48 protein-coding genes and 8 pseudogenes (1 of these 56 running past the window's edge) are annotated in these 57,671 nt (G+C 35.1%); 32 read left to right on the forward strand and 24 right to left on the reverse strand.

Annotated features, from left to right (window positions below; translation table 11 throughout):
• A partial coding sequence (locus tag INQ25_RS04385) for a transposase (RefSeq protein ID WP_246484093.1) occupies positions 1 to 541 on the forward strand: 541 nt, incomplete at its 5' end.
• A gap of 116 nt (positions 542 to 657) precedes the next feature.
• Here INQ25_RS04385 and INQ25_RS04390 read toward each other — a convergent pair.
• Entirely contained in the window at positions 658 to 3,321 is a 2,664-nt protein-coding gene (locus INQ25_RS04390; protein WP_213863151.1) for a PD-(D/E)XK nuclease family protein, read from the reverse strand.
• Between the two features lie 100 nt (positions 3,322 to 3,421).
• Between INQ25_RS04390 and INQ25_RS04395 the strand changes: the two genes are divergently transcribed.
• The 5 genes from INQ25_RS04395 to INQ25_RS04415 all read left to right on the forward strand — a co-directional run bounded on the left by INQ25_RS04395 (position 3,422) and on the right by INQ25_RS04415 (position 12,090).
• A complete protein-coding gene (locus tag INQ25_RS04395) occupies positions 3,422 to 6,421 on the forward strand; it encodes a phosphoribosylformylglycinamidine synthase subunit PurL (protein ID WP_213863152.1) in 3,000 nt (999 codons plus the stop codon).
• A gap of 182 nt (positions 6,422 to 6,603) precedes the next feature.
• Positions 6,604 to 7,116, forward strand: coding sequence for a hypothetical protein (locus INQ25_RS04400; RefSeq protein WP_006279733.1), 513 nt, complete (start codon positions 6,604 to 6,606; stop codon positions 7,114 to 7,116).
• A gap of 634 nt (positions 7,117 to 7,750) precedes the next feature.
• Positions 7,751 to 10,555, forward strand: coding sequence for an excinuclease ABC subunit UvrA (gene uvrA, locus INQ25_RS04405; RefSeq protein WP_213863153.1), 2,805 nt, complete (start codon positions 7,751 to 7,753; stop codon positions 10,553 to 10,555).
• A gap of 54 nt (positions 10,556 to 10,609) precedes the next feature.
• Positions 10,610 to 11,257 (forward strand): hypothetical protein, encoded by a 648-nt coding sequence (locus INQ25_RS04410; RefSeq protein WP_213863154.1) that lies wholly within the window; start codon positions 10,610 to 10,612, stop codon positions 11,255 to 11,257.
• A 98-nt stretch (positions 11,258 to 11,355) separates the two neighbouring features.
• Positions 11,356 to 12,090, forward strand: coding sequence for a ComF family protein (locus INQ25_RS04415; protein ID WP_213863155.1), 735 nt, complete (start codon positions 11,356 to 11,358; stop codon positions 12,088 to 12,090).
• Here the strand turns inward: INQ25_RS04415 and INQ25_RS04420 are convergent.
• The 5 genes from INQ25_RS04420 to INQ25_RS04440 form a co-directional block, all read right to left on the reverse strand.
• Entirely contained in the window at positions 12,072 to 13,499 is a 1,428-nt protein-coding gene (locus INQ25_RS04420) for a Mur ligase family protein (RefSeq protein ID WP_213863156.1), read from the reverse strand. The two genes, INQ25_RS04415 and INQ25_RS04420, sit on opposite strands and share 19 nt — an antisense overlap.
• The gene (gene metC / locus INQ25_RS04425; protein WP_213863157.1) at positions 13,474 to 14,715 is read right to left on the reverse strand and encodes a cystathionine beta-lyase; all 1,242 of its coding nucleotides are present in this window, start codon (positions 14,713 to 14,715) and stop codon (positions 13,474 to 13,476) included. Before metC ends, INQ25_RS04420 begins: the two co-directional genes overlap by 26 nt.
• 7 nt (positions 14,716 to 14,722) lie before the next feature.
• Positions 14,723 to 15,007 carry a BolA family protein gene (locus INQ25_RS04430; protein ID WP_077188332.1) on the reverse strand — a complete coding sequence of 95 codons (285 nt, stop codon included), beginning with the start codon at positions 15,005 to 15,007 and terminating at the stop codon, positions 14,723 to 14,725.
• A gap of 70 nt (positions 15,008 to 15,077) precedes the next feature.
• Complete coding sequence (dnaK, locus tag INQ25_RS04435) at positions 15,078 to 17,000, reverse strand: molecular chaperone DnaK (RefSeq protein WP_213863158.1); 1,923 nt, start codon at positions 16,998 to 17,000, stop codon at positions 15,078 to 15,080.
• Positions 17,001 to 17,087: 87 nt separating this feature from the next.
• On the reverse strand, positions 17,088 to 18,851 hold the full coding sequence (locus tag INQ25_RS04440) for an Rne/Rng family ribonuclease (protein ID WP_213863159.1): 1,764 nt from the start codon (positions 18,849 to 18,851) through the stop codon (positions 17,088 to 17,090).
• Positions 18,852 to 19,000: 149 nt separating this feature from the next.
• Here INQ25_RS04440 and rpmG point away from each other — a divergent pair, with 149 nt between their 5' ends.
• The 3 genes and pseudogenes from rpmG to INQ25_RS04455 all read left to right on the forward strand — a co-directional run bounded on the left by rpmG (position 19,001) and on the right by INQ25_RS04455 (position 20,909).
• The gene (gene rpmG, locus INQ25_RS04445; RefSeq protein WP_010082633.1) at positions 19,001 to 19,201 is read left to right on the forward strand and encodes a 50S ribosomal protein L33; all 201 of its coding nucleotides are present in this window, start codon (positions 19,001 to 19,003) and stop codon (positions 19,199 to 19,201) included.
• Positions 19,202 to 19,226: 25 nt separating this feature from the next.
• Positions 19,227 to 19,502, forward strand: a complete 276-nt coding sequence (locus tag INQ25_RS04450; RefSeq protein ID WP_213863160.1) for a helix-turn-helix domain-containing protein — start codon at positions 19,227 to 19,229, stop codon at positions 19,500 to 19,502.
• A 174-nt stretch (positions 19,503 to 19,676) separates the two neighbouring features.
• Positions 19,677 to 20,909 (forward strand): annotated as a pseudogene (locus INQ25_RS04455) (IS4 family transposase).
• 262 nt (positions 20,910 to 21,171) lie between these two features.
• On the opposite strand, the gene INQ25_RS04460 reads toward INQ25_RS04455, so the two are convergent.
• Positions 21,172 to 22,053: a zinc ABC transporter substrate-binding protein gene (locus tag INQ25_RS04460; protein ID WP_010962934.1), complete on the reverse strand. Its 882-nt coding sequence runs from the start codon at positions 22,051 to 22,053 to the stop codon at positions 21,172 to 21,174.
• Here INQ25_RS04460 and INQ25_RS04465 point away from each other — a divergent pair.
• Entirely contained in the window at positions 22,045 to 22,785 is a 741-nt protein-coding gene (locus INQ25_RS04465; protein ID WP_213863161.1) for a metal ABC transporter ATP-binding protein, read from the forward strand. The two genes, INQ25_RS04460 and INQ25_RS04465, sit on opposite strands and share 9 nt — an antisense overlap.
• A complete protein-coding gene (gene ubiB, locus INQ25_RS04470) occupies positions 22,782 to 24,212 on the forward strand; it encodes a 2-polyprenylphenol 6-hydroxylase (RefSeq protein ID WP_213863162.1) in 1,431 nt (476 codons plus the stop codon). The genes INQ25_RS04465 and ubiB overlap by 4 nt, the downstream gene beginning before the upstream one ends.
• A 416-nt stretch (positions 24,213 to 24,628) precedes the next feature.
• Here ubiB and INQ25_RS04475 read toward each other — a convergent pair whose 3' ends face one another.
• The 4 genes and pseudogenes from INQ25_RS04475 to INQ25_RS04490 form a co-directional block, all read right to left on the reverse strand.
• A complete protein-coding gene (locus tag INQ25_RS04475) occupies positions 24,629 to 24,964 on the reverse strand; it encodes a transposase (protein ID WP_213863163.1) in 336 nt (111 codons plus the stop codon).
• 167 nt (positions 24,965 to 25,131) lie between these two features.
• A complete protein-coding gene (locus tag INQ25_RS04480) occupies positions 25,132 to 25,479 on the reverse strand; it encodes an IS630 transposase-related protein (RefSeq protein ID WP_022626382.1) in 348 nt (115 codons plus the stop codon).
• 177 nt (positions 25,480 to 25,656) lie between these two features.
• Positions 25,657 to 27,270, reverse strand: a complete 1,614-nt coding sequence (locus tag INQ25_RS04485) for a hypothetical protein (RefSeq protein WP_010962938.1) — start codon at positions 27,268 to 27,270, stop codon at positions 25,657 to 25,659.
• A 157-nt stretch (positions 27,271 to 27,427) separates the two neighbouring features.
• Positions 27,428 to 27,835, reverse strand: a pseudogene (locus INQ25_RS04490) (IS4 family transposase); the annotation flags it as partial.
• Between the two features lie 216 nt (positions 27,836 to 28,051).
• Between INQ25_RS04490 and INQ25_RS04495 the strand changes: the two are divergent.
• A pseudogene (locus tag INQ25_RS04495) lies at positions 28,052 to 28,983 on the forward strand (IS110 family RNA-guided transposase).
• A 193-nt stretch (positions 28,984 to 29,176) separates the two neighbouring features.
• On the opposite strand, the pseudogene INQ25_RS04500 reads toward INQ25_RS04495, so the two are convergent.
• Positions 29,177 to 30,159 (reverse strand): annotated as a pseudogene (locus INQ25_RS04500) (IS4 family transposase); the annotation flags it as partial.
• A gap of 107 nt (positions 30,160 to 30,266) precedes the next feature.
• Between INQ25_RS04500 and INQ25_RS04505 the strand changes: the two are divergent.
• The 3 genes and pseudogenes from INQ25_RS04505 (at position 30,267) to INQ25_RS04520 (ending at position 31,561) form a co-directional block, all read left to right on the forward strand.
• Complete coding sequence (locus tag INQ25_RS04505; RefSeq protein WP_155975182.1) at positions 30,267 to 30,419, forward strand: hypothetical protein; 153 nt, start codon at positions 30,267 to 30,269, stop codon at positions 30,417 to 30,419.
• Positions 30,404 to 31,352 (forward strand): annotated as a pseudogene (locus INQ25_RS06995) (IS5 family transposase). The gene INQ25_RS04505 and the pseudogene INQ25_RS06995 overlap by 16 nt, the downstream one beginning before the upstream one ends.
• A gap of 29 nt (positions 31,353 to 31,381) precedes the next feature.
• Positions 31,382 to 31,561: a hypothetical protein gene (locus tag INQ25_RS04520; RefSeq protein WP_213863165.1), complete on the forward strand. Its 180-nt coding sequence runs from the start codon at positions 31,382 to 31,384 to the stop codon at positions 31,559 to 31,561.
• Between the two features lie 138 nt (positions 31,562 to 31,699).
• On the opposite strand, the gene INQ25_RS04525 is transcribed toward INQ25_RS04520, so the two are convergent.
• From INQ25_RS04525 to rlmB, 4 genes are all read right to left on the reverse strand, one after another.
• On the reverse strand, positions 31,700 to 32,677 hold the full coding sequence (locus INQ25_RS04525; RefSeq protein WP_174515691.1) for a quinone oxidoreductase family protein: 978 nt from the start codon (positions 32,675 to 32,677) through the stop codon (positions 31,700 to 31,702).
• 170 nt (positions 32,678 to 32,847) lie between these two features.
• Entirely contained in the window at positions 32,848 to 33,384 is a 537-nt protein-coding gene (locus tag INQ25_RS04530) for a cytochrome c oxidase assembly protein (protein ID WP_213863166.1), read from the reverse strand.
• Complete coding sequence (locus INQ25_RS04535) at positions 33,385 to 34,098, reverse strand: Bax inhibitor-1/YccA family protein (RefSeq protein WP_182309587.1); 714 nt, start codon at positions 34,096 to 34,098, stop codon at positions 33,385 to 33,387. It lies immediately after the preceding gene.
• 79 nt (positions 34,099 to 34,177) lie between these two features.
• Positions 34,178 to 34,942, reverse strand: a complete 765-nt coding sequence (gene rlmB / locus INQ25_RS04540) for a 23S rRNA (guanosine(2251)-2'-O)-methyltransferase RlmB (RefSeq protein WP_213863167.1) — start codon at positions 34,940 to 34,942, stop codon at positions 34,178 to 34,180.
• Positions 34,943 to 35,034: 92 nt separating this feature from the next.
• Between rlmB and INQ25_RS04545 the strand changes: the two genes are divergently transcribed.
• Entirely contained in the window at positions 35,035 to 35,535 is a 501-nt protein-coding gene (locus INQ25_RS04545) for a Smr/MutS family protein (protein WP_213863168.1), read from the forward strand.
• A 348-nt stretch (positions 35,536 to 35,883) separates the two neighbouring features.
• Here the strand turns inward: INQ25_RS04545 and INQ25_RS06660 are convergent, their stop codons facing one another.
• Complete coding sequence (locus tag INQ25_RS06660) at positions 35,884 to 36,015, reverse strand: hypothetical protein (protein WP_255356250.1); 132 nt, start codon at positions 36,013 to 36,015, stop codon at positions 35,884 to 35,886.
• 402 nt (positions 36,016 to 36,417) lie between these two features.
• The gene (locus INQ25_RS04550) at positions 36,418 to 37,452 is read right to left on the reverse strand and encodes an aspartate-semialdehyde dehydrogenase (protein WP_010962945.1); all 1,035 of its coding nucleotides are present in this window, start codon (positions 37,450 to 37,452) and stop codon (positions 36,418 to 36,420) included.
• Positions 37,453 to 37,592: 140 nt separating this feature from the next.
• Here INQ25_RS04550 and INQ25_RS04555 point away from each other — a divergent pair, with 140 nt between their 5' ends.
• Positions 37,593 to 38,045, forward strand: coding sequence for a hypothetical protein (locus tag INQ25_RS04555; protein WP_015589289.1), 453 nt, complete (start codon positions 37,593 to 37,595; stop codon positions 38,043 to 38,045).
• Between the two features lie 105 nt (positions 38,046 to 38,150).
• Here the strand turns inward: INQ25_RS04555 and tnpC are convergent.
• A pseudogene (gene tnpC, locus INQ25_RS04560) lies at positions 38,151 to 39,513 on the reverse strand (IS66 family transposase).
• A gap of 327 nt (positions 39,514 to 39,840) precedes the next feature.
• Between tnpC and INQ25_RS04570 the strand changes: the two are divergent.
• Positions 39,841 to 40,801: pseudogene (locus tag INQ25_RS04570) on the forward strand (IS110 family transposase).
• A 548-nt stretch (positions 40,802 to 41,349) separates the two neighbouring features.
• Here the strand turns inward: INQ25_RS04570 and INQ25_RS04575 are convergent.
• Positions 41,350 to 42,624 (reverse strand): APC family permease, encoded by a 1,275-nt coding sequence (locus INQ25_RS04575; protein ID WP_010082345.1) that lies wholly within the window; start codon positions 42,622 to 42,624, stop codon positions 41,350 to 41,352.
• A 136-nt stretch (positions 42,625 to 42,760) separates the two neighbouring features.
• Here INQ25_RS04575 and INQ25_RS04580 point away from each other — a divergent pair, with 136 nt between their 5' ends.
• On the forward strand, positions 42,761 to 44,227 hold the full coding sequence (locus tag INQ25_RS04580; RefSeq protein ID WP_213863169.1) for a hypothetical protein: 1,467 nt from the start codon (positions 42,761 to 42,763) through the stop codon (positions 44,225 to 44,227).
• A 114-nt stretch (positions 44,228 to 44,341) separates the two neighbouring features.
• Here the strand turns inward: INQ25_RS04580 and INQ25_RS07000 are convergent.
• A pseudogene (locus tag INQ25_RS07000) lies at positions 44,342 to 44,518 on the reverse strand (WPE palindromic element domain-containing protein); the annotation flags it as partial.
• A 135-nt stretch (positions 44,519 to 44,653) separates the two neighbouring features.
• On the opposite strand from INQ25_RS07000, the gene INQ25_RS04590 reads away from it, so the two are divergent.
• The 5 genes from INQ25_RS04590 to INQ25_RS06490 all read left to right on the forward strand — a co-directional run bounded on the left by INQ25_RS04590 (position 44,654) and on the right by INQ25_RS06490 (position 46,906).
• Positions 44,654 to 45,820, forward strand: a complete 1,167-nt coding sequence (locus INQ25_RS04590) for an aspartate kinase (RefSeq protein ID WP_010962950.1) — start codon at positions 44,654 to 44,656, stop codon at positions 45,818 to 45,820.
• A gap of 91 nt (positions 45,821 to 45,911) precedes the next feature.
• Positions 45,912 to 46,115: a transposase gene (locus INQ25_RS04595; RefSeq protein WP_213863170.1), complete on the forward strand. Its 204-nt coding sequence runs from the start codon at positions 45,912 to 45,914 to the stop codon at positions 46,113 to 46,115.
• 33 nt (positions 46,116 to 46,148) lie between these two features.
• Positions 46,149 to 46,277 carry a hypothetical protein gene (locus INQ25_RS06670; RefSeq protein WP_255317429.1) on the forward strand — a complete coding sequence of 43 codons (129 nt, stop codon included), beginning with the start codon at positions 46,149 to 46,151 and terminating at the stop codon, positions 46,275 to 46,277.
• Between the two features lie 17 nt (positions 46,278 to 46,294).
• Positions 46,295 to 46,531 carry a hypothetical protein gene (locus INQ25_RS06840; protein WP_238513961.1) on the forward strand — a complete coding sequence of 79 codons (237 nt, stop codon included), beginning with the start codon at positions 46,295 to 46,297 and terminating at the stop codon, positions 46,529 to 46,531.
• A gap of 162 nt (positions 46,532 to 46,693) precedes the next feature.
• Positions 46,694 to 46,906 carry a hypothetical protein gene (locus INQ25_RS06490; protein ID WP_065094389.1) on the forward strand — a complete coding sequence of 71 codons (213 nt, stop codon included), beginning with the start codon at positions 46,694 to 46,696 and terminating at the stop codon, positions 46,904 to 46,906.
• A 154-nt stretch (positions 46,907 to 47,060) separates the two neighbouring features.
• Here the strand turns inward: INQ25_RS06490 and INQ25_RS04610 are convergent, their stop codons facing one another.
• Positions 47,061 to 48,977, reverse strand: coding sequence for an ATP-dependent helicase (locus INQ25_RS04610; RefSeq protein ID WP_213863171.1), 1,917 nt, complete (start codon positions 48,975 to 48,977; stop codon positions 47,061 to 47,063).
• Between the two features lie 384 nt (positions 48,978 to 49,361).
• Here INQ25_RS04610 and INQ25_RS04615 point away from each other — a divergent pair, with 384 nt between their 5' ends.
• The 8 genes from INQ25_RS04615 to ccmE are packed head-to-tail and all read left to right on the forward strand — an operon-like array spanning position 49,362 to position 56,316.
• On the forward strand, positions 49,362 to 49,949 hold the full coding sequence (locus INQ25_RS04615; protein WP_213863172.1) for an NADH-quinone oxidoreductase subunit J: 588 nt from the start codon (positions 49,362 to 49,364) through the stop codon (positions 49,947 to 49,949).
• Positions 49,940 to 50,248, forward strand: coding sequence for an NADH-quinone oxidoreductase subunit NuoK (gene nuoK, locus INQ25_RS04620; protein ID WP_019236815.1), 309 nt, complete (start codon positions 49,940 to 49,942; stop codon positions 50,246 to 50,248). Before INQ25_RS04615 ends, nuoK begins: the two co-directional genes overlap by 10 nt.
• 4 nt (positions 50,249 to 50,252) lie before the next feature.
• Positions 50,253 to 52,109, forward strand: a complete 1,857-nt coding sequence (gene nuoL / locus INQ25_RS04625; protein WP_213863173.1) for an NADH-quinone oxidoreductase subunit L — start codon at positions 50,253 to 50,255, stop codon at positions 52,107 to 52,109.
• A 3-nt stretch (positions 52,110 to 52,112) separates the two neighbouring features.
• A complete protein-coding gene (locus INQ25_RS04630) occupies positions 52,113 to 53,555 on the forward strand; it encodes a complex I subunit 4 family protein (protein WP_213863174.1) in 1,443 nt (480 codons plus the stop codon).
• Positions 53,552 to 54,916, forward strand: coding sequence for an NADH-quinone oxidoreductase subunit N (locus INQ25_RS04635; protein ID WP_213863175.1), 1,365 nt, complete (start codon positions 53,552 to 53,554; stop codon positions 54,914 to 54,916). The genes INQ25_RS04630 and INQ25_RS04635 overlap by 4 nt, the downstream gene beginning before the upstream one ends.
• 17 nt (positions 54,917 to 54,933) lie before the next feature.
• Entirely contained in the window at positions 54,934 to 55,806 is an 873-nt protein-coding gene (locus INQ25_RS04640) for a biotin--[acetyl-CoA-carboxylase] ligase (protein WP_151807798.1), read from the forward strand.
• On the forward strand, positions 55,803 to 55,940 hold the full coding sequence (locus INQ25_RS07005) for a CcmD-like small membrane protein (RefSeq protein ID WP_167482792.1): 138 nt from the start codon (positions 55,803 to 55,805) through the stop codon (positions 55,938 to 55,940). The genes INQ25_RS04640 and INQ25_RS07005 overlap by 4 nt, the downstream gene beginning before the upstream one ends.
• Positions 55,924 to 56,316 (forward strand): cytochrome c maturation protein CcmE, encoded by a 393-nt coding sequence (gene ccmE / locus INQ25_RS04645; RefSeq protein WP_151807799.1) that lies wholly within the window; start codon positions 55,924 to 55,926, stop codon positions 56,314 to 56,316. The genes INQ25_RS07005 and ccmE overlap by 17 nt, the downstream gene beginning before the upstream one ends.
• Positions 56,317 to 56,390: 74 nt before the next feature.
• Here ccmE and INQ25_RS04650 read toward each other — a convergent pair whose 3' ends face one another.
• Positions 56,391 to 56,813 (reverse strand): hypothetical protein, encoded by a 423-nt coding sequence (locus tag INQ25_RS04650; protein WP_174515680.1) that lies wholly within the window; start codon positions 56,811 to 56,813, stop codon positions 56,391 to 56,393.
• A gap of 69 nt (positions 56,814 to 56,882) precedes the next feature.
• Positions 56,883 to 57,671, reverse strand: the 3' portion of a protein-coding gene (locus INQ25_RS04655) for a magnesium transporter MgtE N-terminal domain-containing protein (RefSeq protein ID WP_213863176.1). Its footprint extends 729 nt past the window's final position; 789 of the gene's 1,518 nt are visible here — the last part of the coding sequence; its start codon lies beyond the right edge, outside the window — the gene reads right to left on this strand; its stop codon occupies positions 56,883 to 56,885.

A 57,671-nucleotide genomic window follows, 5' to 3' on the forward strand; every position in this document is an offset into this window, starting at 1 on the left:
TAGCACTGACAGAAAATATCGTGGCTATGAGCAAACGAGAAAATTGCACGTAATGTTGAATATAAACAACAAAAAAGCCATAGCTGTAAAATACAGTAACGGTGTCTACTCTGATCACTATGGAGCTTGTGATTTGCTAAAAGAAGTTGATTTTCAGCATGCCATAAAAGCACTATATGCAGATAGAGCATGTGATAGGCACAAGTTTTATAAGTTGTGTAACGAATATGATATAAAGACAAAAATTCCACCAATAAACAATGCGGCAGAACATCCAGAAATAGATTATATGTCTGACAGGAATGCTGCTATTAGGTTAATAAAATTATACGGTGAAGATGGCATGAAAGAATGGAAAAAAGAAGTAAATTATGGGAAAAGATCTTATATTGAAGGGTTTTTCTCAAGATTAAAGCAAATATTCGGATTTAGTTTTAGGAATAAATCTGAGATAAATCGAGAAAAAGAACTGCTAATCAAATGCTATTTGCTTAATAAATTCACTGATATTGGTATGGCTAAATTTGAGATAGTTACATGAATTTACCATAAATCACCATCTCATAAAGTGTGATGCAACAAAGCCATCCCAGTGTCACGCACTGGCATGACACCCTTTTGGATAGAAACCAGTGTCAGGTACTCGGATGACACCATTTACAACCACTCTCCTACCCTTTCTAGCTGTTTATAGCTGTTAAATCTCAGGAATTTATCAAAATATGGAGAGGCAATAAAGGGTGTGGAATTACTTAAATAGTTAGATAAAAAACCAGGCAGATCATTTTTTAATTCTTGCATTTTGTATCTATAATTTTGTATAGAAATAACTTTTATTTTATCATAATCAAGTTTCCAATAAGCAAGTTCTGAGACTTCTCTTTTTGTTATATGTTCTACCGCTAAGGCTTGTAAAATTAATTGCGGAAAAAATCCCGACATTACTTCTTCATTGGAAGGTGGTGTACCAAGCTTATAGTCTATAATTGCTACTTGCCCACTTGGTAGATACTCAACTCTATCACATCTTGCTGTCAGTGAAATTTCTTGTGGCCTATTTGTCATCCCAGCAGTTTCATACTGATCACAAGAACCAGCATCACGCACTGGAATATGAAATATCGGACAGGAAAAGCTCTTTTCCAACTCAACATAATTGCTTCGAGTTTCATCAAGTTCGACAAAAGATTGAATTACCCTCTGTAGTTTTACCCACCACATATTTGAAAAATTAAACTGACTAGTTGAGAACATTTCTCGTGCAATACTCATCAGCGACTTTTCGTTGCGTAAATATCTTGCAAGAATGTTGTGTACCATAGTGCCAAATTCCAATATCGATGGCTTAAAATTCAAGTCTCTTAATTGTTTAAGGCCCAGTATATATTCAACGTAAAATGAGTAAGGGTTGCGGATTAGTTTTTCCACCGCGCTGCAAGACATCACCTGCATTTTTTCTTTTCTGACCTCGGTTTGAGGTTTCGGCATAGGTTGAGTACATGGAACAACACATTCAGGCGTATTTAATACCCTCAGCCAATCACGATACGGCTGTTTCCCCTCCTTAAGCAGAATTTCCAAACGCTGCAATAGAATTGGTTTTCTATGGCTTAGCGATCTTGTAATATAAACCTTACTTGCACAAAACAAATTGTGTAAAGTATAAAAAAAATACCCCTGCTCTTCTTGCACAGAAGGAAGGTTAAATTTTTCTCTCGTAAGTGCATTCAAAAGCGGACTTTGAAAGCTTGGCGCTTCATTAAACCCAGCGAGTATTACAACCTTGTTGTGATATAAGCTGAATTTATTTAAGTCATTTGCTACAGAGAAAAACTCTTTCTCTAAAAATAAGGTCAGAATTTGGCTATATAACTCTAAGGAGCACTTAATTTCTATACCCTCACATGCATTTGAGAAATTACAGGTAAAATTACCTATTTCACTATTTAGCTCTGAAAAATTTATACCAGATAGTATATTAATACATTGCAAATGAGCTGCTACCACATCAGAAATAGAGTAATTTATAGAATTAAGCAAAGGATTAAATATAATCCCTAACTTACTGATAATAAGTAATATATCTTCTTTATGTTTTAGCTTTTTATGGGCATTGATAGCATTTATAATATCGCTCAGGCCATTTGTACTAAAGTTGCGTAATACCTCTATTTCAAATTCAGATAAAATCCGAGTGTACTCTTCTTGAGTGTAACCAAAAGTCACTAGCCTATGTTTAAGGAGCGAAAGTAATGACACACTGCTCCAATTTGAGGTCAAAACTTCGATACTATAAAGTAGGAGCGTTATATAAGGATAATTTTCCGGTACGGCACTGTGTTGCCTTGATAAACATGCTATACGAGTTGCAAGTAATTTATCAAAGACGACCAAAGAAACGTTTTCATAACCTTCATTCTCTATAATTAATGATGTCACTTGTGCTTCTTCCTCTCTGGAATCACAAGTGATGACTTCAATATTGCCAACATGTCCACTACTAACTTTGCTTAGATCGGCAGTTGTATCAAAAACATAGTCAGTTATTTCATTCTCTATAGTGTTCAAGCAGCTAACATCCCTTCTATCCACTTTTAAATAATCGAGCAGATCTTTCAGGCAATATTGATAATGTTTTTTATCAAGTGATTGCCAATCTTTCTCTTTAATTTTCAAATTCAGATTAGGAAAAATTATTTTTCCAAACGGCAGGTCATATATAGCCTTAATTAACGACTTATCCTTTCCAATTCCAACAAAGATTATATATTGGTCTTTTTGTAAAGAGATTATCATATTGTTTATGTAATCACTCTTATGTTTTAATATATCTACTACTTCTAAATCTTTTAAAGTTTTACTCCAAGTCTCAGTGAGTAAGCTTATGAAATTCTCTATTTTTTTTGAATGTTCATCAAATTGATAACAATCCGTTGTTTGGGTAGATTGAATTTTATCAAGCAGTGATGGCAGGCTATAAGCTAAATCAATTGGAAAATTATCATTATTTTTTCTATTCCACTCCAATATGAATTGAATGAGTAGCAGTGTCCTTTTTGTTGGCTTGATAACTTTAACCCTATCAAGATTTAATATTAAATCTTCCTCATCAATATTCTCTAGCGAAACTATCTCTGGCAAAATTATGCATTTTTTAGCGTTATGATTCTTGAATGCACTCAGCAGCGCTATCACATCCCTCTTGCAAGGAAGTATGATCTTTACTTCAGGGATTTTTTCTCTTTCATATTCAGAAAATATATGCTGAACCAGCACATCGAAAAGGGATTCATCCACATTAACGGTAAAAACTCTTCCCACTAACAGTAACAATTAATACAATACTTTTATTGTATAGAAATTATTCAAAATATAAACGTGCTTGTATGCTATTATATATTAAAATCTTTTATAACATTACATGACAAACATCAGAATAGAAGTTTTAAATAAATGTGAGCAAGTTGGCTGCAGATGGTTAGTCAACGTTTACTCGATTTATATACACAAAGAATTACCATCCAAATTATATGAAGAAATTTGCGGGCTATTTTATAATAAAGTCATACAAGACTGCCGTTATTATTCCTACAATGAAAACCTTGAAGAAGTTCCGTATGATTTCATAGAACCACAAGCAAAGTGGGGCTTGGAAATAAGCTTTTTACCTGGCATGACCGATAATGTAGGCAACACAGCGAAACAAATTGTTAGAGAATATTTAATAAACAAGGACTACATTGATGAAAATGTTTATATCAAAACAAGAAGTTCAAAATTGATTCTAAGTCAAGCAACTGAAGATGACATAAAACAAGAATTCAATCCTATCACTGAGTATTGCACACTTATCTGTAAAGAAAATAATAACTATAGCTGGAAATATTATGGTAAATACAAAGCAAACTCTTCAGCGCTCTCTTACTTGTCATCCCAGTGCCCAGACACTGGGATCCAGAAAAAAGATGTAGATTCCAGTGTCAGCTACTCAAATGACACCATTAATGGTAAAGCCAAATCTGTTAACCTAAATGTAAGTGACCAAGAGCTTGAAAAAATTAGTAGAGATGGAATCGATGGCAATGGCACTTTAGGTCTCTCCCTTGCAGCAATGAAGGATATAAAGGATTACTTCAATAAACTTGGCAGAAATCCATATGATATCGAACTTGAGTCTCTGGCACAGACTTGGTCTGAACATTGTAAACACAATATTTTTTGCTCCCCTATTGATGAAATAAAAGACGGTCTATATGCTCACTATATTAAGCGTGCAACGCGTGAGATAAATTCTGACATATGTGTGTCAGTTTTCTCCGACAATGCCGGAGGAATAATTTTTAATGACGATTACTTGATTGTAGATAAAGTTGAAACTCACAATAGCCCTTCAGCTCTTGATCCATTTGGTGGAGCAATGACTGGGGTACTTGGAGTAAATCGTGATATAGTTGGTTTCGGGAAAGGCGCGGAGCCTATAATGAATACCTATTACTTTTGCTTTGCCAAAGAAGCAAAAGGCAAATTTTATAGGGATAAAGAGCGCACTGATGAGATCTTACCGCCAAAATATATAATGAAAAAAGTGATCCATGGTGTTAATGTTGCTGGTAATTGCTCTGGTATTCCAACACAACTTGGATCGGTATATTTTGACGATAGATTTTGTGGCAAGCCGCTGGTTTTTGTTGGCAGTGTCGGAATTATTCCGCGCAACATAAATAACGCACCTTCACACATTAAAGGACCAAAAAATGGCGATAAGATTGTAATTATTGGTGGAAGAGTTGGAAGAGATGGAATTCACGGTGCGACATTTTCTTCAGAGGCATTGTCGGGAAACAGCCCTTCAACAATTGTGCAAATTGGTGACCCTATAACACAAAAAAAATTATCCAATGCCGCCTTGGAAGCAAGAGATCTTGGTCTTTATAATGCAATAACGGATAACGGAGCAGGTGGTCTATCATCTTCTATTGGTGAAATGGGAAAAGACGGATTTGAAGTTGATTTGAGCAAGGTTCTCCTTAAAAACGATGGTATGGCTCCGTGGGAAATATGGATATCAGAATCACAAGAGAGAATGACCTTAGCAGTGCCAGAAGAAAATCTTCCTTCATTTAGGCAAATCATGAAAAAACATGATGTGGAGGTTTGTGTGATTGGAGAGTTTAATGAGAGTGGTAAAGCTGTTGTTAAATGTCCTGAAGGGACAGTAATAATGGATATGGAAACCGAGTTTCTGCATGACGGTAATCCCAAAGTGCATTTACAGACAAAGCCGTGGACTGGAGAGTGGATAGCTACTTGCATGACACCAGACCGAGCTTCTGAGCTCCCACTTAGTTCAATAGATGTTGAACTAAAAGAAATGCTGAGCAGACCAAACATATGCAGTAAAGAGTTCATAGTGGTGCAATATGACCATGAGGTTCAAGGGTCGTCAGTGCTGAAACCACTGCAGGGCAAGGGAAGAGTGTGCAGTGAAGCTATTGTTTCAAGGCCAATCCTTTCTTCAAATAAAGGTGTTGTAAAATCGCAAGGGTTTGGCTCGAGTTATGGGGAAATTGACACTTACCATATGGCAGCATGTGCGATCGACACTGCCATACGTAACTATGTAGCCGCAGGAGGAAATATAGACCATCTAGCGTTGCTCGATAACTTTTGCTGGTGTGACGCTTATAATCCAGAAAGGCTATGGCAGCTAAAGAGAGCTGCAGAGGCTTGTTATGATTACGCAACCGCATTTAAAGCACCATTCATATCCGGAAAAGATAGTATGTTTAACGACTTTAAGGGATATGATGAAAATGGCGAGAAAGTGATGATATCTGCACCACCTTCATTACTCATTTCAGCAATTGGAATTATAGAAAATATTGAAAATGCGGTATCGCTTGATGTGAAAATGCCGGGAGACTTGATATATGTACTTGGAGAAACACTTGATGAACTTGGTAGATCTGAATATCAATTATACAGTGGAATAGGTAATAACAACGTACCAAAAGTCGATGCAAAGAGCGCTAGGAAGTTGTATGAGCGTTACAACCAAGCAATAAAAGATGGCATAATTGCCTCTGCAATTGCACCAAACTTGGGCGGATTAATTATTGCTCTGGCAAAATCGTTAATTGCAGGAGATCTCGGTGCTGAAATCGATCTTTCACTAGTACCAATAGGGAAAACACAAAATACAGACATAATAAACAAGATAATAATGTTTTCTGAATCGCAAAGTAGAATTTTGGTTACTATTGCACCACAAAGCCAGAAGAGGTTTGAAGAGTTGTTTAAAGGTGCGGTTTATTCATGTATTGGCAAAGTAACAGAGAAAAAGGTGCTAAACATAAAGGATGTTTTAAAAGTAGATTTAAAAAATTTAAAAAATAGTTATTATATAGCTAAAGTAACTTAGGTTTACAGACAACCGTCATCCCGCTGCTTGTTAGCGGGATCTAGAGATACCGCGGTGGTATGGCGTCTTAGCTATAGCATGTCAGTTTAAAATATTTTTCTTATTATGCTAAATAACTCTTTTACTATATGTAATGTTTATTTAGAATGAATGTGTATGTTATTAATTTTGGGTAGGTAATTATGTCTATTTTATCGATACTCCTGTTTATCAGTCTTTCTTTACTCAACACTTCAAATAAATTGATGATATGTGCTGCCTTATTTGTGGGAGCTGCTTTAGTTGTAAATTCAATGGTTGAATTTTATGGCAGAAGCAAAGCTACGTACAACTTAATAGTGTGTACAGCGCTATGTTGTGTTTTTAAATGGCAAAGTTTTAATTTGATGATATTGATTTCATATACTGCAATTTTAGTATCTCTTCTCTCAAGCATAATTATTTTTGAAAAATTGAAGTCCAAGTTGAATTTTCATATGGCAAATTTCATTACTTTAATTATAGCATCAGTGGTTGATAGTGCCGTTGTATGTGTTGGATTACTATACAAATTTTCTGCAGGTAAATGCTTATCAATATACATTAGAGATTTAATTTTTAAGTTTTCTTATGTGTCAGTATTGAGCATCTGCTTGTTTGTAGGAATGTATTTATTTTGCTTGGCGAACAAGAAGTATTTTAAGATTTCCACATAACCTGTTTTCTGATATAGCTAAACTGACTTTGGGTCCTGGGGGTGTATTTGGTGGTCCTAATACGTAACAACAGTTTAGAATTTATAGGTAGCCTAAACCCACAACTGTACAAACACTATGATTTGAGCCTATCAGGGGGGTGTCATTCCAGTGCCCAGACACTGGAATCCAGAAAAAAGAATGGTGTCATCCCAGTGCTTGACACATAGCTGTACGAACATTCATTTTTGAAGGTAAATTGCACAGCAAATGGTGTCATTCCAGTCTGGAATCCAGAAATTTTGCTTATAACTGAGCTGATGAGCTAAAGGTAGTTGTCTTACGCTAAAACAAACGTTTTTAATTAAGTTGCATAGAACCAGTGTCTGGGCACTGGCCCACTGGTGGGAATTGCTCCTAAACTACAACGTTCGTACAGCTATGTGCTTGACACTGGGATGACATCATAGGGGCACTGGCCTACTTAACCGTCATACCGTCGCGGTATCTCAGCCGCTAACAAGTAGCGGAATGACGATTTATCAAACGCTGCTTAATTTTCCGTAACAGTTGAAAAAATCAATAGAAAATCAATATATCACTATAAATTCACGTATTTTGAGGCTATAATGGTTAATACGCTATATGGTATAATATGGACGATTTTATCAGAGTTAAGGGCGCAAGGGAACATAATCTGCAAGGTGTAGACGTCAATATACCGAAAAATAAGCTAGTTGTTATAACTGGGCTAAGTGGTTCTGGCAAGTCTAGCCTTGCATTTGATACGATTTATGCAGAAGGCCAACGCCGGTACGTTGAAAGCCTGTCAGCTTACGCGCGTCAATTTCTCAACATTCAGGATAAACCAGATGTTGAGTCGATTACAGGTCTCTCTCCTGCAATATCTATCAACCAGAAATCGATCTCAAAAAATCCAAGGTCAACAGTTGGAACTGTTACCGAAATTTACGATTACTTGCGCTTAGTATATGCACGAATAGGAGTTCCTTATTCACCTGCAACTGGATTACCAATAACAAAACAAACGGTGTCTCAAATTGTAGATACTATAATTGCGTTACCTTTAGAAACTAAGATATATATACTTGCCCCTGTTGTGCGTGGTAGAAAGGGAGAACATCTTAAAGAGATATTGGAAATTAAAAGACAAGGTTACGTAAGGTTCAAAATAGATGGTGAAGTGTACAATGTAGATGACTTGCCTAAACTCGATAAGAACAAGAAACACGACATTTTTGTGGTTGCAGATAGAATATCAATATTGGGCGATATAGGAAATCGACTGCCAAGTAGTATAGAATCCGCACTAAAACTTGGTAATGGTCTAATGTATGTAGAAATAGTAAACCTACCTGACAACCATAATTCCGAGTATAAAAATGGTCAAATTCTGACTTTTTCAGAGAATTTTGCATGCCCCGAGTCTGGTTTCACTCTTGAGGAAATAGAACCAAGATTATTTTCTTTTAACAGCCCTTACGGTGCATGTGGTTCGTGTAATGGGCTTGGTAAAAAGCTGGCTATTGATGTGAAGCTGATAGTGCCAGATGAAACTCTTTCAATATCTGAAGGCGCTTTAAAGCCAGTGGGATCAATGTTCCGTCAAGTGCACACAGGTTATGGATTTTTAAAAAGTGCAATTCTATCACTGGCTGAAAATTGTAAATTTAGCCTTGATGTTCCGTGGAAGAACATAGATCAAGAAGTAAAAGATATGATACTCTTTGGCTTCGGTAAATTTCAAGGTTTGGTCAGTATCTTAGAAAACCAGATGGATTATGATGAAACGCTTGTTGAGCGATATTGCTCTGTTACTCACTGCAGAGAATGCACTGGCTATAGATTGAGAAAAGAAGCGCTTACAGTAAAAATTGATAGCAAACATATAGGTGAAATATCAGGGCTTAGTATCGATGAATCCCTTAAGTGGTTTGAAAATTTGTCAGACAAGCTCACAGAACAACAGAAGCAAATCTCAAATAAAATACTGAGTGAAATAATCAAGAGGCTAACATTTTTGAAGAATGTAGGGTTGAATTACCTAACGCTTGATCGAGAATCTAGCACTCTCTCTGGCGGCGAGAGTCAGAGGATCAGACTTGCTTCGCAAATTGGCTCAGGATTAACGGGGGTTTTATATGTTCTTGATGAACCCTCAATTGGCCTTCATCAATGTGATAATGATCGGTTAATTGCCACACTAAAAAACTTAAGAGACATGGGTAACACTGTAATCGTTGTTGAGCATGATGAAGATACAATAATGGCTGCTGATTATGCGATTGATATTGGTCCTGGAGCTGGCGTAAATGGTGGAAAAGTTGTTGCAGAAGGAACACCAGACCAGGTGCAAAGAAATTCGGAGAGCATAACAGGGCAATATTTGAGTGGAGAGAAAAAAATTTTAATTCCAAGGAGAAGAAAGAAAGCAACTCAGTTCATAAAAGTAATAAATGCATGTGAAAATAACTTAAAAAATATAAACGTTAAATTTCCTATAGGGAATCTTATTTGCGTTACTGGAATATCAGGAGGGGGAAAATCAAGTTTAGTCATAGAAACGTTATATAAATATTCAGCACATAAGATATATCATTCGTCTGCACGGTATGGTCGGTGTGATAGAATAGAAGGCCTTGAATATATAGATAAAGTTATAGAAGTTGATCAGTCGCCAATTGGTAGAACTCCTGCGTCAAATCCAGCAACATATGTTGGTATGTTCACTCATATAAGAAATTGGTTTGCAGGTCTTCCAGAGTCAAAAGCAAGGGGATATAATATAGGCCGGTTTTCATTTAATACCAGAGGAGGAAGGTGTGAGGCTTGCAAAGGTGATGGGCACTTAAAGATAGAGATGCATTTTCTACCGGACGTTTATGTGAAGTGTGAGCAGTGTAAAGGGCGAAGATATAATCGGGAAACATTGGAAGTTACTTATAAAGGAAAATCAATCTCTGATGTGCTTGATATGACGATAGATCAAGCTTGTGCTTTTTTTGAAAACCTTCCAATGGTAAAAGAAAAGTTGATTTCTTTGCAGGAAGTGGGACTTGGCTATATAAAACTCGGACAGTCGTCAACAACGTTGTCTGGGGGTGAAGCACAACGAATAAAGCTGTCCAAAGAACTATCAAAACGATTTACCGGAAGAACATTGTATATTCTTGATGAACCAACAACTGGATTACACTTTGAAGATATAAATAACTTACTAAAAATACTCCATAGATTAGTCGATCTGGGAAACACTGTTATAGTTATCGAGCACAATTTGCACGTTATAAAAACTGCAGATTATATAATAGACATCGGACCAGAGGGCGGAATAAAAGGCGGAGAAGTAATTGCTACAGGAACTCCAGAAGAAGTGGTAAAAATTCCAGAGAGTGTTACAGGCAGGTATCTTAAAACATATTTATCACATAGAACATAAACTATTTCTTAATTATATTAGGCTAGGTTGCATATTTATGATTTGGAGAGGGTAATGTCAGTATATCAATACTTTAGAAGGTACGTTGAATATGGAGTTGTACCTGCTAAGAGAGCAGAAGATTGCACACTAGTTCCAGAAAATAGTTTCTATAAGTCTGTACATTATGTTGATAATATATTAGGACCTGTGAAAGATGTAATTTGTGGAGTTGAGAGTAAAGACGATTATAACAAGTATCATAAAAACAATGATAAATGTGAATACGTGGGCCACAGAGCAGAGAGTGTGTATTCATTGTGTACACTGGGTGCTATTTTAGCAGCCAACATAATATTGCAACCTTTATTTTTGATGGTGGCATATTTGTCATACCTTCCAGTTAAGTTATTGTCAAAAATAACAGGGGACTATTGTTTTAAAACGGATACAAAATCATTCGTTGATTATTCAAACATGTTTTTAGAAATGGGACAAGATTGTGCTGATACAGTATCTAGAGTATTTAACAAGATTGTAAGTTATGCTTGCGCTGCTATCATTTGGGCTGCTGCGTTAATGATAACGCCACTCATGTTGGCTTGTGACAAAGTGCAAAGTAAGTTAAGTGAAATACAGGAGCCAGAAAAATATCATCGTTTATCTCATTGGAGTGATTCGGAGACTACTTTAGTCAATGGTATACCGCAAACTGAGTTATAAGTTTTCAGCAGTTTGAATTATATTGAGATGAAATAAAAAGTGAAAGCACAAGTTACTTTAGCTATACTATATAAATTTTATAATATATTTTATGAATTGTGAACCTTCTCTTACTAAACAAAGTTACAAATCTCATATTTCCAAACGTATGCGTAAGTTGCGAGTGTATCATTGATGAAAATCTTAATCTGTGTAGTGAATGTAACAAAAAAATCAATTTTCTAACTAAGCATTACTGCAATGTTTGTGGCGTAGTAATCTTAGACAATATTTATACGTGTGGTAAGTGCATCATCAATCCTACACCGTTTAAAGTATTAAGATCAGTTTTTGCTTATGATCAACATAGTAAAAACATGATTATAAATTTCAAATTTTTTGATAATTTGAATTACGTAAAAATCTATGCAAAGTGGATACACCAAGCTAATCAGGATACATTTCAGAACGCAGAGATCATAATTCCTATACCGTTACATAAAATGCGCTTGTTTAAACGTAAATATAATCAAGCAGCACTGCTTGCAAAAGAATTGAGTAAGTTGTCCAATTTATCCTATACGCCATTTGCAATAAAACGCCTTCGCCATACTGCGCCTCAAGCTGGTCTTTCACTTAAACAGCGTGAAAAAAATCTAAAAAAGGCTTTTAGTATAAGCAACAAAAAAAATATCGAAAATAAAATCGTGATATTAGTTGATGATGTGGTAACAACCGGAGCAACTGTAAGATCTTGCTCTCAAGAAATTTTAAACTCCGGTGCAAGAGAAGTGAGAGTGCTTTCACTTGCGAGAACGGTGAATGATTGTGAAAATCAGCATGTTAAAACGTGATTTTTAATAACCTCAACATCACTAAATTCAAAAGTTTGGTTGCCTATAATTTGAAATTTCTCATTTCCCTTTCCTGCAACTAGCAGAATCATACCCTCGTTATAGGCAATATCTACGCCTTTCTCTATAGCTTCTCTCCTACCTCCTATCTCCAGTGCATCAGGGCAATGTAGCAAAATATCGTGGCGAATTTTTGCCGGATCTTCATCACGCGGATTATCATCTGTAATTATTACTTTATCTGCATACATTTGTGCTATTTTGCCCATTTCTGAACGTTTCGTCTGATCACGATTTCCACCACAACCAAAAATCAGGACTATTTTTTTATTAAAGTGCCATTTTAAAGACAACAGGGCTTGTTTAAGTGCACTTGGAGTGTGTGCGTAATCCACGAATGCAAAAGGTTTCACTTTTTCCATTCTTCCTGGTGGAGAAACGAGTTTTTCTACGCATATTTCTCTGTAATTCAGTCCAGATATACCAATTGCACACAGCAGATTATATGCTTGAAATTTTCCTAAAACTGGAAAAAATGTATTGTAAATTTGGCTGTCAATTTTTACTGTAAGATGTTGACCATTAGGGGTTGGTGTTTGCTCTAATAAAGTAATATCAGAACCTGTTTTTCCATAGGTTATAACTTTATTGCCACGTTTTTCAGCTATTTTAAGCAATGCACAGTATTCATCTATATCCGCATTTAAAATCGCTGTTTTTCCTTCTGGTAATACCTCGTAAAATAACCTTTTTTTAGTTTCTAAATATTCACCAAGATTTTTATGGTAATCTAAATGATCTTGCGAGAAGTTAGTAAAAGCTGCAGCAGCGAGCTTTAATCCATGGATTCTATATTGATCAATCCCATGACTTGATGCTTCTAACACTAAGTGTTCTACATTTATACCACGCAATGTTGCGTAAAGGTCATCTGCACCTGGAGTGGTAAGACTGTTGCTATTACCTTTTCTGCCATTATTGATGCATGTTCCAAGTGTTCCAATAGACGCCGCATTATAGCCAGAGTTTTGCCAGATCTGGCGGCAAAATTCTACTACTGAAGTTTTACCATTTGTACCAGTTACAGCAGCAACATATTTGGGCTGTTTGAATTGATAAAACCTGCTGACTATTTCGCTGTATATTTCTTGAGGGTTTGGGTGGAAGATACAGATTCCAGCATCACGCGCTGGAATGATACCAAGGCTTGCAGCTTCTGTTATGCAATCACTTGCAATTATCGCTTTAGCTCCACAAGATAATATCTGATCTATGTAAATCCTATCCCTTTCTGACACACAAACAAAAAGATAACCTTCCTTGACTCTCTTGGGATTACATGTAACGCCCTTGATTTCAACGTCAAAGTTAACATCAATAATGTTATGCAGTAATTCTCTCAGTTTCACGTTCTACTTCGTCAGTTTTAATGTCCGAACATAGCAGTCTTGCTAGTGCAGTATTCAAATCAGAGATCAAATCCTCAGAATCTTCTAGTCCACAAAATATCCGCATGAAACTTCCACCATAATCTGAATTCATTACAGATCTTGACATAGATCTACGATCTATTGGTAATATCAAACTGTCGCACCCTCCCCAAGAAGCACCAATACTAAAAATTTTCATATGATCAACCATGCAGCTTAGTTCTTCACATGAATATTCTCTATCCAGTATTATACTGAATACGCTACTTGCTCCTTTGAAGTAACTTTTCCATAATTCGTGTTGAGGATGGGAGGGAAGTGCTGGGTACAAAACTTTTTTGATTTTTAAATGTTTTTCTAGCCACTTTGCCACTTCCATTGCTGTATTTTGGTGCCTTTTTATACGTGTGTGCAGTGTTCTTAGTCCCCTATGTGCAAGGTAGCAGTCGTGCGATTGAATGGTTACTCCATAATTTTTATAGCTCTCATAAAGCAATTTAAAAGTTTCACCTTCAGCAACCATAGCTCCCATCACTAAATCTGAGTGACCGGCTAGATACTTTGTCACCGCATATAGTGCAACATCAACTCCATAATCAAGCGGCTTAAATAACAAAGGAGTGGCCCATGAATTGTCACAAACGGTCACAATTTTATGTTCCTTAGCAACTTTTACTATATGCTCTATATTCGAAATCTCAAACGTTACAGAACCAGGAGTCTCGATCATTATCAATGAAGTATTACTCTGAATTAAATCAGTTATATCCTGTGTTGGATCATAAAAAGTTACTTCTGTTCCTCTTTTTGGTAGCTCATTTTCTGCAAACCTCCTAAGCCTATAATAACTATTATCTTGAATTAAAACGTGCGAGCCTGCTTTAGCGAAAGTTAGAATAGCAAAAGTAAGTGCAAATAGTCCGGAAGGATAAATAAGCGCTTGTCCACTCCCTTCAATTTCAGCCAGTGCATTTGAAAGATAATGAACAGTAGGAGTACCAACATTACTGTAGCTATAATCCCTTGCAACACCATCATTGATTACATCGTATATACTTTCTCCATTTGCTGCATTTAAGTAGTCCTTGTAAGTAGGGAATAATATGGTAGAAGAATGATAAACTGGCGGGTTCATGGAACCTTTATAGTCATTAAATTTTCTTCCTGCTTTAACTAATATAGACTCTTCCTTCACATTTTTATTATTTATTTTTTAAATTGTACTCATCTTGCGTATACAAGTGAAGAGAAATTGCATGTATTAGCTCTATCTCACCCTTCAATAACTCATAAATCAACTTGTGTCTTTTTAGAACGCTCATTCCAATAAAGCCGTCAGATATTAATATTAATTTAATGTGCGAAGGTAATGTTGAAGATGAAGCAAAATAATGATCAGCATGCTTTGCTGATTCATCGATAATGTTGATATCAATTACATCTATCGAATCGCGTATCTTTTCTTCTATTGTTTTAATAATATCCATAATGGTTTCTTTAAGCAACAATATGCTCCTCTTGTCATCCCAGTATCAGCTACTTGGATGACAATCGCAATTACTTATTCTCTTCTTTATTATCTATGTCTTGATAATCAGAATCTACTACTTTTTCCTCTTTATCATTTGGATTTCCTTCTGATGAAAAGCCATTTTCAGCACTATTTTGTTGAGATGCTTGATACATAGCTTCTCCAAGTTTCATAGATAATTGAGAAAGATTAGTAACTTTCTGCTGTATTGAATCAGCGTCATCAATGTTATCAGATTTACTAGCCTCTTTCAGCTCATTCAGTGCACTTTCAATAGCAGATTTATCTTCAGGTGAGACTTTATCACCATACTCTGTCAGAGACTTTTCTGTAGAATGGACTAAACTATCCGCCTGGTTCTTAACTTCGATGAATTTTTTACGCTTTTCATCCTCGTGAGCTTTTTCTTCAGCTTCTTTCACCATGCGATTTATTTCATCATCAGATAGACCACCTGAAGATTGAATGCGTATTTTTTGCTCTTTTCCAGTAGCTTTATCTTTTGCAGAAACGTGCGCTATTCCATTTGCATCTATGTCGAATGTCACTTCAATTTGTGGCCTTCCGCGCGGAGCAGGAGGTATCCCCTCCAAACTAAACTGGCCAAGTAGTTTATTATCAATTGCCAGTTTTCTTTCACCCTGATGCACCTTAATTGTAACAGCTGTTTGGTTATCTTCTGCAGTTGAAAACACCTGAGATTTTTTAGTAGGAATTGTAGTATTACGCTCAATAAGTGGAGTGAATACTCCTCCTAGAGTTTCAATACCAAGAGAAAGTGGAGTCACATCAAGTAGTAACACATCTCTTACATCACCTTGAATGATCCCCGCCTGTATTGCAGCTCCAATTGCTACAACTTCATCAGGGTTAACTCCTCTATGTGGATCTTTGCCAAAGAATTCTTTAACTTTCTCTATGACTTTTGGCATACGAGTCATGCCACCAACGAGAACCACTTCGCCAATTTGACTAGCAGACAAACCAGCATCCTCAAGAGCTTTTTTACAAGGAGCTATAGTTCTTTCGATTAAATCATTCACTAAACTTTCAAGTTTTGCTCTCGTTAATTTCATATTTAAGTGTTTTGGGCCACTTGCATCAGCTGTAATAAACGGTAGATTTATTTCCGTTTCCATTGCGCTTGATAATTCAATTTTTGCTTTTTCAGCAGCTTCTTTGATTCTTTGCATAGCCATTGGATCATTTCTCAAATCAATGCCATTACTTTTCTTGAATTCATCTAGTAAATAACTCACTACTCCATTATCAAAGTCTTCACCTCCAAGATGGGTATCACCGTTTGTTGCTTTCACTTCGAAAACTCCATCGCCTATTTCAAGTATTGAAACGTCAAATGTACCACCACCAAGGTCATATACTACTATTGTGTGCCCATGTTTCTTATCAAGACCATAAGCAAGTGCTGCAGCAGTCGGTTCATTTACTATTCTGAGTACATTTAATCCGGCAATTTTTCCTGCATCTTTTGTTGCTTGACGTTGAGAGTCGTTGAAGTATGCTGGCACTGTTATCACAGCATCTTTTACTTCCTCTCCAAGATAAGCTTCTGCTGCCTCTTTCATGTTTTGTAGTATAAATGCACCAATTTGGCTAGGAGAGTATTCTTTATTATCAGTTGTTTTAACCCATGCATCACCATTTTTTGCTGCAAACACTTTATACGGCACGTTTAGATTTTTCATTTCAGAATCACCGTATTGACGGCCTATTAATCTCTTAGTAGCAAAAAAGGTATTACTTGCATTGGTGGTTGCTTGTCTTTTTGCAGGAGCGCCAATCAACCTTTCTCCTGACGAAGTAAATGCAACTATAGATGGGGTAGTTCTTGCCCCTTCTTTATTTTCTATTACCTTTGTATCCTTGCCCTGCATTATTGCAACACAAGAATTTGTTGTTCCAAGATCTATGCCTATTGCTCTTCCCATAATGAGTACCCCATTGTAAATATTATCTGATATAAGAATATATAAGTATAGGGCTTATTAATTACAAGCCCAATTTAGGAGTTCTAATTAGTCATTAGAACTTAAAAGGCGCGAAAGCCACTTAGTCAGCCAAAAATTGCCTCGTAGTTTATTTGAATTATCAGCTTCTTCATTGCTGCTATCCCCAATTTGGTATCCAGAGTTCTGTAATGGCTTATAACCGTTTAAATTAACATCATCTCCTTGTTTTAAAACAAATGTATTTACATCTAAACTGTTATCAATACTGACGTTCAATGTAATATTAAACTCTTTTTCGATTGTAGAAACTGTATTGCGTTTGTTATTAAAAATGTGCGCTATAACTGCACTGTGTGCTACTAAATCAAAAGACTTATTTCGATTCTTGTTAGCAATATGTTGTAAATCCCTTAGTATTGATGAAACAATTACTTCGTTTGATTTTATTCTTCCAGTACCTTTGCAGTGTAAACATTCTGTAGTATTAATTTCTTGTATATTTGGTTTAATTCTTTGTCTTGAAAATACCATTAAACCAAAGTCATTTATGTAGCTAAATTGAACTTTAGCTTTATCGTCTTTAAACGCTTGCTTTATAGCAGACTCAACAGCTCTGCAATACTGATATTTCAACATATCAATAAAATCGACTACTATTAATCCTGATAGGCCCCTAAGATTTACCTGTCTTGATATTTCAGGTACTGCTTCCATATTGGTTCTATAAGCTGTTTCTTCTATGCTATCTTCTCCTGTCATCTTTCCTGAATTTACGTCTATTGAAACAAACGCCTCAGTTAAAGTTATTATCAAAGACCCACCAGATGGCAATTCTACTCTATTGCTATATAACTCAGAAATTTGATCTTCGATTCCGTAGTAAGTAAAGATCGGAGCATAACCTCTATACAATCTATAGCGCAACTTACTACCTCTTAGTGCATTGTTAGCATATTGCCTAACTGCCTCAAAAGCTTCCTTTCCAGACACTATAACTTCTATACCATCGCTACAAAAATCACGAACAGATCTCATAATTACATCTGCTTCATTGTAAATTAATGATGGAACGTTTACAGAGAAGGCATTTTTTTGAATGCTCTGCCATAATGAGGATAAGTAATTGTAATCCTGCTCAATTTCTTTCTTATTTTTTCCTGAACCAACAGTTCTTACTATTAAACCTGATCTTTTTGGCAAGTTTATTGAACTCAGTATCTCCTTTAACTGCTTTCTGACATTAGCATCTTCAATTCTGCGGGACACTCCACCTTTGCTCATGGAATTTGGCATGAAAACACAGTATCTACCCACTAAAGTTATGTATGTTGTAAATGAAGCTCCTTTATTGCCTCGTTCCTCTTTAGTTAGCTGGACCAATACTTTTTGATTTACTGAAATAACATCTTGTAATTTGTATTTTTTATATAAAGGTACCTCTCTTACAAAACCACTACCTGATCCGTTGACATTCTTACTAGCTGCAGAATCTGAAGAAACATTTGCTGAGGCTTCTTCTATACAATCGTCATTTGAGTAGCCCTCAAAGATAGTTTCCTTTTCTTTTTCTGGAATGTTGAAGTAATCTAGAGATATCTCGGAAAAAGACAAAAAACCTTGCTTATTTTTCCCATATTCAATAAATACGGCTTGCAAAGAAGGCTCTATACGCTTTATATAAGCAACGTATATATTACCTCTTAATTGTTTTTTTTCCTTGAATTCTTGTTCAAATTCTACAACCTTGTTATTAATTGACAAGGCAACTCTTACCTCATTAGAACAGATAGAATTTTCTATCAATAATACCCTTTTACCACTATTTGTCACTTATTTACCGTTTGCTTTTTATTCTGAAGTTAACTTTATGCTACTTAATGCACTGTTGATTGTCAAGGATTTTGCAATCTGCATTATTCGATTGACTTTTAGTATTTTGCGTAATAAACTCGCATAGAATTTATTATATCATTATAAGTATGGCGAAAAAAAATGCTTCTTTGCTCGTTAAGTTAGTCAGCACTGCAATCAAGATAACAAAAACTGGTGAAGAAAAATCAACTGGCTATTTTTATGTAAAAAAGCGTAATCCAAAAAAGCTCACCAAAAAACTGGAGTTTAGGAAGTATGACCCAGTAGTCAGAAGGCATGTGTTATTTAAAGAAGAAAAACTAAAGTAATTTTTTTATAAGGAATTTTATTATTATGCAAAATTTACAATTAAGTTATCCTATAATAGTAGAGTTGGGGGATGTGAAAGATACAAAACTGAAATTAATAAAGATCATTGCACAATTAATAAGTAAGAAGTACACAACACAGAAAAAAGCAGCAAACGCTCTAAAGATTGATCAACCTAAAGTATCTCAAATCAATAGGTCAAAAATCGAAGGGTTCTCCTTAGAATACTTGCTTAACTTATTGATTGTATTGGGCCAAGACATAAACGTAAGAATAAAGCATAATTCTAAACCTGCATAATATGGTATCCGTTCAGGCAATGGCGTCAACTTAAGGAAAAATATCAGCGATAGTGTATAAAATTTCTCTCTAAAACTTTTACCATTAAATTATCCAGAAGCCGCAGGAAACAGCACTTTTGTTTCTATTTTATTTCAACAAAGAAGTTTAAAATGTGTCCTTTTTAGGTGAAACATGCAAAAAGGAAAAAATTTTATTCTACAAATTAAAAATATAATATACTCGAAAGCTTTTCAGAGAATCCATTGTGTTGGAAAAAACAGTTTTACACGAACAAGAAAACTTCCTTTTTCGACAGTATTTTCTATGATTTTAAAGTTAGTTAAAAAAAGTTTGGGAATAGAATGTGAACTTATGGAGCCATTGACATGTACCCTCAAAGCAAGCTTTTTCTAAAGCAAGGTATAAGATTTGCCATACAGGCTTTCAAGAATTATTAGAGCTAAGCATCCAAACAGCCTATCAGGATGAACCTGAGTTGGAGAGGCTATAGACTTATTGCAGCAGATGGTTCTGGTATGAGATTACCCAGCTCTGAGGAAATTGTATCCGAGTTTGGCCGCTTTAAACCAAATGGAACAACAGGCACAATGCCACCATTGGCAATTTGTTTGTTGATTTGTGTACTTCGCTGATTTGTAGTGCTCGTCTTGCGGCTTGGAATATAGGTGAACAAACGTTGGCGGAAGAGCAATTACCCGAAGTTATCACTCAAATGCGTTCATTAAATCAAAAGAAATTATTATTTATCTATGATCGTGGTTATCCTTCAGTAAAATTCATTCAGCAGCATTATGATTTGGAAGTAGATTTTATTTTTCGCTTGCAAAAAAGAAATTATAGCAAGCTATGGGAACGAATTGCATCTGGAGAATTAGATTTCGATTTTATATTAGAAAATGAAAAGCTAAAAAATAAAATGAAAGGACAGAAAGTAAGAGTTATAGTGCTGACATTAGCCAACGGAGAAACAGAGGTATTGATTACTTCACTTTTTGACCGAGTAAAATTTACTTTGGAAGATATCAGCAAAGCTTATGTGTTAAGGTGGCATATAGAGGAGTGCTATAAACGACTCAAAATAGGTGCAGAATTAGAGAATTTTTCTGGCGTAAATTTAGAGGCTGTATTACAAGAATTTTGGGCAAACTTAGTCATGTGTAATATATTGTCGCTTCATATGTGTGATGCACAAGGGCCTTGGAATCCAGATCAAATTGCTGAGTATCGTTTAAATTTTTCAGTTTTATTTGGTGTAATGAGGCAGAAACTCTATCAGGTACTTATTGCGCCAAAAAACTTTCAAGCCCTTTTTAAGTATACGCGCTAAAGTTAAAATCCGACCAGGACAGCCGCGATAAGGTAGATAAGCCCAAACGCCATCATGTCTTTAGGAGAGTTTGCTAATGGAGGCTCTTAAGTTGACGCCATTGTCCGTTCAGCGGAGTGGCAGAATAAGGTAGACAAGATAAATCAATCCCGGTGTCAAGCACTGGGATCCAGGAATTTTATTAAGTTAGTAAGCATAAAAGTAGCCATTTTATGTTAAAATACAACGTTTTGATGATTATGAAAAAGCTGGATTCCAGACTGGAATGACACCATTTGTTGTAAACTCACTTCTTCTTGATTTGTAGAACAATAAAACAGTAAGCTAAAAGGGAACTTATTACTCAACAAAACAAGACTTAAAATTTTGTGCAATGCTATTGATTATAGCTAGATATGCATCTTTTCCAGGCTCTATGTCTGATCCAATAGGATCAAGAACTACCATTTTTGCGTCATTAGAAAGGGCGTTAGGCTTTATGCTATCTTCCTGTGAATGAGCAAATATACATTTAACGTTTTCTTCCTTCATTATCTTTTTTAGCTTCATTAAACTCTTCATACCTATGTAAGAATCCTCTTCTATGGAAAGAATAGCGCTTGGATGATTTAGACCGAAATATTTTTCAAAATATTGATAAGCATCGTGAGTAACGATGTATTTTTGATTTTTAAAATCATTCAGTTCTTTCATGATTTCTTTTACTTCTTGGTCTATTTTTTTTATAGCTTTTGTTGCATTAGAACTGTATCGATGGGAATTTCCTTTATCTATGTCAGACAATGTTGCACTTATAGAAAGTATCATGCTCTTTGCATTTTCGGGACTCAGCCACATGTGTAAATCTTTTTCATCTTGAATGTGAGTGATTTTTCTAGAAAATGAATGTGGCCGAGTAGGAAGTAGGTTGATTGCCTTTGACAATTGCACTAGTTCTTTATTATTTTTGGCGAAAGTTTGAACAAACGTCTCTAAGTTATCGTCAACATAAAATATAACGTCACTTGATTCTAAATTACTCGCATCAGATGGCTTTAATATATAATTATGTGCAGATGTTGCATAGCCAAGCAATTCCGGTTCTAAAATCCCTTCTGTAACAGAAGCTACAAGTGAGTGGATAGGTTTGATTGTAGCTACAACTTTTAAATTGGATGAAAAGGCAATATTATAGTATAGTGTAAGTGAAAGTAATAGAAAAAAAGCCAGTAAATGTCTCATATAAACGTTGAGAAGAAGTTAAATTTTGTCAATAAATTGAATAATGTCAATAATCGTGTTCTAAAAATAGAAAATCTTGCTCTCGTATATGATGGTAAAAGAATCCTTGATAATATCAATATGTTCATGGAAAGAGGAGACATAATTACAATACTTGGTCCAAATGGTGGAGGTAAAACCTCTTTAGTGAAAGCAATTGCTGGTATAAATAAAAATTATACTGGAAATATTGTGTTAGCTGAGAACACAAAAATTAGCTACATGCCGCAAAATTTTAGTATTAGTAATTTGATGCCAATAACAGTTGAATATTTTCTTTTAAATAGCTCCTTGAAAAGACTAAAGAAAAATCAATCCATTATTACAGAAACGATAGAGTTGGCTGGTATCGGTAACATTTTGAAAAATCAAGTGTTAGAAATTTCTGCAGGGCAAACACAATTATTACTGCTTGCACGTTGTTTAATTGCAGAGCCTGACTTGATCATTCTAGATGAGCCAGTTAGTGCAATGGATATTAACGCACGGGCTAAGTTCTATGATATTATAAGCAAAATAGCAAAAAAACGATTGGTATCGATTCTTATGACTTCTCATGATCTTAACTCTGCTCTACCATGCTCAGATTACATAATTTGTATAAATAATACTGTCTACTGCCAAGGTAAGCCTGGTGAGATTATGAAGGATAAAACCCTAAATGAAATATTTAGCAGTTACGCAGCGAAATGATTCAAAATATTTTGCGTCTTCTGCACATAACTACAGTGCTGACGCGTTACAATATATTACCTTATTTACTTCCACCATCAAAGAAATCAATAAATAAGATACAAGGCCATAAACTAAAGCGTGCTCTTGAAAAATTAGGTCCGGTGTTCATTAAGTTTGGGCAGTCTATCTCATCACGTACTGATGTTTTAAATGAGGATATAACAAATAACTTGTTATTGATATGTGATAGATTGCCATCATTTTCACATAAAATAGCAGTTAAAACTATAGAAAGTGAGTTTAATTGTAAATTGAGCGACATTTTTTCAAGCTTTTCTGAAAAGCCAATTGCAGCAGCATCGATTTCTCAGGTGCATAGAGCGGTTACAACTGAGGGTAAGGAAGTTGCTGTGAAGGTTTTAAGGCCAAATATTGAGAAAACATTCTCAAGAGATATAAAAATGCTTTCTTGGCTTGCAGAAATTGCAGAAAAATTTAGCGAACAATCAAAAAGGCTGAGGCCAATTGAATTAGTTAAAACTTTTGCTGAAATTTGCCGATTAGAGTTAGATCTACGTTTTGAAGCTGCTCACTCTTCGGAACTAAAGGAAAACACAAAAAATGACAGAGGTTTTTATGTACCTGAAATAGATTGGAACAGAACTGCAAAAAAGGTTTTAACATTAGAATGGATAGAAGCAACGCCAATATACGAAGTTGAAAAACTGAATAATCATAAGCAAATAGCCATCAACCTTATAGAATCGTTTTGTAATCAGGTATACAGGGATTGTTTTTTTCATGCTGATATGCATCCTGGAAATCTAATGGTTGATAGTAATAACAATATTATTGCTCTGGATTGTGGAATCATGGGTAGAATAGATCGTGAGACATGCTATTACGTTATAGAGATACTCAAAGGCTTTTTAAATCGGGATTATGATCACGTTGCAAAAATGCACTTTAAAGCTGGTTATGTTTCATCACAGCATAGAAATTTTGTCACAGCTTGCAGGGCAATAGGTGAACCCATTATTGGGCAGCCTATACAGAAGATTTCATTTGCTAGTTTACTTGCTCAGCTATTAAAAATAACTGGTGATTTTGATATGAAAGTTCAAACACAATTGTTATTGCTGCAGAAAACTATGATTTTACTGGAAGGGACATGTAGAAAGATCTACCCAGAAATCAATATGTGGAAAGTAGTTGAAGCGTGGATAAGCAGTCAACATGAAAGTAAAATAGGGTATAGGGAAAAAATTAGAAGTTCTTATCCTGTAAAAACAATCCAAGGGATATTTAGCCTTATAGAAAAATTAAACCTAATAGCTGATAAAAAATTAGAAAACATCCAAATTAAAAATAAATCAAATGGAAAAGTCTATTTTTTACTGTGGTCTGTAATTATAATTCTAATTGTTAAATTTTTAATTTCTTAAACTGTGGGAAAAAACTGCGTTAAGCCCAATTTTTATTCAACTTAATTTTTAATCTGCAGGAGCCGAGTTGAGAATGTCCAATTTTCCACTTTCTTTATGTATCTGTTCAGCAGAGTGGCAAAATAAGGTAGACGAGAAAAGACAACTATAGGAACAAATGGGTGTCATGCCAGTGCGTGACACTGGCCTCTTGTTTCAATGTTAAACAAAATACCATAGAATTCAAAAAGACAATTCCTAGAAAATTTCTACATCCAAAAAAGGCATAAGTTATGTTAATGCTGTTTGAATGAGATGATATAAAGATAAGCCAAATTTTTACAAAGAAAACATTTCAAGCAGCAAGACACCTTTGATTGAAAGAGAGCACCAAATTTATGGGGTGAGTAACTGCGCTATTTCAACTATAGTATTTTCTAAAACGAATGATAAACGTCTAAAATGGTATTACCAACTAAAAGGTGTAAGTCTGTACATTGATGCATTAGAGGTCTGAGGCAACTTTTGATGGTGTGCCAACAATGCTCTATCGGATTTAGATCAGGTGAATATGTTGGAAGATAAAGCAAATGACAGCCAAAAGACTCTATTAATGACTTTGTTTTGGGAGTTTTATGGAATGTAGCATTATCCATAACTATGGTTGCATCACGCTGTAATTGTGGAAGTAATCTTCGCTCTAACCATACATTAAATATATCTTTATTACACCCTCCTGTGAAGGTCATTGGTGCAATAAACTTCTCATCCACCTATTATACTCACTCTTTCCCGCTTTTTTCCTGGAACATCAGCATATATTTTTTCTCCTCTTGGAGCTCGTGCATATTCTCGGTATAGTCTATTATCAACTCCTGCTTCATCTATATATAAAATGCTACAGTGGTCTATTTTTGAAACTTTATCGATAAATTGCTGCCTATCTTCTTGATTGCGCTCTTGATAGAATGTGACTTTTTTTAAAGGTTATTTTTAGCTGTCTTAATCTATACCAAATTGCACTTATCCCAAAGCCAAGGTTTTGTTTCATTTCTGCTAGTGTGTGATCTGGGTGTTTTTTGACATATTCTTTGAGTATTTCTGGATCTATTTTTCGAATAAAACCAGTACTTTTTACCGCTTTGAGACCTTGGCCAGTAGCTTTCTTTTTTAGCCATCTATATAGTGTTGCTATCCCTATCTCAAAAACCTCTGCAACTTCAACCTTTGACTTTCCTTTTTCTACCAAAGACACTGCTTTTTCCCTTAAATCTACACTATATACCATCGCTTTCCCTACTTTAAAAAAACATATTATACCTTTATCATTCGCTTTTGAAAATACTATAGTTAGCGGAATGACGGTTTTTCAAATTGTCGGTAAATCTAAGTCAGTTTAGCTATAATTTCCTAAATTTGCTCACAATCTCTTGACTTGACACATATGTTTTTTTCCCAAATGTTACTATCTTCCTCCTTTTCCTTTCTCAATTTGTGCAACCATTTCCTTTACATTTGCATGCGTGAGAAGGGAATTTTTGCTGACATGAGATTTTGGATCAGATTTTGCTGTTACGTGTTTCGTTGCAGATCTTTTATTCTCTGTTAGAAATGAATGAGATTGTTTTTTCTTCACACCGATATCCGCTTGTGCTGCTGGAGTGGTTTTGCTTTCAGCAAGCTGTACATTAGCATTTCCTTTTGCTTGATTTTGCTCAAATTTTTCTTTTAATGCCTTTACTTTACTGCCCATCTCGCGATTAGCTCCTCCTTTCATAGTAGCTGCTGCTACTTTTGGTATCGCCTTACCAGCAGCTTTTTGTGCTGATTTCCTATTGTCTTGATTTTCAGATTTTAGTGGTACTCTTTCAGCTGATTTTTTAAGAATTACTCCTACTACTTTTGGCTCTGTGCTTACTTTTTGATTAGCACGGCTTAGATTTTTAGGCTTTGGCGGTACTGCAGGTTTATCTTTGATTACCACTTTCGATTCTTGTCTAACTTCTTGACCAGTAGTAAACATTTTTTTTGGCACTTGCGGTGGTTTTGGTGGTACGAGGGATTGAGGTTGTTGTTTCTGCTTACGTTCTCTTTTTGCTTCTATATGTTCTTTAGGAACTGTTGCATAAATTGGCTCTTCTTTGGGCGATTTTGAACTCTGCGAATTTTCTATTAAAATTTTACTCTTCTTCTCTTGATAATTTGATATCTCTTTGTATACAGACTCTTCATTTAATGAACTTCCATAGCCTGAATCTTCTCTCTGCTCATATAAAGGATTTTCCTTTTGCTTTTTCTCTTGATAATTTGATATGTCTTCATATTCAGACCCCTGATCTAATGAACTTTCATAGCCTGAATCCTCAGAAGGATTTTCCTTAGCATCAGGCATACTAAAACTATTAGCTCCTTTTAGTAAAGAAGATGTAGACTTTGCCTTGCTTTCTCCATCTGAGGATATTTCTGATTTAAAGCGTACCTTCCTCGAATCTGGAGCAGCCGGAGGTGCTGTTGTTGGTCGCTTTATTTGCCTCATGCGATTACCACCTAATTTTTCTTTCGGCTGTTCTTCTTTTCGCAGCTCAAAAGTACCTTCCTTTTGCTTTCTACCTTCCAAACTCACTTCGTGTGATCTATCTTTTCCTTGACTCTTTTCACTTTGTTCTAAATTTAAAGAATCTTTTAAAATATTATTTTTTCTGAAATCTTTTTCTAATTGTTCCAAGAGATCAATTTTTTTTAAAATTCTTGTATACTTAGCTGCTGTTTCTAAAGTGAAACTTGACAACTCATCATTTACAAAATTACTTATACTACTGTTCTTGGTTGGAAAATTTTTTCCCAAAATTCTATTCATTAATGTTTTAAAAAGACCTAATGGCTGTTCTACATAATTGTTCAAGTCAGTATATATAACAAACTCAGCTATACCTTTTGCCTCACCTGTAAAACCTTCTAATGCATGAGATAAATCCCTTAACGTTTTGTTATATTGTTTCTCTGCATTTCCTAGCTTTACAGCTTTGATCAGAGAATCGAGATTTTTTTTATAGTTCTCACTTTTAAATGGATTATTCATACTAATTACAGCTCATTATTTATTAAAATATAGATCTAAAATATTAAGATCTAGTAAATATTACTTTTGTAATTCATGTAGAACTATAGCTATAATAAGTAAGATTTCCCTACGTCATACCGCCGCGGTATCTCCAGATCCCCCTAACAACTTACTATTACCCACAAATATAAAGTTCGTGAGCAAGTCGCCATCCTTCTGCTAAATCAAAGAGACGTTTATATCCTTTCCAAAGAGTAATTGGTCCTGGTTTTGGGTCATTTTTTCTTGCTAAATGGCCTCCAAGTTCATGAAACAGCTTCTTTTATGTTGGGAACTACACTTGGACATGGTTTTCTGTGTATTTTAACGTATAAAACTTTCCATTCTTCTTCAGCTAATAAGGTAGTACATGGTAATGTTGGGTTAGCTCTTGCAATTGATGTAATAAAGAAGATCCTCCAAGCAATAATACTCATAACTGTTAGATATCTCATTAGTCTTTCTGCTATTCCAAGCCTACATTCTTCAACTTTGAGACCGGATTTAAAATTTTATGTAATATCTCTATTTTCCATCTAAGGCAATTGTAAGTTAAAAACGTGATATAAAAGAGATAAGAGAGAAAGATAACCCTGCTCACTAGGAATAGCGGGCGTGCGCGACCGAAAGGAAATTGGTATTACAACCGTTGGTATCAAGGTACGCTAGCCCTATCTCTCGATACGTTTGAATAGTTGCTTGGGACATATATATGCACCCGTTTACAATCTTAAATTAACTAAAACTATCGAGGTTTATTATGGTTACATCTTATCAAAATTTTATTGGCATTGACATCGGAAAATTTAAAAATGTCGTTGCAATTCACAAACAGAAGAATGCTGTCGAATTTGATAATAATGCTTCTGGTTGGCAACAATTATTTCAAGAGTTTTCAGATATTCTACCTAATGCTTTAGTGACTTTAGAAAATACAGGGAAATATGAGCTTGGCTTATCACATTTTCTTACCGACAAAAATATTGCCGTGCATCGAGCTAATACTCGTAAAGTAAAAAGCTTTATTTTATCTCACGGAACTTTAGCAAAGTCTAGATGCAAGAGCTCTTGCTCAATATGCGCCATAGAACTATCTCTCTATTTGTACCTACCTCTACAGAACAATCAACTTTGGCTGCACTTTGTCAACGTCGTGATGATATTACGCAAATGAGAACTCAAGAAAAATGCAGACTTGAAGCACCGGAAAATGATCATATAAAAGAAAGCTGTCAAAAGACCATTGAGTTTTTCGATAGTCAAATAAACGAACTCAATGATACTATACAAAAGATTATTGATGAAAGCCGCGAATTACAACAACGCCAAAAAATTCTTAAAACAGTTCCTGGAATAGGTAAAAAGTTATCACAAGATTTTTTGTGTTTAATGCCAGAGCTTGGTTACTTAAATAGAAAAGAAGTAGCAAGTCTTGCCGAAGTTGCACCGCATCCAAAAGAAAGTGGTAAAGCTGTTGGTTACCGAAGGATTACAGGTGGTAGAAGTAACGTTCGTTCAAAGCTCTTTACAGCCGCTATGGCTGCTACAAGGTCAAAATCTATACTTGGCGCCTTTTATTCTAAGCTTGTTGAAAGTGGTAAGAAGAAGATGGTGGCTATAACAGCCCTAATGCGTAAAATTATAGTAATTGCTAATACAAGACTTAAAGAAGCAATTAATTTGCATACTTAAAAATCTTCACAACGGTAACTGAAATTGGCTAATAAATATGTGCGTCCACACAGACTTAAAGCACATATTCATTAGCTTAAGCAGAAATTGCTGTGGTAGCTGTTTGATATAAAATTCTATTTCTATGACAAACGGGTTTTTATTGCCCATATAATTTGCAAAATTACACAAATAAAAAAATTTTTAAAAAACATAGTTGATACCAACTAATTTTTTCAACAGCTTCATCGAAAGTATTAACTGAAAGATTCGTTAATAGCATCCATTCTAGCGGTTTTTTTTAAGGGAAGGGGAGTTTTCTCAACAACATAAACTGCATAAAGTGGTAATTTAGGTAGTTCTTCCGTCTTATGCCTAATATTATTCTTAGATGGATTCATCATAAACTTTCCAAATCTAACTTCCAAACGTGCTGTTCTTTTTGGCTTATTATCTTTTACAGGAACTTCAACTTCTACCGTACCTGCACAATGAGAGGATTTAATAAATGCCCATAACTTCTGCTCACCTTTTTCAGGATATCGAGATTTTCTATTTACTGCTCTATCTCTGCATGCTCTAACTAGCACTGCCGAATTAAGATTATGTGCAAGCTCAAAAAAGTCATATATATCTGCTTCTCTATCGCATACAGTTATAGTCTCAGTTTGAGTTGGATCAATAATATTATTTGTTTTTCTTAAAGTTTCCAACCACTTTACGCTTTCTTTATCTTCAATGCGATCGCTCTTTTTTTTAAGGTTCTCAGTTTCTTCAGGTCTTGAATAAACTTTTTGATCTAGTATCCCTAGTACCAAACCTTCTATACTAACGGCAAGAGCTGTATGCATTATAATACCTTTTGCAGTATCATAACTGGACAAATTTGCTAATCCGCTTGTTTTTTTATGGTTATTATATACAATGTAACTGGTATCTTGAATGACAAGAACCCTCTTGTGAGCTTTTGTTCTCTCAACCGTCTTATTAATATGTGTAGCTAAAATATCACTTTCTTTTACATTCTCATTTTGAAAAAAACGTTATGCTGTTTTTGCTTCTGACCAACTTTCACATGCTTGATTAATCTAACTTTCAGGTAATTTTGTCAAACATATCAGCAATCTTTACTAATCGCTCAGTTAACCTTTTATCTCCAAATTCATTTTTAGCCCATTCACTACTTTTACTTGCCATTTTACACCCTCAATATTTGCAAACTTTAATATTGTAATATTTTACTTTTTAGTCCATTTATATTTGTGGGTAATAGTAAGGAATGACACCGTCTTGGATGGAAACCAGTGTCAGCTACTTTCATGACACCATCACAAGGTGAAACTGGATCCCAGTGGGCTTTGTTGCATCGCTCAAGTGAAAAGAACTGGCAGTTACTGACAAAATTCATTATAAATAGCCATTTAACTGTTGAAGAAAAAATATGCCACAAAAAATGAGAGTCAGTAACTGCCATGAATATAACAAATTTCTCCAAGAAAGAGGAAGCATTTTTTGTTATATCAATGACGCCATAGAAAATTGGTACGAGAATTGTCCAAAAATGCAGGGCGGCAACTATATTTATAGTGATAAAGTTGTGATTTTGGTGCATATAATCGTCAGTTTCTTTAGAATTGGTTTAAGACAAACAGTCGGGTTTATAAAAGGGTATTTGCAACAAATAGGAAGAGATTTGGCAGTTATCAGCTATTCACAAGCATCAAGAAGGTTTAAGAAACTTAATATTAAGATAAATGATTGCAGAATTGATAAAAATAATATGGAAGATATCGAAATTGCTATAGACAGTACAGGAATTAGTATATACAACAACACTCCTGAAGGAAAATAGCACTGACAGAAAATATCGTGGCTATGAGCAAACGAGAAAATTGCACGTAATGTTGAATATAAACAACAAAAAAGCCATAGCTGTAAAATACAGTAACGGTGTCTACTCTGATCACTATGGAGCTTGTGATTTGCTAAAAGAAGTTGATTTTCAGCATGCCATAAAAGCACTATATGCAGATAGAGCATGTGATAGGCACAAGTTTTATAAGTTGTGTAACGAATATGATATAAAGACAAAAATTCCACCAATAAACAATGCGGCAGAACATCCAGAAATAGATTATATGTCTGACAGGAATGCTGCTATTAGGTTAATAAAATTATACGGTGAAGATGGCATGAAAGAATGGAAAAAAGAAGTAAATTATGGGAAAAGATCTTATATTGAAGGGTTTTTCTCAAGATTAAAGCAAATATTCGGATTTAGTTTTAGGAATAAATCTGAGATAAATCGAGAAAAAGAACTGCTAATCAAATGCTATTTGCTTAATAAATTCACTGATATTGGTATGGCTAAATTTGAGATAGTTACATGAATTTACCATAAATCACCATCTCATAAAGTGTGATGCAACAAAGCCATCCCAGTGTCAGCTACTTGGATGACAAGAAAGGGAGCACTGGAATGACAGGAGAAGGGGGCTACTACCGTCATAAAGGAACCAGTGTCAGTTACTCGGATGATACCTTTTTCTACTTAATTTGGGTTATGCAAGAAGTCTATTCGCGGTATAGATTCCGCTAACACGTAGCGGGATGACGGTTGTCGGTAAATCTAAGTCAGTTTAGCTATATGCTTTTAATTCCCCCAAAAGGAGAATTAAATATGTGAAGTTCTAGTTGATATGACTTAATGAATGGTTAGTTTAAATTACTAATTTATTTAAGAGATTTTGATAATATTTAACCCACTCGCTTTTCTATTTTCCATATCACGATGTGCTTGAATTATTTCATCAAATTTATATTTTTTATTGATCCGTACAGTTAAAAGTTTTTTTCTTATCATCTCGAAGATTTCCATTGTGGTAAGCACTAATGTGAATCTATCATGCTTATAATGGTATATTGAGGTTCCAGTTGCAAATAACGAACGTGAACTAAGTAAAGAAAAACTAATAGGAGCGTTACCTGATATCTGCCCATAGGAAACGTATATGCCGAACCTGCCTAAAGATTCAAAAGAAAGCTTGCTTGTAGCGTAACCTATGGGGTCATATACTGCACCTACTCCTCTGTTTTGCGTAATCTCCATAATTTTAGAAACGAAGTCTTTATCATTGTAGTTTATTGCGTATGTGCAGCTACTTTGTAAAGCTATCTTCATTTTTTCATCAGAGCTTACAGAACCTATCACTACACCTTTTTTATCCTTTGCCCATTGGCATATTATTTGTCCTAAACCACCATTAGCCCCATGAACTAGCACGAAAGCACCAGGCCTAACTTTATAAGATTGATTAACTAAATAGTGAGCTGTCATACCTTTAAACAGCACTGCAGCAGCAACTTCATCAGATATGTCATCTGGAATTTTTATCAGATATTTCTGGTGTATAATGCGCTTTTCACAATATGCCCCTGGAGGAGCTGTGCAATATCCAACTCTATCTCCGACCTTCAACCCATCACTGATTTTTTTACCAAGCTTTTCAATAACTCCCACTGCTTCTACCCCAAGCACTGATGGTAAATTTTTAATTTTGCGCGTACCTTTTCTGTGCTCTAAATCATAACGATTTAAGCCGATAGTTGTGTGACGCACTAAGACTTCCTCGCCTTTTGGCTCACCTATACTCTTATCTACAAATTCTAATACTTCTGGTCCCCCAGTTTTTTTTATTTGTATAGCTCTAACCATGATGAATATTAAGACAAAAACTTTGATTATGTTATCTAACAATTAATATTTTGCAAAGTTATTGTTTTCACAATCAATAGACTTCTTGCGTTACCTCCTGTCATCCCAGTGTCAGCTACTCGGATGACACCCTATTGATTACTGAAATGACACGGTTTGCAAACATTCTGTTACTTAAGCTTAAAAAACGTGTATGATAGCGTTATTTCACTTAAATCTTTTGTATTACTATCAAGCATTATCTCAGGATCTATATAGAAAGATACGGGCATAGCTGCTTTTTGTTTTGGTAGCAACATTTGCTCTTCAAAACAAAAGCATGCAATTTTATTGAAATACTTACCTGCTTTGAAAGGCGTAACATTATACACCGCCATTCCAAATGAAGGCTGATCAGATAGATTTTTTGCGTAATAAAAAGCTAAACTTTGTTCTCCTATGTTTACATCAACATAGTTAGTTTCTGATTTAAATTCCCAAGGTAGATCGGACATTATATCAGCATTGAAATGGACCCTGATCTTTTGGTTAGTTATATTTGTTGTTGTGTTAGTTACTTTTCTTATTGTGCCACCATACCCAGTAGCTTTACAAAAAATGCTATATAGAGGCACCGATGCATATGTAAGACATATCATCGACACAACTAAAGATATTAAAAAGAAGACTATAGAATTTTTATCATTTCTCCTTAAAAAGGAGAACATTTAGTCCCTGTTATTAAGTAACCTGAGCAAACTGAGAAATATATTGATAAAGTCTAGGTAAAGACTAGTTGCACCAAGTATTGCCAGCTTAGTAGTAGCAGCTTCTGAACCATCATTATACTTGTAATAAACATCCTTGATTCTCTGAGCGTCAGATGCAGTTTTTAAAGTAAACACTATTACCGATATGAATGATATTGCAAAATCGAGTGGACCACTTCCAAGGAACAAATTCACTACAGATGCTATAATTAATCCCCAGACTCCCATTCTCAAAAAAGAGCCCATACTTGTTAGATCTCTTTTTGTGATGTTACCATACAAAGCCATAGAGCCGAACATGATTGATGTAATGAAAAATGCTCTTGCTATACTTTCTGCAGTATAAATTATGAAAATATAGGATGAAGACATTCCAATTAATACTGCAAACGCAAAAAATATGGTGAATGCAGACTGAACACTAAGATGTAGAATTTTAGGGTATACAAAAAACACTAGTACAAGTGGAGAAAATATTACTGTATACAACAGGACTGGATTAGAATGAATTACCTGAAAAAGACCTGAAAACACCGTTAGGAACGCGACAAGCCCTGTAACGCCTAAAGCTAAAGCCATATAATTATATACTTTAGTTAGGTAACTTCTAAGCCCAGCACTGTAGTAAGCGCCTTGAGAGCGAATATCCTGTTCATTTCTCATGTAAGACATAATATAACTCCTTTTATCCATTACTTAACACATTATAATATAAAACCATATTTTTATCAAGTGTTTTTATTATAAACAGCTATGCGCTGGCATTTGTTTTAATATAAATAGAATATAGGCCTATTGCTGCTGCATTTGAAACATTTAAACTGTTAATTGCATTTGACATTGGTATTTTTAAAAGATAATCACAGTTTTCTTTAACTAACCTCCGCATTCCTTTCTCTTCGGAACCAAAAATAATTACTCTTTTTTTCTCAAAACTCTTTATTTCATCTATATTTTCTTTAGTATTGCAATCAAACCCATAACACCAGTAACCGACCTTTTTTAAATACTGCATAGTTTTTACTATATTTGTAACGTATATTAGTGGGACAATATCCAATGCTCCACTTGCTGCTTTTGCAATAGATGCATTTTCACTTGGTGAATGGTTATGTGGTAAAACCAATGCGTCGACATTAAAACAAGCTGAAGTTCTTAAAATCGACCCAATATTGTGCGTGTCAGTGACTTGATCTAAAATGACTATAGTAGAGCTATCGTTCGAGCTTTCAGCTATTTCTTCAATGCTTAAGTTATAAAGAATAGGGGCAACATTTAAAGCAATTCCCTGATGGTTAGCACCTTTGGGTAAAACGTCATTAAGTATTTTGCTTTCTACTAATCGAACTTTAATGCCCTTACTGTCTACACATTGCCTAATTTCTTTTTTGTGCTCTCTATAGAAATTTTCTGTTGCTAACAGTTCTATACACCGCCTATTTTTATTCTTCAGTGCTGACATGCAGGTGTGCTTTCCATACAGCCAAAAATTCTCATTAGTTTTTGACGATTTCATCGTATTATTGAAAATCGGGTTTTTATAGAATAAGCAACATTTTACTATGTTTGAATATTGTTGTAAAATTATACAATTCGATTAATGCGTTTATGTCGGACGATGAGTTGGATTGGCAAAAAAATGTTAAGCCAATAAAATGTGGAAAAGTTACTTTGAAAGTTGATCATAAAGTAAATATAAAGTCTATGGTTGATAAAGGTACCTCCGACTTACAAGGGAATTTTCTTAATACCAATAATGGTAACTCATCATTTTGTCTTGACTACAACACAAAATCAAAGATTGATAGGGGTAAATATTTTATAAGCGATAAGCTCGATTTGCATGGCTATAATATAGAGGATGCTTACTGTAAATTGATAGATTTTATTATCAAAAATTATCGAGCAGGAAATAGATGTTTATTGGTAATTACGGGATACGGCAGTGCAACAAACAAAACAGACACTATAAAGAGTAACTTAAATAAATGGTTAAATGACACTAAAATCCAGCATATGGTTCTATACTACCAACAAGCTACGAAAAAACATGGTGGTAAAGGGGCTTTTTATGTTTTATTAAGAAGGAATAAAAACCTTGAGTCCTGATACTTAAAATTCCTTTTAAGCCTTAATTTTTCTTGTATAACCATACAGTGTTCGGCAGCGCGTGACGCACAACTGTGCAAACATTGTGATTTGGGTCTACCAGGAAGGATGTCTCCCAGTACCTCTTTTCCCGTCATCCCGCTACGTGTTAGCGGGATCTCATTTCACTTTATGAGGGTGTCATCCGAGTAGCCCCTTTCTCGTCATCCCGCTACGTGTTAGCGGGATCTCATTTCACTTTATGAGGGTGTCATCCGAATAGCTTGACTACTTGGATCCAGATTGGATACTGAGTTGGTGAGTATAAAAGTATAGCTTCTACGTCATACCGCCGCGGTATCTCAGCCGCTAACAAGTAGCGGGGTGACGAGTTACTATACCGCTGCGAACCGTCATACCGCGATTTATTCCATAGCTGTACGAACATTCATTTTTGAAGGTAAACTGCACAGCAAATGGTGTCATTCCAGTGCTTGACACTGGAATCCAGCCGGCTTTGTTGCATCGCTAGCTATGATGGATTAAAGATAAAAAAGGTGGAGAATATCAGTAGCTTATTATTCTGGTATTTATAACAAGAACGGTCAGTGAATACCTAATTTTGAGTAAAAGAAATTTCACTACCACTCACTAATCCGGCTAAAATTCAAGAATTTCAATGCTTTAGCTATTTTCAATAGAATTAAATTTATTAATATAAATAACAAGTTACTATTCTTAAATTTGATCAGATTGATTGCAAAAAAAACAAGATTTTCAATAAGTTGCTTATAATCCTAATTATAGTTAGCCTTTCATAAGTAGCGATGCAACAAAGCCATTCCAGCGTCACGCGCTGCCATGTGATATACAATTTCCTTCGAATTACAACGTACGTGCGCTCTATATGCACTTGATTGACAAATGCTCTCTTATCAAAATCTCAAGAATCTGCACTATATTTAATGCTGCGCCTTTGCGCAGGTTGTCAGCCACTATCCACATATTTAATCCGTGCTCAACAGTATTGTCTCTTCTAATACGCGATACATATACAGCATTCTCCTGTACAACATCAATTTGAGTTATGTATTCACTATCTTCACGCCTGTTGTACACTAAAACTCCACTATCTTCGGCTTCACTTAGCACTTCACGAGCTTGTTCTTCAGTGATATGTTGATCAAATTCCACATTTACTGCCATAGCGTGACCGATAAAGACGGGTACCCTTACACAAGTTGCAGTAACTTTTATATCTTCCTCTAAAATTTTTTTTGTCTCCTCTTGCATTTTCCATTCCTCTTCTGTAGAGCCATTTTCCATGAATTCTCCTACATGGGGAATGCAATTGAATGCTATTTGCTTAGAGAATATCTTGGGTTTTTTAGCTTCGTTCATAAAGATTTTTTTTGTCTGGTCATAGAGCTCATCCATTGCTGCTTTGCCTGCACCAGAAGTTGATTGATAAGTTGAAGCAACGATTCTCTTTATTTTTGCTTTTTGGTGTAATAGATGTAGTACTAGCAGCATCTGTATTGTAGTACAGTTTGGATTGGATATTATGTTGTGGTTTTTATATTCCATAATTTTTTCTTTATTAATCTCTGGAATAATGAGTGGCACACCCTCTTTCATTCTAAAATGGGAACTGTTATCTATCACGATGCATCCAGCCTGTGTTGCAATTGGTACATACTCTTCAGAAACATGAGATCCAGCACAGAAAATGGCTACATTAGTTCCAACGAAGTCATAATCCTCAAGGCATAAAACTGTTAACTCTTTGTCACCAAAGCTCACCTTCTTCCCTTCTGATTTTTTCGATGCAAGTGCAATAACGCAATCTATCGCCTCATCTTGAAATTCAGCAAGCGTGCTTAATACCTCACGCCCTACTCTTCCGGTTGCTCCAATAACAGCAATTTTGTATCTCATATAGATGAACCTCTAATTTTAAAGTTCTATTATATTTTTACTGACAAAATTTACAATTGTTTTAATATTTTTACCTTGCAATTAATTGTAATTTAGCTATTATTATGCAATATTAGTAATATTACATAGTGAAATGAAAGATGAGTAAGGAATACGATGAAACTAAGGTTAAACCTGCAATGTCTACACCTCAAGGGCCTGAAGGAACCAATGGATCAAAGGCCCAAAGTGTTCTTTCGAATAAAAGAAAGCCTACAATAAATTTTGATGATAAAAAGTATGGTGTAAAAACCTCTAAAATAGACCAACAGTCTCTAAACAAAAGACAAGAATCTTCAAAGCTAAGAGATCTCTTAAGGTCAATACCAATAATAAGGAGATTTTTAGCAAGGATTTTCACACCTGAAAAAATAGAAATCATCAGTAACCCTATATATGACAACATGGAAGCATATAAAAAATCGCAGGAAGATTACCCTAGTAAGATAAAAGATGAAACTAGTATAGATGATGAACACACAAAAGAAGTAGATAGTAAACTTGAGAAGGGTAATGTTGAACAAGTGGACAACAAGAAAAGTCGTAGTTCATAAATATCAATCATTTAAAAATTATCTCTAGTTATAACATTGTATCTGTTCAGATGCATGGCTCATGTACAAATATTGAAACAAAAAGTATCCGTTCAGGAGAGTGGTTTAAGAAACAATAGATAGAAGGTTTTGGAAAGGATTGAGACCCCTTTGTTTCCATGTTAAGTATAACGAAATTATCCGCTCAAGGAATGTGTTTCCTCGCTTTGATTGTGTAAAATATGAATTTTTGCAATAAACGACATAATGCCGTATTTGCCGTTCAGCATGGTTATTTGTCAGCGGAATATTTTCTGGGTCATCTAAAAATTTCCACATCATTCTTTCAGATTTCAAAATATTTTTTGCAACTCGAGAAGCTCCAATTGCTTCAGGTAAACGGCTTCAAGTAATACCTTGTACGTTTTCGCAATTTTCTGGCACGTCTGGTAAATCTAAAAACATCTATCTCATTTTTTAGCAAGGCCTTTTTTAGTGCAAATAATTCAGTGGCTACGTTTCTTAAGTAACAGCCCAGAACTTTAACTTCAATGTTCCAACTATGCGCTAACCTTTCAAAATCTCTTGATAAATGTGCCCAACAGATTTGCCTGTTCTTATCGGCAAAGTAGTTGTATGCTGCGTACCTGTCGTAAGCTATTGCGATTGCAGAACTTACTATTTTGTAAAACCTTCATTCCTCTTGACTCTGTCAATTTTATAAAACTTGCTGTATTACTGGCAAACATCCAGCACCAACCAAGTTTACCTTTGTTATAATGGCTCGTTTCATCGATATGCAGAACTTCACTTTTACTTACTTCTTGCTCGATTTGCTCATATGCTTCTTGGCATTTTTCTGCAACTCTAGCCTCGCTATTTGACACGCTACCAACACTGATGTCCAGGTTGAAAATATTTTTTATAATATTTGCTACTTCTCTTTTCGAGTTCTTGTAAAATCCGCTCAGCGCCGCAATTGTTGACTTAACTTTTGGACCAAATGTATCCGCAGTAACACCTTCTGGTAGCCTGCTACTTTTTCTTTTTCCACACTTGCAACAGCGGCCATTGGTATTCCACAACATAAGGCTTAATTTCTGGCAAATCAACTTTTTGATGAATGTATGGCTCTTTCGATATCGCAATTTCTCCTCCGCACTCGCAAGAACTCTATTTTCACCACTTCATCTGCTTCCATTTTAGGGCGATACTTTCCTTCATGCCCAATCTGTGCCCCTATTTTCCTGTCACTTTTTTTCTTTTTCTTCTTTAGCTTGTATAACTCTTTTGAGCTCGGTATCGATGAATTTTGTGAATTCAGACCTAGTCTTTCTTTCAATTCAGCATTTTCGATTCTTAGCGCCTTATTCTCAGATCTAAAATTTTCGTTTTCTATCTCTAACCTCTTTATCTCTGCTTTTAGTTGCTCTATCTCTATTTTAAAGCTTTCACAGAGCTTGAGAAGACTAGCTAGTACATCAGACATATTTACCACACATACTACTTGTGATATTATGTTTTTAGCACTCCTTGTCTACTTTTTATTTTACCGCTCCACTGAACGGATACAACAAAAATTCCAGTGCTCCTTTCTCGTCATCCCAGTGCGTGACACTTGTATCTTTATGATGTGAGGCATTAGAGCTAAAATACCTCACAGGGAGGGTGAAGCTGATGCGACACTAATGCCATTAAGCCAGATTTTGCTTCCCTCCCATAGAGTTAAAGACTGAACAGTATCTTTTGGAATTATATCCCGTATTACAAGGTTAGTCTAAACTCTCAGTTTATTTATAGTCTTGGAGGCAATTTTATGCAAGTAAATGCTATTTTGGGTGTGGATATTTCAAAAAAGAAATTTGATGTTTGTTTGTTAGTGGACAGTAAAAAACGACACAAAGTCTTTCAAAATAATCAAGATGGTTTTGCAAAACTTGTAGTTTGGTGCAATGGCCATGGAGCAAATCTTACTCATTTATGTCTTGAAGCAACTAGTTGGTATGGAGAAGATTTGGCTACTTTTATGCACGATTTAGGACATAATGTCAGTATAGTAAACCCAGAAAGCTTTTGGCAAAAGTGAGCTGCTCAGAAATAAGACAGATAAATCAGATGCAGCTATGATAGCTAGATTTTGTATCGCCAACAAACCTGCTCTTTGGAAGCCCATTGCACCTGAAATGAGGCATTTGAGGGAGCTTTACCGTTGCATGCAATCGCTAAAAGATGATAAGGTGCAACAGACAAATCGCTTGGAAAACAAAAATATGCATTCCAGTTGCAAAGAAGCTATATCTAAAGTAATTTTGGCAATAGAGGAGCAAATTATTGTTCTCGAAAAAGAAATTAATGAGCATATAAATAACTATCCACATCTAAAAAATATGGTGGAAAACCTTAAGACTATAAAAGGTATAGGATATCTTACTGCTGTTGCTGTTGTCGCAGAAATGCCATCAGTTGATAACTTTGACAATGCTAAACAATTTACAGCTTTTGCTGGTCTAAATCCAGGACATTATCAATCGGGATCGTCAGTAAGTAAGAGAAGTTGCATATGCAAAATAGGATCTGAGCGTATTCAAAAAGCTCTTTATATGCCAGCTATAGTAGTCAAAAACCATAATAATCATTTTCAAAAGTTTTGTCAGCGTCTAGCAAGTAAAGGCAAATGTCCAAAAGTCATAGTTCTTGCGTTAATGCGAAAATTAATGCATGTCTTTTTTGGTATTCTTAAAAATAATCAACCATTTAATTGTAATTTTGTTGGATAATTTGTTTGACAGCAGAGACAGTATCTGGGATCCAGATTGGGCACTAAGTTGGTAAACACGAAAGCGATTAATCCTTTACAACGTTTTTGATGGAACTGCGCGAAAGAACTGGATGCCAGTGGGCTTTGTTGCATCGCTACTTATGAAAGGCTAACTATAGTTAGGATTATAAGCAACCTATTGAAAATCTTGTTTTTTTGCAATCAATCTGATCAAATTTAAGAATAGTAATTTGTTATTTATATTAATAAATTTAATTCTATTGAAAATAGCTAAAGCATTGAAATTCTTGAATTTTAGCCAGATTGGCGAGTGGTAGTGAAATTTCTTTTACTCAAATTTAGGTATTCACTGACCGTTCTTGTTATAAATACCAGAATAATAAGCTACTGATATTCCCTATCTTTTTTATCTTTAATCCATCATAGCTAGCGATGCAACAAAGCCATGCCAGTGTCACGCACTGGCATGACACCCATTTCTTCCTATAGTTGTCTTTTCTCGTCTACCTTATTTTGCCACTCTGCTGAACAGATACATAACATTTGCTATACAGAAACTCTGCGATACCAAAATAAATAAAGAGGTACGCCACTTGCAGTGAATAAGCTTGCGATCAGCAAGGTATTCACAGAAGTTTCAAATATTACCCAGCAGCAAAAGGTTGTTGCTATACTGCCAATTAAAAATTTGTAACAACTCTTTTCTTGCACAATAACTTTGAGAAAAGCAAGACTGCATGCAAGGTAAACAAATAAAAATGAAACTACAGAAAAGTCGATAATTGATGTGATCTGCTTAGCAAAATTGTTGCTTGAAGTGAGGATTAGTAAAGTTGCAGTTCCAACTGAGCTAGTTGTTATGCCCCAGAAAGGAGAACCGTGCTTGTTTCTTTGAGCAAAAAACTGTGGCATCAGTTTATCTTTTGCAAGGCCAAGGGCCACTTGTCCACTAGCTAGTACCCAAGCGTTTAAAGTACCAACACAAAAAATGAACGCAGTTATAGAAATAATCAAGTGCCAATTGCCAGAGGCCATAATTTTTATTGCGTCAACATATGGTGCTCTTGAACTTGCTAAATCATTGCCATTTATTAATCCCATAATTGCAAGATTGTTGATAAAATACACAACAGCAACAGAGATTGTTCCAAGTACCACAGCTCTTGGTATTGTTCTAGCTGGATTATCAACTGACCCTGCAGGTGCTGTTGCCAATTCAACTCCAATAAAACCCCATAGAGTAATAAGTGTAGAACGGGCAAGAATCTGCGATGTTGTAAGATTTGATATTTCTTCACTTATGATGAAGTTATTTCTATCAAAAAAAAACAATGCTGCTATAGGTATTACAAGCAATACAGAAATTTTTATCACCGTCAATAAAAACTCAACACGTCCAGCAGTAGCTACTCCTCTAAAATTTATTAGTGTAATAATTGTAAGTAATAACATCTCTAAAAACAGATGTACGTTTTGAATATCTTCATGGAAAAATGGTGTAAGATAACCAACACCCACAACTATTACGGCTGTTGTGCTAACCCATGAGATCACCCAATACGTCCAACCAACAAAAAAAGCTGCAGCAGGGCCAAAAGCATGCTTTACATAGACGTGAGGGCCACCCGTTTCCGGAAATTTTGCGCAGAGTGAGGCAAAAACTAAAGCAAGAGATATAGCACCAAGCCCTGATATTATCCAGCTTATAAGGCTATACATGCCATATGGAGCAAGGCTAATTGGAAGCATAAAAATTCCAGAGCCAATTTGGCTGCTAATCACTAAGGCAAAAATAGCCCAAAAACCTATTTTATTTGACACAATAATTCTTATCTAAATAGATTAACAATATACCCTAAACTCAGAAATTTCAATTGATCTTTTAACATAAAAACTTGCATTTTTTTTCAATTTATTCCTAAAATAGATTATATTAACAGATTATTAAGAGGGGGTTATGAATCCGAGATTAAAAGCATTTTTGATTGTTTGTAGTATTATTGCATTTTTGATTGCACTTTTGTTTCTCGTGTATTATTTAAATCTTCTTGTTAACTATATCCTTGACCCGATTCTAGTTCGTCCCTTTGAAAGATTATACAAAAACTTAATTGTTGATGGTCTTTATGCCTATTTATCTACAAGCACTTCTAGCCCTGCACTAGCATTTTTGGCTACAGGTTTTATTGTTATTGCTGCGTTTATTTGCCTGAATAAAATGCTTCTTCCCTTGCAAGAGAAGATCATAAACAACTATACCTCCTTTAAAAACAACAATATTGATAGCAATAGCATGTTGTTTGAGGTTTATAAAGATCCAACAATAAAATTAAAGGACAAAATCTTATTCTTCAGTATACACTTGATATATTACCTACAGCTTCCATTTTTGTATATTGCATCAAAGGTATCAGCTCTACGTGGGTTTCTTATATTTAATTTTGGTTTATTATTGTTAAATTATGCACTGCTAATTCCAGTAGCACTTCTTGAGTTAATAAAATATCCATCAGTAAAACTCTTTTCACCTTTGGGTTTGAATGTAAAGCAGCTAAGCTTTTTGTTTAATGTAAGTGATGTGGGCACTGGTAGTCAAAGTGTTCATACTAGAAGTTTTGAAGAAAGCACCATTAAATGTGCTAAAGAATTAAAGGAAAAATATGGGGCACCATCAAATGAGTTAGATGAAGAGTTTAAAAGTTATATAAGCGGTTTAACAAGTCAGCAAAAACGAATGATAGAACCTTATCTAAGATTGGATGGTTATGAAACTGGGGAGTGGGTAAATTGGGTAGATTCAAAAACCGGATTGACATTGACACAGGCTATAAATTTAGTTTTAATTGCGGCAAGAAAGCAAAATTCAGACGTAGAACTATTGAAATCTATATTACTGGTTCGCTTTGATGAAAGTAACCGCCAATGTGGTCCTGGAATGCTTCTCCGCATTATTTATGCATTAAATGGCCTTGAAGCAGAAAACAACTTTGCAGCTCAACTAGAGCCTTGGCAAATAGGAGAGTTGGCTAGGTATACTACTAAAAGATTTTTTGAGAGATATGTGGATAAGCATTACTATAAGATAAAAGTTTTGAAAGAAAATTTTGATGATTTGTATTCACCAAGTTCTGAAGTGGATTTGAGCAACGTGAGTGATGAAGTAAAGGACGGCATTTCTTATACAAGAGATGCTATAAAAGAATTTGTGTTTAAGGAATTATATGTAAAGTTTTATAACGACTATGGGGAGCATATTCAGAGAGGGCAGATAAAACAAAGGTTAAGGGAGTTAATAACGGATGAAGTCGTAGACGCGGCAATATATTCTAAAATAGATGAAATAGAAATCCCTGCAGAACCACCTACTTATCTTGAAAGAGTAAAAGCATTTTTTGGAGGTCATGCAAGGTCTTCTGCTGCTTAGTGGTTTAGTTCGTGCTATATAGCTAAACTAACTTAGATTTACTGACAATCTTAAAACAACAAATTCGTCATTCCGCTACTAGTTAGCGGAATCTATACCGCGAATGAATCCATAGCTGTACGAACATTGTGATTTGAGAGCAATTTCCACAAGGGAGGGTGTCATTCCAGTGCTTGGCACTGGAATCCAGCCTTTATTATGCAGCCACTTGGTTGAAATTAAGTCTTCTGGATCCCAGTGTCTAGGCACTGGGATGACACCATTTGCTGTGCAATTTACCTTCAAAAATGAATGTTCGTACAGCTATGGAATGAATCGTGGTATGACGCGTTAGCTATAGCTTTGTCTTCCCTTTTCTGAATGGCTTGCAAGCTGCTATCTCTACAAAAACTATATTTTTCTTCAGAAGAGAGTTATATTGTAACTATGGACAAAATAATCATAAAAAAATTTGGTGGGACTTCGCTAACTGATTTAAACCGAGTTGCAAATTTGATAAAAAACGATATTGAGAAAGGTTGTAATGTAATCGTTGTTGTATCTGCTGTTGCAGGATTTACTGACCAAATGGTTTTTCAGGCTAGGCAAATCTCAAATTTAAGTTATAGACAAGAGTTATCAGAGTATGACGTTATGCTTTCAGCAGGAGAACAAATCTCTTGCGGTCTATTAGCTATCACTCTCCAATCGATCGGAGTTAATGCTAAATCGTGGCTTGCCTGGCAGTTACCAATTGTAACTGATGATTTTTATTCTGAGTCTAAAATAAAAACAATAAAGATTGAACGTGTGAAAAGATCTTTTGCTGAGGGTTATACTGCTGCGATCATTGCTGGTTTTCAGGGTATAAATGATGATAGAATCACTACTTTTGGAAGAGGAGGCTCTGATATATCAGCAGTTGCCTTCGCGGTAGCCTTTGGTGTTAGAACTTGCGAAATTTTTACTGATATTGATGGAATATATACAGCAGACCCGAGAATTGTTCCAAAGGCACGCAAGCTCAAATTTATCTCTTACGATGAAATGTTGGAAATGTCGTCATCTGGTGCTAAAATACTGCATAATCGTTCAGTACAACTTGCAATGAAACATAACATTAAAGTGCAAGTGCTATCCACTTTTAAGGAAGTAGAAGGCACCACAGTGCTACACAAAAGGGATGTACTAGAGAGATACTTAATTACTGGAATAACTTATAGCACTAATGAAGCTCTTGTAACTTTCACTAACCTTGCAAATAACTTGCGTACTTTAAGAGATATAGCAGGAGCAAACGTTAAAATTGATATGATACATGGGTCAAGTTTTGTTATCTCCAAATTTGATATTGATTTAATGGAAAAGTTACTGAATAAGAATGAAAATTATGCTATAAACGATAATGTAGCTAAAATTTCAATAATTGGTATTGGTGTTATGTCTAACACTGAAGTGATGCACCGCACACTCAAGGTTTTAAGCGAAAAAAAGATAGAAATACTTGCTATCACAACATCTGAAATCAAAATCAGTATAATTGTTCAAAAAGAATGCGCTGTAGCTTTAGTCAAAGATTTACATACTGAGTATGAGCTTGATATGCAGCACTAGGATAGGCTTGACGTCCAGTTGTCTAAGAGTATGTCTTGAAAAGGAATGAGGAAAAAAATATGATAGTGTAAGTAAAAAATAGGAGGGAAAATTGTATCCAAGTGATATAAGTGATAAGGAATGGGAAATTTTGGAGCCACATGTTGCACAAGGAAAGATAGGGAGGCCAAGAAAGCACAATATCAGAACAATTATTAATACAATAAGGTATATAATGAGAGGTGGTTGTCAATGGAGAATGCTGCCGAAAGATTTTCCTCCATGGAAGACGGTGTATGACTATTTTCTCAGGTGACGTAGTAATGGCAAATTGGAAAAAATACATAATATGCTAGTAAAAGAGGTAAGAAAAATGTTTGGTAAAAATGAAACACCTTCAGTAGGAATAATTGACAGTCAATCAGTAAAAACCACTCAAAAAGGGGATCCAGAGGATATGATGCTGAAAAAAAAATAAAGGGTAGAAAACGTCATATTGTTGTAGATACAGTGGGCTTAATTATTGCGGCTGATGTTCATAGTGCAAGTGTTCAAGATCGTGATGGTGCTCTAAATCTTTTCACTCAAGCTAAATACAAGGCTCCAACTTTACGTAAGTTTTTTGCTGATCAAGGATACATAGCAAAACCGCTGTTTATTGGAGACAGGATACGATTACCAAGAAAGCTGTTGATGTTACAGGATTTTTCGACAATCTGGACCACAATTTAGCACTGCAGGCTATCAAGAAGCACACAGACTGCAAATGGGTCATACTGTATGTTGAAAGGTGGATGAAATCCCCTATTCAGCAAGCAGATGGCAGTAAGGTAGTTAGGGAAAAAAGGAGTTCCGCAAGGAGGTTCAATAAGCCCAATCATTTCAAACATATTTATGCACCATGCATTTGATATATGGATGAAACAAAATCACCCAACAGTACCATTTGAAAGATATGTGGATGATGCGATAGTGCACTGCAGAACTAAAAGACAGGCAGAATTTATGCGAGCAGCAATTGAAGAAAGATTGGCACAATGTAAGCTAAAATTGCAACCTGATACCAATGCCATTCCAAAACTCCATCATTATACTGCCTTAGTATAACCTTCTCACTTCTATTGTCTATTTGTTTGTTATGTAATAGAAATTGGTATGAGATTGAAGAATTAAGTGTGAACGGTTACAGAATTTTTGCCAGGAGAAACATATAGTTAAAGTAATTCAGATTTGTAAGATATGTTTATCTGCAATTATAGCTTCAACAGTAGGCAATGTTGCTTTTAATTACCTCAACATTTTCTCTTGGCAATTCTTTAATGAACCGAGAAGTGCGCATCGGTTGCCACTGGTTGTTAATTTCCCTCCTATCTGCACATGAAATGATTAACCTTTCTTTGGCTCTGGTTATGCCAACATATGCGAGTCTCCTTTCTTCTTCTAAAGCTTTACCACTTTTGTCATCAAAAGATCTTTGATGAGGAAATAATCCCTCTTCCCAACCAGGTAGAAACACGCACGGGAATTCAAGTCCTTTGGCTGCATGAAGAGTCATAACATATACGGTGTCATCGTTATTCATATTATCCACTTCCATCACCAGACTTATATGCTCCAAGAAAGTTGTGGCATTATCGAAATTTTTTAAAGATGAGATGAGCTCTTTAACATTTTCTATTCGTGCTAAGCCTGTTACCTCCTCATTTTCAAGCATTTCAATATATCCTGATTGGTTTGCTACGATTTTAACGAATTCATGCAGTAGTTTTACGCTTACTATTTCTTCCCAAGCTTTAATTTTATTTAAAAAATCGTTGAGTGAGAGTTTAATTCTTTCGGTTACTTGATTACTATTAACTAATATTTTTGCTGCCTCAAAAAAAGAAATTTTGTTATCCTGAGCAGTCGTGTATATTTTCTTTAGAGTTGTAACTCCTATGCTTCTTTTTGGCCGATTTACGATCCTTTCGAAAGCTAAGTCATCGTTATTGTTTGTAACAAGCCTTAAATATGCAATTATATCCCTGACTTCCTGACGTTCGTAGAATTTTACGCCACTTATAATCTTGTAGGGAATTGAATATTTTATAAAATACTCTTCGAGAACTCTAGTTTGAAAAGTGGCCCTTACCAGCACTGCAATGTCACTAAATCTGTATTTATTGAGCTTTAATATCTGTTCGCTTATGAACCTTGCTTCAGCTTTTCCGTCCCATAATTTTATTAGATTTACCTTTTCCCCTTCAATGTTTGTTGTCCACAATTTTTTTTCTAAGCGAGTCTTATTGTGATTGATAACATATGACGCAGTTGCAAGTATGTGGGGTGTTGATCTATAATTACACTCTAACTTGAAGGTTTTTGCATTTTTAAAATCATCGGAGAACTTTAAAATATTTTCAACTTCTGCACCACGCCAACTATATATCGACTGGTCATCATCTCCTACACAGCAAATATTTGAGTGCTCTTTTGCAAGGTATTTTAGCCAAAGATATTGTATTGCATTTGTATCTTGATATTCATCTACCATAACATATTTAAACTTGTTTTGGTAGTAGGACAGAACTTCGGTCTTTTGATTAAAGAGTTGTACGTTATATAGCAATAAGTCACCAAAATCGACAGAGTTAAGGAATCTCAACCTTTCCTGATACTGGTGATAGACTTTGAGTGCAGTTACGTACACTGGCCTAAATGATTGAATATCTTCCACTTCAGGTGGCAATAAACACTTCTCTTTCCATTGCTGAATAATATTCATAATGGTCTTACATTTTTCTGATAGGTAATCAGGGCTTATTTCATTAATAATATTTTTTATTACCTGTAATTGGTCATCCACACCAATGATTGTAAAATTGGGGTTTAAGCCCACAATTTCTGCGTGCAGGCGTAAAATTTTTGCTGCAATTGCATGGAAAGTGCCAAGCCATGGTATGTTTGTGCCCGTTAGCTCAAGTACCCTTGATACCATCTCATTTGCTGCTTTGTTTGTGAATGTAACAGCTAATATTTCATCAGAATGAGCGTGACCGTTTCTAATTATGTGCGCTATTCTTGAAGTAATCGTTCTTGTTTTTCCCGTTCCGGCTCCTGCCAATATTAAAACCGGTCCATCTATGTTAGTTACAGCTGATTGTTGTTCTGGATTTAGCAGTGAGAGATAATCGTTCATCGTAGCCCTATAGATTATAACTTCGTAAAGTTAAACCTATGATCGAAATATTGTAAAGGTTTTATTGAATAGAACAGTTAAAGAATGCTTCACTCAAGTACTACATATTTAAACGTAGGTTTTACATCTATTTTGTTTTAGTAGTTTCAGGTGTATGTCGAGTAACAACAACTTGATTTGAGGTATTGGCACCAGGACTTCTGCTTATTGGGTGAATAGGTGGAGTTTGGAATGGTACGGTTTAGCTCCTCCATTTCTATTTCTTCAGCTTTATAATAATTTAAAATGGCTTTGTAGTACAATGTTTTCAAACGTTTAATATAATATTGACTTTACAACGATAGTTGCTTTAAATTAGTAGCTATTGTTGCAGTTAAAGTATCAATGCCTTTTTTCTTTTATTTTTTTGCAATTCTTAGCATTTTATCTGCTGTATGCGTAATTAGTGTAAGAAATCCTGTGCATGCAGTATTATTTTTAATTTTCACCTTCGTTAACTCTGCAGTGCTTTTTATTCTTCTTGGAGCTGAATTCATCGCTATGATGGTGCTGATAGTATACATCGGTGCAGTTGCAGTGTTGTTCCTCTTTGTAGTTATGATGCTCGATATTGACTACATAAGGTTGCGCCAGGGTTTTGCAAAGCATTTCACTCTTGGTGCTATATTATGTGTTGTGTTTTTTCTGATTATTAGTTTTGTAATCCGCAGCTCAACGCTGAATATAAGTAATGTTATAAACTATAATACCAATAACGTGAAAGCTATTGGTAATTTGCTGTATACCGACTACATGTACGCTTTTCATCTTTCTGGTATTTTGCTGCTTGTTGCAATTGTTGGTGCAATTGCTCTTACTTTGCAGGACAAGAAAAAAGGAGTTAAAAAACAGAATGTATTAAAGCAATTGACACAATCTTCATCTGTAAAATTGGTTAAGGCTAAATTTGGAAAAGGAGTAGAATGGAAATAGGATTAAATCATTTTTTGATAGTTGCTGCTATTTTGTTCACTATTGGGGTGTGCGGTATTTTCATTAACCGTAAGAGCATAATCAATATATTATTATCAATAGAAATATTATTGCTGGCAATTAACATCAATTTAGTTGCTTTTTCTGCCTTTATGAATGATATAGTTGGGCAAATTTTTGTGATGTTTGTGTTGACTGTTGCGGCAGCAGAGTCAGGAGTTGGACTTGCGATATTGGTTGTATATTACAGAAGCCGTGGCAATATAGACGTTGAACAAGCAAATTTAATGAAAGAATGAAAGTATGATGGATATACTGAAATTAATAGTATTTTTGCCACTTTTTGGTTCGCTATTTGCAGCACTTTTTAGAAAAGATGTTTTCGGTCAGTTAGTTACAACGGCAGGGATTGGAATATCTGCAGTTTTATCTTGGTATGTTTTTCTCACCTTCTCTGAAAATTATCACTTGAGTTTATTTCCTTTGTTTTCATTAAGCATCTTAAAAGTAAATTGGGCAATTAGTGTGGATGCTCTCTCATCCTTAATGCTGATTGTTATTACCACCGTTTCACTGGTAGTACATCTCTATTCTATCGGTTATATGGAGCATGATAAGGGGAAGTCGAGGTTTTTTTCTTACCTATCGCTATTTACGTTTTGCATGATTGTGCTGGTTGTAAGCGATAATTTTGTGCAGCTTTTTTTTGGCTGGGAAGGGGTTGGCCTGTGTTCTTATTTACTCATAGGATTTTGGTTTCAAAAATATTCTGCCAATAATGCAGCACTCAAAGCATTTGTTGTGAATAGGGTAGGAGATTTTGCACTATTGATTGGAATCTTTCTTATTTATTATACATTTAATTCTCTAGAATTTGCATATATATTTGATACAACTGATTTTCTTGGCACGCAGAACATTAGGGCATTCTGCTGTGAATTCAAAGTAACTCATATAATATGCATATTACTTTTTATTGGCTGTATGGGTAAATCTGCACAGCTTGGTTTACATGTTTGGTTGCCAGATGCAATGGAAGGGCCAACTCCTGTTTCTGCACTTATTCACGCAGCAACGATGGTAACAGCAGGTATATTTTTAGTAGCAAAATGTTCTCCGCTGTTTGAATTATCAAATGTGGCACGAGAATTAATAGTTATCGTTGGTGCACTTACTGCTTTTTTTGCAGCCACCGTTGCGATTACTCAGAATGATATAAAAAAAATAATTGCTTATTCAACCTGCAGTCAACTTGGTTATATGTTCATGGCATGTGGGCTTTCTGCTTACAATGTTGCTATTTTTCATTTTATGACACACGCTTTTTTTAAAGCTCTACTATTTCTTGGTGCTGGCAATGTAATTCATGCAATGCATCATGAGCAAAACATTCAGAAAATGGGAAATTGCTGGAAGAAAATCCCTTGCACTTACACTCTCATGTGGATTGGGTCTCTTGCGCTTTCTGGAATATTTCCATTTGCAGGTTTTTATTCAAAAGACTTGATAATTGAACATGCTTATAGCACGGATAGCTTTGCTTTTGTAATAAGCTTAGTTGTTGCATTCTTCACAGCGTTTTACTCTTGGAGGTTATTGCTTCTTGTGTTCCACAGCCAAAAACAAAGTAAAATTAATATACATGAGGCACCAAAGATTATGCTTATACCATTACTGATACTCGCTTTTGGATCAGTATTTTCTGGAGTGTGGGGAGCAAATATTTTAAACATAACTAGTAATGCGTTTTGGAAATCAAGTTTAGTGATGATTGATGAGCGTGGAGTTCATAATTTCTTTATAAAACTACTACCAACCTTGGCAAGCTTAAGTGGAATAGCACTTGCGTACCTAATTTACCAATATCAAGTAATTAGGCAAATTAAGAGTAAATTTTTACTTAAGTTTTTGCAGAATAAATGGTACTTTGATGAGGTGTATGAGTTTGTTATAATTGCACCGATAAGGTTTATATCTAGGCTTCTCTGGAAGTTTGATGTTAAGGCTATTGATTCATTTGGACCAAATGGTGTTGTAAGGTTGGTTAATGAATGTTCAAAAAGTTCTATAAAGTTGCAAACTGGTTATATATTTGATTATGCACTTATTATGTTTGTTACTTTAATAATCGGTGCTTTATATATTATTGGAATTAAATAGAAGGTGTTGTTACTTAGTATATTCTTGCTTCCACTGATAGGAGCGTTGATTTTATCCTTAATCAGGATTAATCATCAATCTATACACCTAAGATTCCTTGCCCTATTTTTTGCTGTACTTCCATTTTTGCTTAGCATTGTAGCTTGTATAGAATTTGATTATAACAATGCGGACTTTCAGTTTGTCAGCTACCCAATTAGAAATGTTGGAATAGGGATAGATGGTATATCGTTGCTTTTCCTTCTGCTTACAACTTTCTTGTTTGTAATTTGTATACTCTACAACTGCAAAATGAGTTATACGACTCTCAAGCCATATATGGCATTATTTCTACTGCTTGAGAGTTTTGTAGTCGGTTTTTTCGTTTCACTGAATGCTATAAGCTTTTATGTGTTTTTTGAAGCTGTTTTAATACCAATGTTCTTTATTATTGGCATTTGGGGAGGAAAGCAAAGGGTATATGCAACGTTTAAGTTGTTTCTTTATACATTAACTGGCTCATTATTATTTCTACTTGGACTGGTTTACATCTATAGCATTTTTGGGACGTTTAATATACAAGAATTAGCTACATTAGTGCCAAGCCTTGATCTTGAAGTGCAGTCATTGCTGTGGATTGCATTTTTTATTTCTTTTGCAATAAAAGTACCGATGTTTCCATTTCACACTTGGCTTCCTGATGCGCATGTGCAATCACCAACTTCTGGATCTGTGATTTTAGCTGGCTTGCTTATTAAAATGGGGGGATATGGATTTTTAAGGTTTTCTATTCCAATGCTTCCTCAGGCAAGTTTGTATTTTTCAAATTTCGTTGTTGTGCTGAGCATTATTGCGGTGATATATGCTTCTCTAGTTGCGTTTGCTCAAGATGATATAAAGAAGTTAATAGCTTATTCTTCAATAGCACATATGGGGATCGTTACTGCTGGCCTCTTTTCATTTTGTGAGGAAGGAGTACTGGGTAGCATATTTCAAATGATTAGTCATGGCCTTATTTCTGCTGCTTTATTTTTATGTGTTGGAATGCTATATACTCGAACTGGAACTTTGGAGATTGCAAAATATTTTGGCATAGTAAACACAATGCCAAAATTTGGTTTTATGTTCATTTTATTTTCAATGGCTTCAATAGGGCTACCTGGAACATCTGGATTCATAGGTGAGTTTTTGGCTATGGTTGGAATGTTTAAGAGCATAGGGTTTTTTACAGGATTTATCGCACTTGGCACTATTTTAAGCGCAGTTTATATGCTGAATTTATGTAAGCAAATAATATGGGGGGTTAGCTATTCTAAATTATTAAATAACCGCTTGGATAGCATAGAATTTTCTGTCTTAATTCTGCTTGCAGTGTTTGTTATTTTGCTTGGATTCTACCCAACCCTTGCACTGAATTATTTGAAGCCATGTATGGCAAATTTGTTAGTCAAATATAATGCGCTATGAATTATATACAGATATTGCCGGAAACGTTCTCTATTATCTCCTCGTTAGTGTTGCTACTGCTTGGAATTATATTTAACCGCCGAACTATCAACTTATTAGCACTTGGCTGCACAGTGGTAACTTTGATTATTTTAATTATTTCGGCAGAAAACAATGAAATTTTTCTCTTTAATTCGTTGTTAAAACTCAATTTATACATCAGGTCAGCCCAAGGGTTAATTCTCAGCACAGGAATTTTAATACTTTTGATGCTGAATTTATCAAAATATGACTATAAATATGAATTTTCAATACTGATTCTTTTTGCGCTATTTGGCATGATAACTTTGGTTTCAGCAAATAGTCTGATTTCTTTTTATTTAGCTTTTGAGTTGATGAGTATATCTTTGTATGTTCTTGCGAGCTTTAATAAAGATTCAGCTTATTCATGTGAAGCAGGAGTGAAATATTTTACACTTAGTGCACTATCTTCCTGCATTATGCTATATGGAATGTCGCTGCTTTATGGATATACAGGACAAGTCAATTTCTCTGAGCTCGGTTCATTCTTGCAAAGCCATCAGATAACTTATGGAATAGTTTTTGGATTAGTCTTTATCCTAATTGGTTTGTGTTTCAAGCTTGCTATTGCTCCTTTTCATATGTGGGCTCCAGATGTCTATCAAGGTGCACCTACCATAGTAACTGCGTTTTTTTCTACAGCTCCAAAAGCTGCACTTGTAACATTTTTAATTCGATTGATGAATGAAGAGTTAGTAAATGTAAAAAGTTATGTTCAGCCTATTTTCTTATACGTTTCAGCATTGTCTGTGCTTATCTCAGCTTTTGGGGCCTTGCGTCAGCAAAACTTAAAAAGGCTGCTTGCTTACAGTTCAATTGGTCACATTGGTTTTATATTTGCTTCACTTTCTATTTTTACACAAGCAGGAACAGATAGTGCCTTAATGTATCTGGTGATATATATCATCACAAGCATAGGGCTATTCTCATATCTCGTACAAATTGACGATGACGATTGTGATATTGCAAACTTGTCTGGTATAGGGAAGAAACGCCCAATTGTAGCATTTCATCTTTCTGTGCTGTTACTCTCGATGTCGGGAATACCTCCACTTGCAGGTTTTGTCGCTAAATTTTTTATATTCAAAAGTTTAATAAATTCTGGCTTTATCAGCCTGTCTTTGATCCTTGTAATAGCGAGTGTGATATCATGCTACTATTATTTAAATATCATGAAAGTTATGTATTTTGATAAAGCTAGTGGTAATAAGGTTGCTTATTCTAAGGGTCTATTCATTATTACTTCAGTGGCTTCACTGATCAACCTCGTTCTTTTCTTGTACGTTTTACTCACTCATTGAACTAAAGGACTGACAAGGTGATCCCTGAGGGTTTTCATATTCATCATTACAAAGAAGTTTCAAGCACTAATAAAGAAGCGTTGGATTTAATTGATAAAGGAATATCAAATGAAACCGTTATTATTGCCGACAAACAAACAGAGGGTAGAGGGCGTACCGGAAAAAGTTGGATTTCTCCCGAGGGTAATTTTTATGCAAGTTTGGTAATAAACCTCTTTAACGATTATCTGAATGAAAGCCAGCTTTCGGTGTCATTCCAGCGCGTGACGCTGGAATCTAGAAAAAAAGAAGAATGGATCCCAGTGTCAAGCACTGGGATGACATCAGAGGGCATTGGGATGACAGAGAAGGGTTTGGTGAATAAAATTGCGGATGTTAGCAAATTAACAGAATTGACTTTTGTTACTGCTCTTGCTGTTGGAAATACTATACTGTCATTTATAAATGGTCTAAATCTCCAGTATAAGTGGCCAAATGATGTCCTTATTGATGGCAAGAAAATAAGTGGAATATTGCTTGAAAAAAGATCCAATTCGAATTGGCTCATTATAGGAATTGGAATTAATGTCAATCATGCACCACTTCCAGGAACAACGTGCATTAGCAATTACGGTGAGTCTGTATCTAACATAGATCTATTAAAGAAATTAATAATAAATTTTAATAAGCTAAGAAAGCAATGGCTGTTTGATGGGTTTTATGCTATAAGAAAAATGTGGCTCACAAGAGCATTCAAGATGAACGAGCAAATCAGTGTAAAGTTAGCTGACAAATTGCATGAAGGAATTTTTGCTGATATAGATAAAAGTGGTAAATTGGTGTTGCAGCAAAAGGATGGAAGCTTAATTTATTTTGATGCAGGTGAGTTATTTATTGGCAGTGCATTATGAATACGTATGTAATTTTTGCTTACCTTATTAGTTTTACGTTGATTACCGGAGAACTGATTTTTACCATTTCTTGCTATATTAAAAGTAAAAAAATTCTAGAAAGCCTGAAAGATAATAATGAAGAAGAAACATAAGCGATTACTTATAACTTCAGGAATTTTCTGCTTTTTAAGCTGCATAGCCTTTTTTATTTTAACAACGCTCAAAGAAAATATCTCATTTTTCTATACAGTAAGTGAGGCAATAGTTTTACCAAATAGTCAAAAGCCAATCCGTGTTGGTGGAATGGTTGTTGAAGATAGTGTGATACGGAGCGAAAGTGAAGTAGTTTTTCAAATGACAGATTTTAACAAAAGCGTTGTGGTAAAATACCAGGGAATACTTCCACCGATGTTTTCAGAAAAAAGTGGTGTTGTTGTGCAAGGTAAAATGTCTGATAATAATACCTTTCTTGCAGATACGGTGTTTGCAAAACATGATGAGAACTATATGCCGAAAGTTTTAAAATAGATTCCTTAATCTGGCTATATTGAAATAGTATGTAGAGAGAGTAACAGCCTGCTAGCAAGCTGTTACTTTCTTAACTACCACAATATATCAGGATGGGTTGGTGCTGTCCATTCATCTTGATCTATGTCTATGTCCTCACCACCAGATTTTTCTGATTTTAGTTGTTTTATCTCTTCTTGCAAATCATTAAGCTTTTTTATTAAATCTTTATTATTGTTACCAACCTCTTCAATTAGGTTGCCAAGTTTACCTTTCTCTGTTTCTAGATTAACGTTTAATGCGCCAAGAGACTCTTTATTAGAGTGCAGCACATCGTCCAAATTAGGAACAAACCCATCATTTAGGTCTTTGACTAATTTATCGAAAATCTTGTGAACATAACTAACTTGTGCATTATTTTCTTTCTGTTTCTCAAAAGATGAAGGTCTATGTTTAACTTCTATTTTGTCCATTATTTTGAAATTGCTTACATTCTTCTGTTCACTGTAATCACTCATATTAACTCCTATAAAAAATTAAAATTTCAAAGTTAGCTAAACTACATATAGGTAATCTTCCAAAATTTCCTAAATTCCATACTCACTCTGAATATACTCTCCCATCATCGTCAATTCAGTATCAATACCTTGAAAATATGGGGCTTGCCATCCCTCTTCATCTATATTTATGTCCTCATCACCTGTTCCTTTAAGCTTGTCGAGTATCTCAATCATTTTCTCGTTCTGTTTACTCTGCTTTTCAAGTTCCCCTTTTAATGCATCAATAATAGCTTTAGACTGATCCTTACTGCCGAGATCACCAATCACAGCTGTCACTTTCTCATAAGGCAGTTTGTGAATGATGTCTTTAAGCTCTTCTGCACCTACGTTATCCAAAAGTTCTTTAAACTGCTCATTAGACATATTGCGAGCAAAAGCTTGAAGTTTGTCTGGGTTGTCAACTAAAGACTTAATGATAATCTGAATCTTATTAGAATCAGTTAAATCCTGAGCAATTGCTTCGAGTTTTTCAGGATCAAGCTTATTAACTAAGTCTTTCAGTTGTTCTTCTTGCAGACTATTTACTAAAGCTTTCAACTGGTCACCTTCTAATTCTTTAGAAAGTATTGTCAAGTGGTGCTCAGCCAAGTCTTTTGCAAGCACTGTAAATTGCTCGTCATTTAAAGTTTTAATAAGTGCTTTGAACTGATCAACTTTTAAGTGAGGTAAAATTTCTTTTACTTGCTCTGGATTTAAGTCTCTAACTAGAGCTTCAAGCTGAGCATCATTTAAAATAGGAACAATTATTTGTAATTTTTCTGGATTTAGTTCCTGAGCAAGAGTTTGTAATTGGTGGTTGGTTAGATGATCTACTAA

The sequence above is a fragment of the Wolbachia endosymbiont of Rhagoletis cerasi genome (assembly GCF_018454475.1).
GTDB classification, from domain to species: Bacteria; Pseudomonadota; Alphaproteobacteria; order Rickettsiales; family Anaplasmataceae; genus Wolbachia; species Wolbachia pipientis.

Bases quoted from the DNA above. Each gene is read 5' to 3' on its own strand.
- INQ25_RS04545 (WP_213863168.1), top strand. From the start codon at position 35,035: ATGTCGGACGATGAGTTGGATTGGCAAAAAAATGTTAAGCCAATAAAA.
- ccmE (WP_151807799.1), top strand. From the start codon at position 55,924: ATGAAGAAGAAACATAAGCGATTACTTATAACTTCAGGAATTTTCTGC.
- INQ25_RS04535 (WP_182309587.1), bottom strand. From the start codon at position 34,098: ATGTCTTACATGAGAAATGAACAGGATATTCGCTCTCAAGGCGCTTAC.
- uvrA (WP_213863153.1), top strand. From the start codon at position 7,751: ATGGACGATTTTATCAGAGTTAAGGGCGCAAGGGAACATAATCTGCAA.
- INQ25_RS04650 (WP_174515680.1), bottom strand. From the start codon at position 56,813: ATGAGTGATTACAGTGAACAGAAGAATGTAAGCAATTTCAAAATAATG.
- INQ25_RS04465 (WP_213863161.1), top strand. From the start codon at position 22,045: ATGTCTCATATAAACGTTGAGAAGAAGTTAAATTTTGTCAATAAATTG.
- nuoL (WP_213863173.1), top strand. From the start codon at position 50,253: ATGATGGATATACTGAAATTAATAGTATTTTTGCCACTTTTTGGTTCG.
- INQ25_RS04610 (WP_213863171.1), bottom strand. From the start codon at position 48,977: ATGAACGATTATCTCTCACTGCTAAATCCAGAACAACAATCAGCTGTA.
- INQ25_RS04550 (WP_010962945.1), bottom strand. From the start codon at position 37,452: ATGAGATACAAAATTGCTGTTATTGGAGCAACCGGAAGAGTAGGGCGT.
- INQ25_RS04400 (WP_006279733.1), top strand. From the start codon at position 6,604: ATGTCTATTTTATCGATACTCCTGTTTATCAGTCTTTCTTTACTCAAC.
- INQ25_RS04615 (WP_213863172.1), top strand. From the start codon at position 49,362: ATGCCTTTTTTCTTTTATTTTTTTGCAATTCTTAGCATTTTATCTGCT.
- INQ25_RS04460 (WP_010962934.1), bottom strand. From the start codon at position 22,053: ATGAGACATTTACTGGCTTTTTTTCTATTACTTTCACTTACACTATAC.
- nuoK (WP_019236815.1), top strand. From the start codon at position 49,940: ATGGAAATAGGATTAAATCATTTTTTGATAGTTGCTGCTATTTTGTTC.
- rpmG (WP_010082633.1), top strand. From the start codon at position 19,001: ATGGCGAAAAAAAATGCTTCTTTGCTCGTTAAGTTAGTCAGCACTGCA.
- INQ25_RS04410 (WP_213863154.1), top strand. From the start codon at position 10,610: ATGTCAGTATATCAATACTTTAGAAGGTACGTTGAATATGGAGTTGTA.
- INQ25_RS04635 (WP_213863175.1), top strand. From the start codon at position 53,552: ATGAATTATATACAGATATTGCCGGAAACGTTCTCTATTATCTCCTCG.
- INQ25_RS04395 (WP_213863152.1), top strand. From the start codon at position 3,422: ATGACAAACATCAGAATAGAAGTTTTAAATAAATGTGAGCAAGTTGGC.
- INQ25_RS04480 (WP_022626382.1), bottom strand. From the start codon at position 25,479: ATGGTATATAGTGTAGATTTAAGGGAAAAAGCAGTGTCTTTGGTAGAA.
- INQ25_RS06670 (WP_255317429.1), top strand. From the start codon at position 46,149: ATGCTAGTAAAAGAGGTAAGAAAAATGTTTGGTAAAAATGAAACACCT.
- INQ25_RS07005 (WP_167482792.1), top strand. From the start codon at position 55,803: ATGAATACGTATGTAATTTTTGCTTACCTTATTAGTTTTACGTTGATT.
- INQ25_RS04430 (WP_077188332.1), bottom strand. From the start codon at position 15,007: ATGGATATTATTAAAACAATAGAAGAAAAGATACGCGATTCGATAGAT.
- INQ25_RS04555 (WP_015589289.1), top strand. From the start codon at position 37,593: ATGAGTAAGGAATACGATGAAACTAAGGTTAAACCTGCAATGTCTACA.
- INQ25_RS04530 (WP_213863166.1), bottom strand. From the start codon at position 33,384: ATGTTCTCCTTTTTAAGGAGAAATGATAAAAATTCTATAGTCTTCTTT.
- dnaK (WP_213863158.1), bottom strand. From the start codon at position 17,000: ATGGGAAGAGCAATAGGCATAGATCTTGGAACAACAAATTCTTGTGTT.
- INQ25_RS04450 (WP_213863160.1), top strand. From the start codon at position 19,227: ATGCAAAATTTACAATTAAGTTATCCTATAATAGTAGAGTTGGGGGAT.
- rlmB (WP_213863167.1), bottom strand. From the start codon at position 34,942: ATGAAATCGTCAAAAACTAATGAGAATTTTTGGCTGTATGGAAAGCAC.
- INQ25_RS06490 (WP_065094389.1), top strand. From the start codon at position 46,694: ATGCACCATGCATTTGATATATGGATGAAACAAAATCACCCAACAGTA.
- INQ25_RS04590 (WP_010962950.1), top strand. From the start codon at position 44,654: ATGGACAAAATAATCATAAAAAAATTTGGTGGGACTTCGCTAACTGAT.
- INQ25_RS04485 (WP_010962938.1), bottom strand. From the start codon at position 27,270: ATGAATAATCCATTTAAAAGTGAGAACTATAAAAAAAATCTCGATTCT.
- ubiB (WP_213863162.1), top strand. From the start codon at position 22,782: ATGATTCAAAATATTTTGCGTCTTCTGCACATAACTACAGTGCTGACG.
- INQ25_RS04580 (WP_213863169.1), top strand. From the start codon at position 42,761: ATGAATCCGAGATTAAAAGCATTTTTGATTGTTTGTAGTATTATTGCA.
- INQ25_RS04525 (WP_174515691.1), bottom strand. From the start codon at position 32,677: ATGGTTAGAGCTATACAAATAAAAAAAACTGGGGGACCAGAAGTATTA.